The organism is Acinetobacter sp. AOR43_HL, from assembly GCF_027854635.1.
In the GTDB taxonomy this organism is placed as follows: Bacteria; Pseudomonadota; Gammaproteobacteria; order Pseudomonadales; family Moraxellaceae; genus Acinetobacter; species Acinetobacter pittii.
Map to the genome: position 1 here is coordinate 114,391 of NZ_JAKTHX010000037.1, position 57,671 is coordinate 172,061.

Consider the following 57,671-nt stretch of genomic DNA (forward strand, 5'->3'; position numbering starts at 1 on the left):
ACTTGCGTCAGCACAAGGGTATTGCTCAAAATCAAACTATTATTGTTCGTCAATTACAGCCGACCAGCCAAGGGTTGCCGCTAGAGATTTATGCATTTACCAACACGATTGCGTGGGTTTCTTATGAAGCAATTCAGTCAGATATTTTTGACCATTTAATTGCAATTCTTCCCGAGTTTGGTTTACGTGTTTACCAAGCACCTTCGGGTCATGACTTGCAAAGATTGACGGCAGAAATTCATCCAAGTTAAGTTTTAGGCTGCTAAACGAATTTTAAAAAGCTCCCAGACGGGGGCTTTTTTACTCATACTCTTCACAAAAGATTATCCGGCAAACCAAATATTCTGATGATCACACATGGGACTCAAATGCTTAATACGTAAATTGTCTTGCTCAAAATTACCAATATTTCCAGTAATATCTAATATGCCCCCTAAGCCGATCTGCTGGCCTTTATAACTTAAAGTGTTTTTTTCAGCATCCCACTGAGCGCTATGTTCTGGAAAGACAATGAGTATATCTTTCACATAAAGACATCCTTGCTTTAACTCCAAGTTTCCTTTTAAGCGTGCTGAACCAGAGAAACCATCGTACTGATAGGCTGGGAGTTTCACAGCATTTGTACTGTCGTTTGCTTCTTGCTGGTGGCATCCTGCAACAAGGGCAAATACAACCGTGTAAAGCAATTTATTATTAATACCCAATTTTGTTCCTATAGGGATTTGCATATATTTGATAGTAATTGTCTAAAGTTGCATATCAATCTTTAGATTGTTAAAGAAGATTTCATTCTATTACCGCTCGAACTTAAGATTTAAAGACTAAACTTTCTTATTCATGGGCTTATAAAACTTTGGATTATTATATTTTATTTATTTATATATTGTTATCTTTTCATGAGTGATTTGAGGCACGATATGACGTGTCATCCACCAAAATAATAGAGCCAAGAAACTTACACCTGCACCGAGTGCACACACGCCAAGCCAACCAGCATAAGCATAAGTCGCTGTTGTGCTGATTGCACCCAATCCACTACCTACTGCATAAAAGAGCATGTATAGACCAACAAGACGGCTATGCGCTTCTGGACGAGTACGAAAAATCATACTCTGGTTGGTCACATGCAGAGCTTGCCCGCCTAAGTCTAGTAATACGATGCCAATTACGAGTGCCCAGAGCGAGTGAGCCATGAGTGAAAGTGGACCCCAAGCGAGCAGTAATATTACGAGTGCCAACAAGCTTGTGCGCTGAGCATATCCACGGTCGGCCCAGTAACCCGCACGTGCAGCAGCCAAAGCACCAATCACTCCAACAAGTCCAAAAGACCCAATTACAGTATGCGAGAAGCTATAAGGCGGGGCACTTAACGGCAGTACCAATGCGCTCCAGAAAATATTAAATGCCGCGAACATGAGTAAAGCTAACACACCGCGCACTTGGAGTACTTTTTCTTGGCGAAGCAGATTTAACATCGATGCTAAAAGTTGCGAGTAACGCATGGTAGTGGGCTGAATTTCTAAATGAGGCAGACGTTTCCAAAGCGGCAATGCAATCATGAGCATGATGATGGCTGCGCAAAAGTACACGCCGCGCCAACCTGCTACATCACTAATTCCCCCTGAAAATACGCGGGCAAGCAGTAAACCAATGAACACACCACTTTGTGCAGTACCGACCACATGTCCTTGCTCATGTGGGAGAGCAGCACTCGCAGCATAGGCAATAAGCCCTTGAGTCATGGCTGTGCCGAGTAAACCTACCGCAAGCATTCCTGCCAAAAGAATAATCGTAGAATGAGCAAAGGCAACTGCTAGTAAAGCAAATATCAAGGCAAGTAACTGTAGAGCCATTAACCAACGCCGATTTACCAAATCACCTAACGGCACTAAAAAGATTAAAGCTAGGGCACAACCGATTTGAGTGGCTGTAACCACCCCACCAATGGCAGCATGACTAACATTAAAGTCTCTTGCCAATATGTCGAGCAAAGGCTGTGCGTAGTAGACATTTGCTACGCTTGCACCACTTGCAATAGCAAACAGCAAAATTACACCACGAGGCATGCTTGAAAGCGGTTTATCACTTTTGGCGTGTGAAGTTGAAGATGCAAGAGAAGCTTTCATGGGCCTAAATCCATTCAATTTAGTTTTAAAATGCAACTAGTTGAATGTTAGATCGACTAGTTTTAAAATGCAACTAGATAACTTGTTACTGATGATTAGTTAGGAAACTCAATGGCGAACTCTACATTGATAAAAGATGAACCTTGTCCTGTTGCGCGCTGTGTCAATCTCATAGGAGATCGTTGGTCATTGCTTATTGTGCGTGATGCTTTTGATGGAATGCGCCGTTTTGGAGATTTCCAGCGCAGCTTGGGAGTGGCACGAAATATTCTTTCTGACCGACTAAAAAAATTAGTCGATGCTGGTGTTCTTGAACTGCAAGACGCTTCGGATGGCACCGCTTATCAAGAATATGTATTGACCACTAAAGGGGAGAGTTTGTTTCCAGTGATTGTGGCTTTACGACAATGGGGAGAGCACAACCTATTTGAAAGTGGAGAGCGCCATTCTCTGTTAATTGATAAAACTACAGGTCAGCAAATTCCATTTATGGCACCAGTCGCGGCAGATGGAACAGTGCTGAGAGCTTCTAATACTCAAGTGCAAAAGGTGAAATAAAAGAAGAGAAAACAAAAATAACCTTTTTTAACTTAAATTTGGGCAGATTAATTGATAACCTTGCGCGTCAAATTAAGGTGAGATTATGAGATTTATATTCCTCTTTATAAGCGCAGTTTCAATTCAATGTTATGCAGCATCGGAAGCAATGGAACTTCATTACTGTGAAACTGTGAAGAAAGCAGCGAGTGGGGTGATGGATGCTAGACAACATGAAGTGCCAGCTAAAGAGTTACACGACATCGCCAATCATCTTGAAGAGCAACAAGCCAAACAACTTTATCAAGAGCTTATCAAATCTGCATATTCTTCAAAATTATTTGAAGATCCTCTCATTAAGTCAAAAGCTGTCGAAAATTTTCAAACCAATTGGCATGAACAATGTTTGGCAAAAGAATTAGCTAAAAATATGTGAGGGTGTGAGTAGGAAATGGTTAGTCGTGGGTAAAAATAGAATTTTTTTATATTTCCTAGTTTTATAAAAAACCTATGATTTCAATGGTAGGGTACTTTTATGGATTGATTGCTAATATCACCATCGTTAGGATTGCCTAATTTTATTTTGAAACTTAAAAAGTATGAGTATGAATAAAGTTTAATATAGGTAATTCTAGGGAGCCTTCAAATTTAATTACGTATTCATTCGTAATTAAAAAACGGTCTTTAGGAAATTCTGATATAAAACCATTTATTTTTGAAATCTCATAATATTTTGTCTTTATTATATCGTTTAAATTGTCTCTGATATCAAAGCTAGCCTTAATTGTTGAATTCATTGTTATATTTTTATTAAATAGTGCATTTTTGATTTCTATCTTATCAATAGTAATAGAAGATTTTACACTATTTTGAAACTCATTAACAATTTCAAGAGGATGTACTTTAATAGAATCCATATAGAATTCAAAATTAAATATTTTTGAAAAAATGTTTTTCAATGTTGAAATACTACGAGGTTCATTGAGTGTTAAAAAATTATTTTCTTTTCTATTAAGAATAGAAAAGAAAATTTCATTCCTGACTAACTTTTTAATTATTTGTGTATTATTGTCTAGATCGATAAACTCCTCTTCAATGATATTTGTTTCTATAAATACAGCATCAAAATAGTAATCTCTAGTACGTAGGATTTTAAATTTATAAAACTCAGAACCTTCCCAGTTTAAAATTTTCTCATAAATATCTAAATGTTTAACGGGGAAGCTCGCATTATATATTCTATATTTGCTCATGTCATACCACCATCTTGATTTAAAGAAGCATTATATTCTTCTGTAATTTCTTTAAAAATTTTATTGGAAGTTTTATCAAAATAAGCATTAAGCTTGGCTTTTTCTGTTGGCTTAAATTTAGTTGGATCTTTTACAAAGCCATTTGTTCTTTTACTAAATTTATAAAACCATTTTACATCATAAAAAAAACCTGTACAAAGTTTAGGATTTTCAAATCCTGCATTTATCTCAATCGCAATATTATCTTTTAAATTTTTTGTTACCCATGTTATTTCAGTAATATAATGTCCTAGTTTCTTTAGTTCTTTGTACATTCCATTTGTGTGCAAGGACTTACCTGATAATAAAGCACTTTTAATAGAGCTTTCTTCATCTTCTAGAATTATCTCTTGTGAACCATGTGTATTATGATGAACTCTTATTCTTTTTACATCATTTAAATCGTAAAGAGCAGGATCTAGTAACATAAGTTTTTGAAAAAAATTATTACGAAACTCTGGCAGGATAATCTCTTGGAGATCAATATTTTCAGGAATTATACTCTTACCGACTTTGATTGAAGTTTCTTTTATAAGTCGTTCAACAAAAGGTTTGATCGCATCATCGCTATTATGCCTAATTATTACTTTATCATCCTGTTTTTCAAGAATAATAGTTTGATCCTTTAAGGGGCGTTGAATCATACGTGTTTTATTCAATTCTACCTTTGAGGTTGTCATATTGACTTCAACTTTACTCTTCCCATCATTTTTCACAGAAATTTGGTTTCGTTCAAATTCTGGGGAGATTTCCTTTAAAACTTCTTTTATTTTAGTTAAATCATCTATATGTAATACTGATGAAGTGATTTTATTTGATTTATCATCATGATTAATTTGTTCAAGTAAATTTTTTATTGAGTTCCAATCATAATATAAATTAGCAATATAAGTTGCTAGGGTTTCTCTATCTTCATATGGTGATAATAAAATTCCTCTATTTCTACAAAGTTCATAAAGCTTTGAATTTGGAAGCTTTTGTTGTTGAGAATAAATCGTATCAAAAATTTCACGATCATTAATGAGTAAATTATCAAATCCATATTTCATTTTGTACGCTCCTTCATTCCAATTTCTACTTCACTAAAACTTGACTTAATATTGTTAATTTTCAATAAATTAATATTATTTATAATGTTAAGTAGTTTTTCATCAGTTATATCTAAGTTATTAATATAACGTATTTTAGCTTTATCAAAAACAGTGGGTGCGAATTTATCTTGATCTAGTTGATAGATAGTAATTTTATAATCTTCTTCAAGTAGTGAGTTTTGTCTTAAATAATCTAGAAGATAAATAAATTCATCTTCTTCCTCTCCTGATGGTCTATAGAATAAAGTAATTATTTTTTCACTCTTATTAGGTAGTGTATCTTCGAGTATTATCCAAGGAGATGTTAGTACTTCTAAAGTTGCATATTTAGATTTACCAATAGTTGCTTGAGATTTTCTTTGAGGGTAGAAGAAGGTATAGTTGTCAGATAATTGTTTTTTACCTTTTAGATATATTATATGATTTGCCACATTGTGTAACCAGTGAATATCTGCAGGAGTAAAAATAACAATACGGCTATGTCTAGGTATGTTAATTAAATTAGTGTCAATATTTGCAATTTTTCCACTAATAGGTTTTAAGTATTGATTGTCATGGTTATATATAAATAACATGCCATGAACAACAAAATTATCTTGTTCAGTAGAGTACAGTTTTTGCCATTCCGGACTATTTTCCGAACATTCAACTTGCATTGATAGACTTTTAATTATTTCATCTAAATCCGTATTTTCAATAGTCGATTTTGAAAAGCTTTTTAAATCAGTATGAATATAATTTTTTATATTTGTATATGGATCAAAATAATAAAAAACTACATCAGCTGGATGTTTTTCTTTTTCATGTTCAACTTCAACACATACCCAATTTTGGTCTAAAGCAGGGCATGAGACCCAATTAAAAACAGAAAAAATTTCATCTGAGATTAAATTAGCCATTAAACTAATATTGTTAGTTTCTCCCATATATTCCTCATTATTTTAAAGTATTTAATATTTGAAATCACACATATGTCTAAAATGATCTCATCATACGTAATTTATACGCTATTGATGAAAGAATTTGAAAACCTTTATTAAAGGCATTAATTTAAAACATCTCTCATATTACAAAAAAATATTTTAAAATTTGCTTCATTATAATTGTTTTTAGCAATAAAAAAACCACCTAATTCTTTAGAATTAAGTGGTTTTTAAATTTTGGAGCGGGAAACGAGACTCGAACTCGCGACCCCAACCTTGGCAAGGTTATGCTCTACCAACTGAGCTATTCCCGCAATGTGAGCACATTATAGAGTGTTTCATTAAAGTGTCAACACTCTTGTGATCTAATTGAACGTTTAATCAGCACGGCGCCAAACTGTACCTTGACGTGTATCTTCTAATACCACACCTTGGTCGAGCAAAGACTGGCGAATACCATCCGCTTTAGCAAAGTCTTTTGCTTTTTTCGCATCAACACGTTGTTGAATGAAATCTTCAATTTCAGCATCAGACAAAGCAAGCGCTTCTTGTCCAATATCAGATTTTAAGAAATCATCTACATTGTGTTGTACCAAACCTAAAATGTTGATGAGGTGACGTAAAGTTGAATAAAGCACAGTCGCTTGGTCAGCTTGCTCTTCTTTTACAGCACGGTTTAACTCTTTGTTAAGTTCAAACAACACAGCCATTGCTTCGGCAGTGTTGAAATCATCACACATTGCATTGTTAAAACGTTCAATAAAGCTTTGATCAAGCGTTTCAGTTGTCGTTTGACCATACACTTGTTGGTAAGCTTTAAATGAATGATAGAAGCGAGTTAAAGAAGTTTTTGCTTCTTTAAGTGCTACATCAGAGAAGTTCACAGGACTACGATAGTGTGAAGACACAATAAAGTAGCGGATCACTTCAGGGTGGAATTTCTCCATCACGTCACGAATCGTAAAGAAGTTGCCTAAAGACTTAGACATCTTTTCACCATCAACGTTAATAAAGCCAACATGCATCCAATAGTTTACATATTGTTCACCAGTCGAAGCTTCACTTTGCGCAATTTCATTTTCATGGTGCGGGAACATTAAATCTGAACCACCACCATGAATGTCAAAGTGATTGCCTAAGCAGCAAGTCGACATTGCAGAACATTCAATGTGCCAACCCGGACGGCCATTACCCCAAGGTGATGCCCAAGATGGTTCATTTTCTTTTGCATGTTTCCAAAGTACAAAGTCAAAAGGGTGTTTCTTTTCAACTTCTACATCAACACGCTCACTTGCACCAGCTTGCATATCATCAAGCTTACGGCCAGAGAGGCGACCATATTTTTCAAATTTGGTAACTTCAAAATAAACATCGCCGTTTGAAGCAGGGTAAGCAGCGCCTTTATTAACCAAATTGCCAATCATATTTTGCATCTGGTCGATATATTCAGTCGCTTTAGGTGCTTCATCAGGTGCTAAACAGCCTAAGTTCGCTGCATCTTCATTCATTGCATCGATGAAACGAGTGGTGAGTTGTTGGATTGTTTCACCGTTCTCATTCGCACGTTTGATGATTTTGTCGTCAATATCGGTAATGTTGCGAATGTAGCGAACATTCCAGCCTTGACTACGTAAGAAACGAATAATGTAGTCAAATGCAACCATAACTCGAGCATGCCCGATATGACAGTAGTCGTAAACGGTCATACCGCAGACGTACATATCGATGTGACCTTCTTTGCGAGGTACAAATTCAACTTTTTTTCGTTGCTCAGAGTTATATAAAACAAACGGTTGCATAAGGGTTTTCAAACACTCAACAAAAACAGTGTTACATCATAACTGATGCATCATTTTTCACAAAGGTTTATGCAAGAATTTTATAAGCTTGTGAAATCTTATACATTTAAAAACGTGTAGATGATTGAGTTATGTTAGAATGCCCCCAAATCTTTTGATTAAAATCACCGATCTTCACAAGAGATCAGATCAATTATTTTGAGTCAAACTCGTATGCCCAATCCTACAGATTTCCAAAGCAGCGCATTAGCAACATTGCGTATTGAGCAACAAGCCTTAGACGTGTTAGCAACACAAATTGGTGACAGTTTTAACCGAGCTTGTGAAATATTGTTACAGTGTAAAGGTCGTGTTGTGATCACTGGCATGGGTAAGTCAGGGCATATTGGCCGTAAAATGGCTGCAACTTTCGCCTCAACTGGTACACCATCTTTCTTTATGCATCCGGGTGAAGCTGGACATGGCGATTTGGGAATGCTGGTTCGTGGTGATGTTTTAATTGCGATTTCCAACTCTGGAAAAAGTGATGAAATCATGATGTTGATGCCTTTAATCAAACATCTTGGCGTTCCTCTTATTACCATTAGCCGTGATGATAAAGGCCCAATGCCGCAAAACGCAGACATTGCTTTAACTTTAGGCGAATCTGACGAGGCATGCCCATTAGGTTTAGCACCTACGTCGAGTACTACAGCAACTTTAGTATTGGGTGATGCACTGGCTGTCGCTTTACTTGAAGCGCGTGGTTTTACTGCAGATGATTTTGCTCGTTCGCATCCAGCAGGTGCGTTGGGTAAACGCTTACTTTTACATGTAAAACATCTGATGCATACAGGCGATGAACTGCCAAAAGTTTCACCAGATACACCAATGAATCAAGTACTTTATGAAATTTCTAATAAACGTTTAGGCTTGACGACAATTGTAGATGAACAAGAACATTTGCTTGGTATTTTCACCGATGGTGACTTGCGCCGTTTAATTGATAAACAGCAAGGTTTCGATGTGAATTTGCCTGTTTCAGAAGTGATGACAAAAAAACCATCAACGATTTCTCAAGAAGCACGTGCGGTAGAAGCTCTACAACAGCTGAACCTGAAAAAAATTAGTCAGTTTGTGGTGGTAGATGACCAAAACAAAGTGATTGGTGTAATTAGTATGCATGACCTTATTCAGGCAGGGGTAAATTAATCAATGGCATCTTATGCATTGTTAGAACAAGCACGTCATTTACAGGCATTGGTTCTGGATGTTGATGGTATTTTGAGTGATGGCTTCGTAACCTTAACCAATAGCGGCGATGAAATTAAATCATTCGATATTCGTGATGGTTTAGGAATGAAGCTTGCACAGCAAGCAGGCATGAAAGTTATCATTATTACAGGCAGAAAAAGTAATATTGTTGAAAAACGTATGTCTGATTTAGGTGTAGACCTCGTTTTTCAAGGCCGTGAAGACAAAGGCTCAGCACTTCGTGAAGCATGTGCGCAGTTTAATATTTTGCCGTCTGATTGCTTATATATGGGCGATGATTGGCCTGATTTATCTGCTTTTGCAATCGCAGGTATGAGTGTTACTGTGCCAAATGGTCACGAAGAAGTACGTCGCCGTGCGCATTTGGTTACGCAATCGATGGGTGGGCGTGGTGCTGTTCGTGAAGTCTGTGATATGTTGCTGATCGCAAAAGGCATTTACCAAGAACTTCTTGAAAAATATCTTGCAGTACCGCATTAATAATAAGATTACTTAAAAAGGTAGGCTATTCCTGCTCATGGATACCAGAGTTTTATCAATTGTTGCTGTAGTGGTTGCTGCTATAAGTGGTGGTTACTACTACTATAGTGGCAAGGCAAAAAAACTAGACATTGGTTCTGCGAAGAATATGACATATTCAGCGCAGGGCGTCCATTTGACTCAAACTGATGATCAAGGCAATTTGTATATCCGTGCTGAAGTTCGTCAGCTTGAACAGGATATGCAACAAAAAACATCAAAGTTGGATCAACTTAATGCCTCGATGTATAAAGATGGCAAAGTTGATGCAACATTCTTTGCAAAACAGGCAAATGGCTACGATGATAACCGTAAAGTTATTTTATCGGGTGATGTGGTCGCAACTAAACTGGCGCCACAAGGGAAGATTGAATTCCAAACTGATGAGTTAACTGGATATCCAAAAACCAGAGAAATTGAAACAGATCATCAAGTGGTTGTTCAATCTCCACAAGCCGAGTTTGTCAGCAAAGGGTTAAAAGCTAATTTGAATAATGGTCAGTACGAATTTTTTAATATTCGAGGAAAGTATGCACCAAAGTCTTAATTTAAAACGTTCTTCAGCTTTCCTAAAACAAGCTGCGGTAATTACATTCGTTGCTTTATCATCTGCTTCGACTTTTGCTTTACCGTCTGACCGTAATCAACAAATTTCTTTAGTGGCAGACCGTGCAACTTATAATGAGAAAACGGGTTTAACGACTTATACGGGTAATGTGGTGATTGAGCAAGGTACGATGAAGCTTCAAGCCGACTCAATTGTTGCTACGCTAAACTCTAAACGTGAAATTCAAACGATTACTGCCAAAGGTAGACCATCTAAATTCCAACAGCAAATCAGTGCTGACAAGGGCGTTGCACGAGGCGAGGGTCAAACCATTGTTTATAATGCAGATACAGGCATTATTACTTTGACTGGTGGTGCATATCTATATCAAGATGGTTCAAGCATCCGTGGTAACTCATTGAAATATAGTATGAACAAAGGCGATGTTGAAGCTCAAGGTTCATCATCAAACCGTGTTCAAATTATTATTCCGCCATCAACTTCAAAAAGTTTCCCAGGAGCGCGTGACTAATGCAACAAGCTCTTCAACCCCAAACTTTGTGTATTAAGCACTTAGCAAAAAACTATAGTAAACGTTGGGTCGTCAAAGACGTATCTTTTAGTATGCAAAGTGGACAGATTGTTGGTTTGCTTGGTCCTAACGGTGCAGGAAAAACAACAAGCTTCTATATGGTTGTTGGGCTAGTGCGTATGGACAAAGGTGAAATTCACCTTGATGATCTTGATATGTCCGATTTGGCAATGCATGAACGGGCACGTAAGGGAATCGGATATCTTCCGCAAGAAGCTTCTATCTTTAGAAAGCTGACAATTGCTGAAAATATTATGTCTATTTTAGAAACACGCAAAGATTTAAATAAACAACAGCGCCAACAACGTCTTACTGAATTATTGAATGACTTTAAAATCAGTCATATTAAAGATTCATTGGGAATGAGTGTGTCTGGTGGTGAGCGTCGCCGTGCTGAAATTGCACGTGCATTGGCTGCTGATCCTAAGTTTATGTTACTTGATGAACCGTTTGCCGGTGTCGATCCAATTTCGGTGGGTGATATTAAAGATATTATCCAGACCTTAAAAGATCGTGGTATTGGTGTGCTTATCACAGACCACAACGTACGTGAAACTTTGGCGATCTGTGAACGTGCATATATTGTGAGCGAAGGTGCGGTAATTGCAGAAGGCACTCCACAAGAAATTCTGGATAACGAACAGGTACGTAAAGTCTACTTAGGTGACGATTTTACAGTTTAAATAAAAAAGTTAATCTATTTGGCTAAAAAGAGGTCAATGCTTCTTTTTAGCTTTTTTATATTTAATTATTAAAAAACAATAAATTACACGGTTCACTTGATGAAAAAATAATGTGTGAATTATTCCTGCATTTATGCTTCTTTATGCAAAAAAATATGTAGAATGTAAAAGCTTTTAAACGATAACAAACAAGATCAACAAGACAAGCATGATTGGATATAACCAGAGAAGAGTAAAAAGGACATGTAAAAAGCCAGCTTTCCTGAAAGGGTTGATGCTTTTAACTTCACTGCATGTACCTATGGTGATATATGCCGCTAAACCAAGTGAGCAATATCACACATTAAAAGACAACTTATCACAACTTTTTGCCCCTAAAAGTAGTGATGAATTTAAAGTCGCTAAGATGCAAGAGTTGAGTAATTTTAGGCTAGATCGTTCAAGAGTGCAGGAGTTTCCGACTGTTCAACTCAATGATAGAGCAGCTTCATCTTATTCAAATTTGCCATCAAGGAAAATGACTCTGCAGGAAGCGGTGAAAATCGCCATCCAGCGTAACCCTGATATTTCCCAAGCTATTTCAACTTTAGCTGGCCAAAATGCTGGTATTGATGTTGCGAAGGCAGGTTACTATCCTCAAATTTCAGGTGGTATTACCACAGGTGACTTGAGTAGTGGCGAGCGTGGTCGGCAGTTATTGACTTTAAACGCAACTCAAATGCTTTATGATTTTGGTAAAGTCAAATCAGGTGTATCGGTTGAGAAGGCCAAACTCCAAGTCGAACAGGCGAATGTGTTGGTCAGCATTGACGATATTGCACTTGATGTGGCTCAGTCGATTATCAACATTCAGCGCTATCTCCAATTAAATAAAATTGCCGAGCAGCAAATTGCGGGTATTCAGCGAATTCAGGAAATCGCTAATTTACGTGCAAACGCTGGTATTAGCAGTCAGGCTGACCCGATCCAAGCCCAGTCTTATTTACAAGCTGCACAGTCCGGTTTGATTGCACAGCAATCTTTACTACGTCAGTACCAACAACATTTAAGAACATTGTTGGGTGGTGATGTTTCACGTACAGGTTGGATTATTTCAGATGATTTGGTGAAAGTGTCTGATTTATATGGTGAACCTGAGTTTAATACCATTCCAAAAATGATCGCTGCACAAGCGGGCATTGAAGTGGCTAAAGCCCAAAAGGAACAGACCCGTTTAACACGTTATCCAACTTTGGCAGTGAAAGGCTCGGTGAGTCAGGCCATTAATGGAAAAAACCCAAACAATGATGAAGACGACGGTTTATATAGTTCCATCATGCTTGAAGCCACCAGTCAGTTTTATCAAGGTGGGGCAGTTTCTTCCCAAGTAAAAATGGCAAGTTATGCAGAGGAAGCCGCTAAATCTAAAGTGAATTCTGTGTATCTGGATGTGCTCGATCAGATCAGAACCAGCCGTGAGCAAATTGAAAATAAACAACGTCAAATGCAGGTTTTAGCAAACCGCCAAGCGACAACAGTTCGTACACGCGAACTCTATCAAGAGCAGTACAAACTCGGTACCCGTTCATTGGTTGACTTATTAAATGCCGAACAAGCGATTCATAGTGCTAATTCAGAATTCGAAACAGCTCGTTATGATATCTATAGCAGTATTGTTCAATACATTGCAGCAACAGGACGTTCCCGCCAAGCTTATGACTTAAATAATATTTCAATTCAGGGGTTCGAAGTACAACCATGATGACAAAAATAAATTACCAGCCCTGGTTACAGGCGGTCTTAACGATTGCTAAACATTATAGAATTGAGCCTTCAGAAGAAAGAATTCGTTTACAACTTGACTGGAACCAAAATCAAAACCTTGATGATGTTTTGCAGTTAATGACACGTCAGGTTGGACTCAATTTACGTAAAGTACCTTTTTCATTAGATTTACTTAATCCGTGGCGTTTACCTGTCATGGTCGAGTTTAATGACGGACAGGTCGGTGTAATTGATAAGGCCGATACTCAAGGAAATGTCAGTATTCAGTTTAGTGGAGATCACGGCCTTTCCCAAAATTTAAGCTTAGATGTCTTAAAAACAACAATTAAGAATGTCTACATCCTACGTCCTGAAACGTCTATTCCCGATGCGCGTATTGACGAATATATCAAACCATACGAAGCAAGCTGGTTCTGGTCGATTGTTTTAAGAGACTGGAAACGCTACGTTGACATTATGTTTGCCTCACTAATTGCCAACGTATTGGCGCTGGCAACCATTATTTTCTCAATGCAAGTGTATGACCGTGTTGTTCCATCTCAGTCTATCCCAACTCTATGGGTGTTGGCAGGTGGTGTACTCATTGCAGCACTTTTTGAGTTTACCTTGCGTATATCACGGGTATATTTATCCGATATTATTGGTAAACGTGCTGACTTACGGGTGTCTGACCGTGTATTTGGTCATGCCCTACGCATCAAGAATAAAGACCGTTCAAAATCTACCGGTAGTTTTATTTCCCAGATTCGTGAACTCGAAGGTGTGCGTGAACTGGTGACTTCAACCACCATTAGTGCAATTGCCGATTTCCCATTCTTTTTCCTGTTCCTGATTATTTTTGCGATTATTGGTGGGAAACTGTTTTGGGTGATGTTGCTGGTTGTGCCACTTATGCTTTTGCCGGGTATTCTGGCACAGAAGAAGCTAGCGCAACTCGCACAAGAGGGCATGAGAGAGTCTTCAATCCGTAACGCCATTCTTGTTGAAGCGGTACAAGGTATTGAAGACATTAAGCTATTACGTGCTGAGTCTCGCTTCCAAAACCAATGGAACCACATGAACGAAGTTTCAGCCGATATCGGGATGAGACAGCGTAAAATCGTCGGTACTTTAATGGCATGGACTCAAATGCTTCAAGGTTTGACCTATGCAATTGTGGTATTGGTAGGATGTTTTGCCGTGATGGAAGGTGAAATGACTACAGGTGCGTTAGTAGCTTGTTCAATTTTATCTTCACGTATGTTGGCACCGATTGCTCAAATTACAGGTGTGTTAGGACGTTTACAGCAAGCAAAAGTCGCCAAACAAAGCCTTGATGAACTTATGCAACGTCCGATCGATCAGGCAGACCGTTCGCATCTGGTACACAAAGCAGTTTTAAATGGCGACTACGAATTAAAAAATGTCTTGTTCCAATATGGCGAAGAAGACCCAAAACCAAGTTTGGCAATCCGCCATTTAAAAATTCGTGCTGGTGAAAAAATTGCCATATTGGGGCGTAACGGTGCAGGTAAATCAACACTGCTCCAGCTTCTATCTGGTATGCAAGTTCCAACTCAAGGCGCAGTACATTTAGATGGTCTGGATCTTTCATTAATTGATCCGTCTGATGTACGTCGTGATATGGGTTTACTTAACCAGAATGCGCATCTTTTCTACGGTACGATTCGTGAAAACCTCACTTTAGGTGCGCCGCTTGCAACGGATGAAGAGATTCTTCGTGCGTTAGTAGTGACTGGAGCATTACCTTTTGTTCAAGAGAAAAAAGAAGGGCTAGATCACCTGATTTTAGAAGGTGGTGTTGGTTTCTCTGGTGGTCAGAAACAAGCATTGTTACTGGCTCGTCTATTGATTCGTCAACCTAACATTTTATTGTTAGACGAACCGACAGCAGCCATTGATGACGTGGCAGAGAAACAACTGATTGATCATTTAAAAGGTTGGCTGGCACATCGTACTTTGGTCGTTGCGACCCACCGCCGCGCTGTTTTAGAACTGGTGGACCGTATTATTGTCGTGAATGAAGGCAAAATCGTGATGGACGGTCCAAGAGATCAGGTACTCAATCAATCAACAGCCCAACAAAAACAAGTGAGCCAAGGGGGTAATTCATGAGCGAACCACAACAAGAACAACAACTCACCCGTTCAATGAATGTCTCTTATAGTGAGCCACCCTTACCACGTGCCAGTTTAGTGATCTGGATTGTGGGCATTGGCTTGGTTATTTTCTTTATCTGGGCTTGGGTATTTAAACTTGAAGAAGTTTCTACTGGTACGGGTAAAGTCATTCCATCATCTAAAGAACAGGTCATCCAGTCTTTAGAAGGCGGTATCTTAACCAAGCTGAATGTACAAGAAGGTGACATTGTTCAAAAGGGCGAAATTCTTGCGCAGCTTGATCCCACCCGTTTTGCATCAAATGTTGGTGAATCAAGATCTTTACTGATCTCTGCTCAAGCGACAGCAGCGCGTTTGCGTGCGGAAGTAAACGGTACACCTTTAGTTTTTCCTGAAATTGTGATGAAAGAACCAAAGTTAGTACAAGAAGAAACTGCATTATATCGCTCGCGTCGTGCTGATCTTGAACAAACCCTTGCAGGTTTAAGACAGGCGTTGCAACTTGTGCAACAAGAACTGGCGATGACAGAACCGCTCGTGGCTAAAGGTGCAGCAAGTGAGGTGGAGGTTTTACGTTTACGTCGTGAAGCAAATGATTTGCAAAACAAAATGAATGATGCGCAGAACCAGTACTATGTGAAAGCGCGTGAAGAGTTATCTAAAGCGAATACGGATAGTGAAACGCAACAACAAATTGTACTGGGTCGTAGTGACAGTTTAGACCGTGCAGTGTTCAGAGCACCGGTGCGTGGTGTCGTCAAAGAAATTGCAGTTACTACTCGTGGTGGTGTTGTTCCACAAAACGGTAAACTGATGACTATTGTACCGATTGATGAGCAATTGCTGATTGAAGCGCGTATTTTACCGCGTGACATTGCCTTTATTCGTCCGGGACAAGAAGCACTGGTTAAGATTACTGCCTATGACTACTCAATTTATGGTGGTTTAAAAGGTAAGGTTACGGTTATTTCACCCGACACCATTCGTGATGAAGTAAAACAGGACCAATTCTATTATCGTGTTTATATCCGCACTGATTCCGATAAGCTTTACAATAAAGAAGGTAAAGCGTTTGGTATTACACCGGGTATGGTGGCAACAGTAGATATTCGTACTGGTCAAAAAACAGTACTCGATTACTTACTTAAACCATTTAATAAAGCCAAAGAAGCGTTACGAGAAAGATAATAAAAAAAGCCCCGAGATTCGGGGCTTTTTTTATAGGTTTGATTCTATTAAATTCACGTTATAATTTGATTTTTATTATGCTTTATTTTATTTATGGCTTTTACGATTGCATCACAGATTACATTTGAAGAAGAAATTAAAAAAAGTAGATTTCAGGCGATCGCTGCGCCAGTAGAAAATGAACAGCAGGTTAAAGAATTTTTAGAATACAACAAGGATATCTCGACCACTCACCAATGTTGGGCGTGGAAAATTGGGCATAACGTACGCTTTAACGATGATGGTGAACCGTCAGGAACAGCAGGGCGTCCAATCTTGGCGACCATGGAAGGGAATGACCTGACGAATATTATTGTAATGGTTAACCGCTGGTATGGCGGTATAAAACTTGGAACGGGCGGCCTTGTTAGAGCATACGGTGGCTGTGCTGGACAATGTTTATTATTGGCTGAACGTATTGAACTGATTGCAAAGAAGACGATTCACTTTTCTTGTCATTTTAATGAGTGGGCAATATTTCAATACGAACTGACTCAACAACAGATTGAATATCAGGAAACCTACACAGCAACAGGTGTAGATATCGAAGCGAGACTACAGATACATCAAATTGAACCGCTCGCCTTAAAACTCAGAGACGTAACACGTGGTCGTGAAGAATTAAAAATTGAAGAGGAATTAACTGATGACTGATTCCTTACTGAAATATCGTGAGCAACATAAGCACCGCTTAAACTATATGCCATGGTTATATTGGACTTTAAAACCTAAAAACCGTGCTTGGGCTGAAGAGTGGCAAAAGGAATATCAAGCTTATTTAATGGATATGGAAACTGTCGAGATTGGTGAAAATTGTTTTATTTCGCCGCTAGCACATATTTTTGCTGAACCAGGCCGCAAAATTATTATTGGGGATAATAGTTTTATTGCGGCTGATTGCACATTGCATGGACCGCTGGAAATCGGCAATGAAGTCGCGATTAACCATCATTGTATTTTAGATGGTGGGCGAACGGGCATAAAGTTGCATGACCAAGTCCGTATCGCCGCGTATTGCCATTTATATGCATTTGACCATGGGATGCAACTCGACCGTCCACTTTACCAACAGCCAGTTACTTCTAAAGGAATTGAAATTGAGCAAGACGTTTGGTTGGGGGCGCATGTGGGGATTAAAGACGGTATAAAAATCGGTAAACATGCTGTGGTCGGGATGAATAGTATGGTGACTAAAGATGTTGAGCCGTACCATATTGTCGGTGGGAACCCCGCAAAATTTATTCGTTTAAGAGAATAATGCAGTCTCAAGAATGTAATAAAATGTTTGATCTTTAAACAAAAAAGTTGATTTTTATACATAAACCTTAACATACCAATTTTTATCTATGTTAAGTTAAAGCTAAGTTTTAATAATAATCTCCAAGGCAATAGACCTGAAGAAGAGAGGCTAACATGAACCGTGTTATTGCGTGTATTGACTCATCACCGTGTATTAATGCTATTGCTGATGCAGCAGCATGGGTTGCTAAAGCGACCGGACGGGAACTTGTATTATTACAAATTCTGGACTATTACCCAGCCAGTTACCATCTTGGTGAAATTAGTGGGGTAATCGGCTTTGAAAGCAATGCAATGCTGCTAAAAGAGTTAGCTGAGCTAGAGCAAAAACAAAGTGAACTCGCGTTAGATTATAGTAATAATTTACTCCGCCATATTTCTGATCTTATTCAAGAAAAACACGGAATTACCAGCTCAAAAATTCAAGAAAAAGGTGATTTTTTAGAACAAAGTTTTAATCTCTTACATGAAAATGACATCGTTATTTTAGGTCGAGTCGGGGAAAGAGCAGCCGAGAAACACAAACCAATCGGTAGCAATGTTGAAAACTTCATCCGCGGTGCGAACTGTACTGTTTTGACCATTGGTGAAAACTTTAAAGTGCCAACACGATTTATCTTTGCTTATGAATATTCGCCAACTTGTCAAAAAATGATGCGCCGTATTGCCCAAAGTGACTTATTGCGAACACTGCAATGTCATTTGGTGTATGTAGGAGATCATCCAGAAATATTAAATGAACCAGAGCATTATCTTAAACAAGCGGGTCTAGATGTAGTCACCGTTTACCGTTATGGCGATGTTGCACAAAATATTTTAGAGTACCAACAAGAACACGGTATTCAAATCATTGTGTTAGGGGCATTTAGCCATAGCAAAATTCACCAGTTCTTCTTGGGAAGTATTGCGACAACCATATTCCGAAACGCGACGGTACCATTACTCGTGGCTAAATGATGAGATTTGCATATAGTTATCCGCAAATCTTGTGGATAACTATATGGAAAAGCAACAGTAATAAAAGTAATTAATTGATTATAAATAATAAAATAAAAAAGATGATTTTTTAACCATTATTTCACAATTGCAATTGCGAAGCCATCATGACCTTTTGAGCCAACTGTTTGCAGAGCTGTACAAGACAAGATTTGCGGATGGTTTTCTAAGGCTTTAAACATTTCACGGATGCCTTCAATACTCGGTTTTTTATTGTCAGGATCTAAAATATCACCTGCGCGAATTACATTGTCGAGTACGATAATCGTACCTGATCTTGAGAATTTCAGACTCAATTCTAAATATTCAGGATAACCCTGTTTATCTGCATCAATGAAAATAAAATCAAAAGGCTCGATTGATTGAGGATCAATTGCAGAAAGGATATCTGCAGCACGGCCAGCTCGAAGATCAACTTTTACAGGAAGATTGGCATGATCGATATTTTTCTGTGCCATTTCTGCGTGAGTAGCACGGCCTTCAATTGTGAGTAAATAACCATCTTCAGGTAAGGCACGACCTAACCAGATGGTACTGTATGCAGCAAAGGTTCCGATTTCTAAAACTCGTTTGCATTTATTCATTTGAATAAGCATCTGCAAGAACATTCCTTGGTTAGGAGCCACTGCAAGATGATTTGAAAAGCCGTGTTCGTCGGTATTCTTTAATGCATATTCGAGTCGCGGGTCTTCGGGAATTAAATGTGAATCGATATATTGGTCAATGTCTGTCCACATCTGCTGCATAATCAAATTTACCTATATGTTGATCGGGCTATTTTAAACGTTTATGCATAGAGTGCAAAAATCTTCGTTTCAAGAAATTTTGGTTGATTGGGAAATGAACAATAAAAAAACTCCTTTCAGTTGAAAGGAGTTTTTTTATTAGAAATTACACATCGAACTGTTGCGGGTGAGGTCAGGTCCCCAAGTACGATAGCCTTGAGTATCAATATGAATTTGCCCGGAACTATATAGACCAATACCCATATTTAAGCTTTGACCATGCTGTGCCCAGAACTGACAGAGTTTAAACTTGGTATTTTCGATAAATGCATAATCTTGAGCTTGGGGGAACTCAGGACCAATACGGAAATCGATTGCCGAGTTAAATAAATGTTTAGATGAGCTTGCACCGCCTGCACATTCATTTAAAGGTAAATCTCGATAAACCGAGGTTACTTCAAAGTCAGTTAGAACTTTTGCTGCAACTAAATATTTAAATACGCGTAGGGTAGATAAAGAATTTCCCCATAGCTCGCGATTAGGTACAGCGTATTCTGAGCGGCCACATTTTTGCCAATCACGTGCTGAACGTAATAACTCAAAGCTTGGCACAATGCCTGCGACGTTATTTCGGGTTAAGAATTTTTCGTATTCACGAACACGTTGGTAATTTTCACCAGAACTTAACCAACTTCGATAAGATGCAGGCTCAACTTTAGGGGGAATTGGGCGCTCGATAATAACGCGCTCTTGTGGAATAAAGATTCGTTTACCACTTGGAGAGGTTTTGCCTGTTGTTGTGTGTTGGGGAGAGCTGACACAACCTACCATAACCGCTGGGATTATGCATAAGGGCACCAGACTCTGCAAAAACTTCCGCATAAGAAAAATTAAGCACTTATAAATATTGCGGGTATTTTAATGCAAAACAGTGCACAAATTACGAGGAATTTGCAATGAAATGTTTGAATAGGGTATAAAAAAGATCAGCGGTTGCTGATCTTTTTTGAAATTACTTTTCAAGATATTGTAATTTATCAGGTTTGCCGTTCCATTCTTCACGGTCAGCTGGTTGATCGCCAATTTGAGTAATGTTAGGCCATTTTTGAGAAAGTTCAGCATTTAATTCAATAAATACTTCTTGACCTTCAGGTAACTCATCTTCAGAGAAAATTGCATTTGCCGGGCACTCTGGTTCACATAATGCACAGTCAATACATTCATCCGGATTAATCACTAGGAAATTCGGACCTTCGTAAAAACAGTCTACAGGACAAACTTCTACGCAATCTTGGTATTTACATTTAATACAATTTTCAGTGACAACAAAGGTCATGGCGACAGCTACCTAAAAAATATGGTTTCATTTCGAATAGCTTATTTTAGGCAAAAAAGGGGTAAACAAACAATTGCTTTTATTGATATTCTTTATTCATGCATATGAAGATAAGTTAATACGTTGATAATCAAACATATCTTGTAAACCCAGCAGAGCGTAGTCTATAAAATTAAAATAATAATATATTTTATAAAACAATAACTTAAAAAATATTTTATTTAATTATTTAGATGTCATTTAAGTCAAGGCATCTATTTTAATAAATACCTTAACTTTTCATTTTTTGTTTTACAAATTTTGATTTACGGCTTTTTTGCTTAGAAAATCTTAAATTTTTAGAGCTAAAGCTTACATAGTAAATGAATATCTTCAGGTTCGAGCTGCCAAAGTTGTTGATCTGGAGCATTTAACGGTTGCGCGCCATGCTTCATATAGAAGTCTACAGTGCGTCGACTTGGGGTTGCTGAAATATACAGTTGGTCTGCACCGAGTTGCTTGGCTGACTCTTTTGCGGCTTGCATAAGCTTAGCACCAATGCCTTGACCTTGTTGGTCAGCATCCACATAGAAATAATGGAGTAATTTAGCGTGAGGATAGTCTGTTATCACTTGGTTTGAGACTACGCTCACGCCAACGAGCTTTTCAGAGGCGTCAAATGCACCTACAAATATTGAACCTTGTGCATAGAGTTGTTTGAGTTTAGGTGGGTCATTTTCTAGATGATATGAGTCCCAATTTTGTACATCAAAAAAACAATCAACCAATTCTAACTGTTGCTGTTTTTGTATGTAGTTTTGAGTGATTAATTCACGGCGGCTAATCTGCTGCCAAATAAGATCAATTTCTGAACTTTGCAAAGATCTTAAGATCATATAAATATTATTCTCCGATATGAATAAGCAGACCTAAGCCTGCTTATTCGGAAGTGCTTTATTAAGATTTGAGTGCAGCTTTTAACTCGTAGAGTTGTTCAAGCGCCTGACGAGGCGATAAATTATCGACTTCAATTTGCTTAAGCAAATCTAGAGCAGGGGATGAAACTTCGATCTCGACAACTTTCTCTATGATTTGTGAACCAGAGTTTGCATCTGGTGGAGCAAACAAATCATTTTGAAAACTGGTTTGTAGATGTTGTTGCTGCTGTTTTTCTAAAATGCGCAAACGTTTCTGCGCTTCTTTAATAACATTGGCAGGAATACCCGCTAATTTTGCGACCTGTAAACCATGACTTTGGCTTGCAGGGCCTTGCTGAACTTTATGTAATAAAATCAGATTGCCGTTCAGCTCTTGCGCCGTGACATGATAGTTATCAATTCCTGCTTCACTACCAAGTTCGGTCAATTCAAAATAATGAGTCGCGAATAAACATAAACATTTTACGCGCTTGGTTAAGTCGACCACACATGCCCATGCTAAAGATAAACCGTCATAAGTACTGGTTCCGCGGCCAACCTCATCCATTAATACCAACGACTGGTTGGTGGCATGGTGAAGAATTTGCGAAGTTTCTGTCATCTCGACCATAAAGGTAGATTTGCCTGTAGATAAATCATCGGCTGAGCCAATACGGGTAAAAATTCGGTCAATTGGGCCAAGTTTGACCGCTTTAGCCGGAACATAGCTACCGCAATAAGCAAGTAAACTGATTAATGCCGTTTGGCGCATGAAGGTTGATTTACCGCCCATGTTTGGACCAGTAATAATTGCCATGCGGTGCTGAGCATCAAGGAAAGTATCATTTGGGGTAAATGGTGCTTTATTTAATGCTTCAACGACAGGATGACGACCAGCCTGAATTTTAATGCCCGTTTCCGGAGTAAATTCAGGACGCGCCCAATTGTTTAAACGTGCTTGATGAGCAAAGTTTGCAATGACATCAATTTGAGCAATTGCTGAACTCATCATTTGTAGGTGAGCGATATTTTCGCGAAGGTTTTCAAGCAAAGCTTCGAATAATGCTTTTTCACGAGAGAGTGCACGTGACTCACTCGACAGGACCTTATCTTCAAAACTCTTAAGTTCAGGGGTAATGTAGCGTTCAGCATTCTTTAAAGTTTGACGACGGATATAGTCGGCTGGCGCCTGTTCTGCTTGAGCACGAGTGAGTTCGATGTAGTAACCACTTACACGGTTATAACCAATTTTAAGGGTATTAATGCCTGTACGTTCACGCTCTTTAATTTCTAGATCAATTAAGAATTGACCTGCATGATCACGAATTTGGCGTAATTCATCAAGCTCTGCATCATATCCTTCTGCAATTACATTGCCATCACGAAGTAATACTGGTGGGTTTTCAACAATAGCTGCCATCAAATGTTGATGAAGCGCTTTGAAGTCTCCAAGCTCTTCATCTAGTTGAACTAATAACTTAGATTTCTTCGCTTGAATGACTGGAGTTAACGCCGTTCTTAAAGCTGGAATTTGTGCACATGCATGACGAAGTTGCACCAAATCACGTGGTCGCGCACTGCCTAGAGCAACGCGGCTAAGCACACGTTCAATATCACCAATTTCTTTAAGCACTAAACGAACTGGGTTTTCGTGATATCCCTGAATGAGTTGCTCAATCGCATCTAAACGAGCATCAAGCAATGCAGTATCACGCATAGGTTGCATGAGTGTGCGGCTTAATAGACGGCCACCCATCGCAGTTTGGCAATCATTTACCAGTTGAAATAATGATGTTCCGTGTTCAAATAATGGCTCGATAATTTCTAAGTTGCGACGTGTAATTGGGTCGAGCGCAATAAAGTCGGTACTTTGTTCAAGTTGGATTGAACGAATATGCGGTAATGCAGTTTTTTGGGTTTCTTTTGCATAGTGAATAAGTGCAGCGGCAGCAGCTTTGGCTAAAGGTAATGGGTCTAAACCAAAACCTGAAAGTGTTGATACCGTAAACTGATCACATAAGGTTTTTTGTGCATTATTTAGGTTGAAGTCTACATTTGGACGTTTAGTAACAGGGCAATCTAAATGCTTTTTAATTTGTTCGATAATATTGGTGTCGACCAAATCTTCATCAATCAAGATCTCACTTGGCATTAAACGCGCAAGTTCAATAGGCAATTGTTCTGGCTTGTAATCTTGTTGTTGAACTTTAAAAATGCCTGCACTCAAGTCGAGTAAAGCAAAACCAATCTGGTTTTGATGAATGCACAATGAAACGAGATTAGATGATTGATAACTGCTGAGTAATGCATCATCAGTTAATGTACCCGGGGTCAGAATACGAACAACTTTACGTTCAACAGGGCCTTTACCTGTTACTTCTCCAACTTGTTCGCAAATGGCTACCGTGCGCCCAGCTTTAACAAGTCGCGCCAAATAACCTTCTGCCGAGTGATAGGGAACACCCGCCATTGGAATAGGTCGGCCACTGGCTTTGCCACGATGGGTTAATGTGATGCCTAAAAGTTTGGCTGCTAAATGAGCATCTTCAAAGAAGAGTTCATAAAAGTCACCCATACGGTAGAACAGCAACGCATGTTGATAGTCCGTTTTAACTTTGAGATATTGCTGCATCATAGGTGTGTGAGAAGATAAGTCAGCCATGATTTCAGCGCTATTCATGCGTATTAAACCCTTAAAAAATCAGTAATATTTTACGTTTGGTCATCTAACCAATTTCAAGTCTTTTAAAAATGAATGTCATTCAAGAAAAGAACACAACTGGATGAACTTTGAAAATTGGCATCCATAGTATAAAGCGAATTGGAGTCACTCCAGATGTGTAATGGTAACAAATTTGAGTTATTGAAAAAAAGAGTAGTGAAACCTTGAAATATAAGACCAATAAGTTGACTTCAAATTGTGGCTTAAGTGGTCTGAGGTCAAGTTTTTTTAAAGATACTTAAGCAATATGGTTTGCGTAACTTCAAACAAATACTGAAATATGTCGAATCAGAGTATGAATTGCCTACGTCAGTCATTGTCTTGTGCAAAAGTATGCTGAATATAAATAGAGGAGTCATTCATGGGTACGCGTTCAACCATTATGGATACCAATAGCTTTCGTCCAGAACATGCTGCTGAGCTGGATCATGCTACCCGAAAACTGACAGATAAAAGAAATAAAATTTTAGGTGAATCCTATCGCTTGTTTTATCGTAATCCCGTGCATCTGGTGAAAGGTCAGGGGCAATATTTATGGGATGCAGCAGGTCATCAATATCTGGATGTTTACAACAATGTTGCCAGCATTGGTCATTGTCATCCTGCGGTCATTGAAGCGGTAAATGAGCAAATGAAAATGCTCAATACCCATACCCGTTATTTACATGAAAATATTTTGGATTATACCGAAGAACTCTTACATACCACTCCTGATGAAATTGACCGTGCCATGTATATGTGTACAGGTTCGGAAGCGAATGATTTAGCGATTCGTATTGCCCGTGAATATAGCGGCGGTACAGGAATTATTGTGTCTCAAGAAGCCTATCATGGGACCAGTAGTTTAACCTCAGGATGCTCTCCAGCACTGGGAACTGAACAACCTTTAGATGATACAACTCGCTTAGTTCCAGCACCTGATTATTATCGGATTCAAACTGATGATTTAGGTGAATGGTTCGCACAGCAGATTCAACAGCAAATTGACGATATGAACGCAAAAGGTATTAAGTTTGCAGGTTTTTTAGCGGACTCAATATTTTCTTCTGATGGGGTCATGCCTAATCCTGTTGGGTTCTTACAAAAAGCGGTTGATGTTGTGCATGCCAATGGCGGTATCTTTATTGCCGATGAAGTACAGCCAGGTTTCGCGCGCACTGGCGATTCTTTCTGGGGCTTTGGTCGCCACAATGTTGTACCTGATGTAATTACAACAGGTAAACCAATGGGTAACGGTGTTCCTGTATCAGGGCTTTTAGCCAAGAGTGAAGTCCTTGCTGCTTTTAGCGATAAAATTCCATATTTTAATACCTTTGGTGGTAATCCTGTTTCTATGGCAGCGGCACAGGCTGTACTTAAAGTCATTCAGGAAGAAGAATTGCAAACCCATAGCAAATATGTGGGAGGGCTACTTCTAAAAGAACTCACTAAACTTATGGATAAACATGAGATGATCGGTGATGTCCGTGGCGCTGGTTTATTTATAGGATTTGAACTAGTTAAAGATAGAGCGACAAAAGAACCAAATAAAGCATTGGCTTTGAACCTTATTGAAGAACTCAGAAATACTCATCGAGTTTTAACCTCAGTTGCAGGTCCTTATGGCAATGTATTAAAACTGCGCCCACCTTTGGCTTTCCAAATAAAAGATATCGATTGGTTAGTTGGTGCTTTGGATCAAGCCTTAACAAAATTAAAGTAAGTCACTTTAAATATAAAAAATACCCTTCAAGTTGGATGTTAAATCTAATTTGAAGGGTATTTTGTTGTTCAATTATTTTGTGGCTGTAAAAGTTATTTCGAATTACTTAAATAATAAAAAGGCCTTTATTCAAGGCCTGTATTTGCAAGGTTTTAGTGTCTTAATTGACGTGGTGTAACACCAAACCAGCGCTTAAATGCACGAGATAAAGCACTTACTTCTGAGTAACCTAACAAGAATGCCATTTCTGAAATTGGAATATTTTTTTGTTTAATATAATGCTCGGCCAACTCACAACGGACCTGATCGACTAAATGGGTAAAGGTCAGGCCTTCATTTTTTAAACGGCGGGTAAGGGTGCAACTGGTTAAACCAATATCGTGAGCGATTTTTTCAAGGTTTGGTTCACCTTCACTCAGTTCAAGTTGGATGTGAGAGCGAACCTGATCTGCAAGACTTTGGCTTTGAGAAGAGCGATTGAGTAACAGCAGCGTATCTAAAATTACTGTTAATAAAATAGAATCACGCCCCGGCATAGTATGCTGGACGTCTTTTTTTGAAATGATGATGGAATTAAAAGGTTGATCAAAATAAACAGGTGCGTTAAATAATTTGCTGTGTTCTTGCCAAAATTCAGGTCGAGTATGCTCAAAGTGAATCGCGCGTGGTGAATAATGAGGGCCCATCACTTCACGGATTACATTCATAAACATGCCCATGGTCAGTTCTGCATCTTGGCGGCGAGTTAAAATCGCGCCGTGTTGAACCTGATAATCTATGCGCCAGCTATCTCCTAAATCGACCATTCGATTGAGGGTATCTTTCTGATGCAAATAAAAATTATTGGTCATGTTCATGAGTGCAGACTCTAATGTATTTGAACAAAGACCAATGTACCCAATGAGCCCTAATGATTTCGGTTGAAACTGTTGACCATAATGTAGGCCAAAATTATCACAACCAGAAACCAGTGCCGCCTGTTCTAGCACTTTGCAATAATTGGGCAGTTGTAAGCTCAACGTTGGGCTGATTAAAAGTTCAGGATTAATACCACTAATACCTAAAACGCGATCAACATCTGCACCTTTTTGACGAATAAACTCGCTTAATCCAGAGGCAGCTGCAGACAATACACCTTGATTACACATATTTGAGTCGACAAGATGAGCTGGGTTGAGATGTAACATGTCAAGTCTCATGATATTTATTCCTAACTATTCTTATATTAAGCAAAAGCCATACCAGTTTTTGCTTACGTCCATGATTTTGTGTTGTTAAAAACTTTTATAAAATAATGACTTATGTGTTGCTGTTTTAAGTTTCAGATTTGATTCTTTAAGAAGAGATCAAGAGTTGTATTTAAGGTTGGGTGGCGAACTAAAAGAAGGCAGAAAATGCATTAGAGATAGGCAAACAGGGCAGAACTAAAACAAGAAATTAATCGGTTTCTCATGCATACAACATCTATTGTAGGCATGAGAAAATAAGTGAAATATTAATTTTTTGTAGTTTTTGCCGTTTGCGCGCCATAACTTAAACTGGCCATTGAGGGTCTAAATTGACCTGTATTGGCATCGCGGCCCTGTAGTAAGAACTTAGTATTGGCTTGACCATAGCCCTGCACAGCCTGCTGAGAAAACTTTCCAATATCAGAGCTTGGGCTGCGCAATCGGTTGATAATCAGAACTTTCTGAGTCGCCGCAAAATCTTGCATCATATTTTGATCGCCTTCACTGTCACCGGCGATAAAAATTGGCCCATAACCATATTTAGAGACTAAAAAACGCTGGATGGTTGCGGTTTTGCCTTTACCTTGTGTTTGAGCATAACCATGACGAAACTCAGGTAAAACTCGATTTTGTGCATCTCGTTCTAACTCCATCGCGTAGGCATTTTTTTCATTAATGTTATAGCCGATCTCTGGATTAGAAATAATTTCCTTAATCACATCAATAAAAGATGCCGAGCAGACATAGACATCAATGCCATTGTCCTGAAAGGCTTTAAATAGATTTTGCATTTCACGGTATGGTCTTAAACCATTTTCCCAAGTGGTTTTCACGACGCCTGCTTGGCCCGAAAGTGCTGCGGGAGAGGTCCATGTCACAGGTCCAATCGGTTGCTGCATTTGCCAAGCCACCGTTGCTTTCACCAAATTACGGACTTCTTGTTCGGTAAGCCCAGTAAATAAATAAGTGACCCACGGATATGCAACTTCATGATCAAATGTGTCTCCAATCGCCGCATATAGATATCTCATTTTAGTAATGAAATCGAGATAATGAGGATCTTGTTTAATTTGATCGAGACTTTGCTTACCTTTTAGACCGCTATAGTGGTGATAAAGCCATGAGTAGCTGGCAATAATATCTGGGGCGATTTTATCAATATTGACGGCTTGGCCTTGCTGGTTATTGTAGGCCGCTTCAAAATTTTGCGAGCTAATTCCTTTACGAATAATCTGATTAAGCTGCTCTGGCGTGACATTAAACGCTAAGTGTTCAAGCTGATAAATTAAAGTTGCTTCTTCGATGTCTAAAAATACCGAGGTATTGTCAAAGTCAGTGACAATATACGGGCGTTTGTCAGGATTGTAGTTCGGGCTATCTTTTCCATAGCTAGCAATTAATTGATTAAGTTGGTCAAAGTTAAAAGTGTCCCATTGACCTTTTTGGATATATTCCTTTTTGGGAATAGCGACTGCGGGAGATGTACTTTGTAGAGGGTTATAGTTACATGCGCTTAGAGCAATCATACTTGCCAGACTACTGGTGAGTAATAGTACTTTGGCAACTTTGCTCAGTTGATGGGTAGCTTGCATAAACCCTTCCTTTAAATTCTATAAAATTTAAAAACTAAAAATTGAAAAAGAGGAAAAGCGATCTAAATCACTTTTCAAATTCCGACAGGCATTTGTCCGTTAAGATATTTTTTACAGAGACGCACAGTTTCATTGGACCATTGATCTCCAAGACTTTGAGCCATTTCTGTTTGTGCGTGAGAACCATTCCAAGCCATCATTTGAATGCGGCGTTGCATGATAAAGGTTGGGATCATTTCATATTCTTCAGACTGAATATGACCTACGCGCTCGTAGCCTTTTAACCAGTAATCAACCCAATGAGGTGCATTTGCATAATGTTCATTGAAGCTAATTGCAGCAGCGAGGTCATGCATAAACCAGCTCATGCCGCAGTCGTCAAAGTCGATCACGCCGATACGTTCTTGTTGTAGTAATAAGTTGGTTAAACGTAAGTCGGCATGAATCAGACCATAGCGTTCCTGAGTTTTGCCAAAGAAATTTAAATCTTTCGAAATCTGTGCAATCGCTTCTTCAATTACGCCGTGATCTTGTGGTCTTAAATGAGGTGCATTTTTCCAGTTTCCCCAGTGTCCATCTGCACCAACCATAGTTTCATGGTTCCACACAATACGTTGAAAGTTTTCAGGCGCTTGCCATGTCTTACTATGTACGTGCAGCTTTGCAGTAATTTGTCCTAATTGTTCAAATGCAGTGGGGTCAACTTCAACCGTCGGCATATCGCCCTCAACCCAGTTGAAAAGGACTGCATAACGATAAATATCATTCGATAGTTTTAAAGTGATGACACGCTCACCGGATTGATCTGCAATCGCAACAGGAACTTGAATACCACTCGCATTTAAGGCATCTAACCATTCAAGCTCACTTTGTATATCCAGTTTGCTGTGGTAGTTGGGGCGGTGAATTCGAAGTGCATATCGGGCAGATCCGGTCGAAATCTGAAAGGTTGCATTTTCAGACTGACACAGCAGTTTGACCTGTCCTTGATATTCCGAGGGATATTGCTTAATTGCTTGTTCTGCCAGTATTTGTAATTGAACTTGGCTTAAAAATTCATTTTGTTCTACAGACATAACCCAACTCCTCAATTTAATTTTTAAACACGTTCTGTGTTGAGATGCCGTCGATCTTATAAAAGAAAAAATGAATCAACTTGACTTCAAGTGGTCGGGGAGATGTTTTGCTGTCAAGTTTTATGAATATCTTTTGCGCAACTATTGGTGGTGTAAATTTAGTCGATAAGGCAATACGACAATGAAAGAGTCAGAATTAAGCGTAGATGTGGGTGCTCTACAACAGGACGCAGAGTATTTTGCAAAACGTCAGTTAAAAAAGGGGGCAGTAGGTTGGTTACTTTTAGTGGGGCTAGGTGTTTCTTATGTCATTTCGGGTGACTTTGCGGGTTGGAATTTTGGACTGGCACAAGGTGGCTGGGGAGGACTCTTTATTGCAACAGTCATCGTCGCGTTTATGTATCTCTGCATGAGCTTTGTAATGTCTGAGATGTCAACGATGTTGCCTACTGCTGGCGGTGGCTATAGTTTTGCCCGCGTTGCATTTGGTCCTTTTGGAGGTTACCTCACAGGGACTGCGATTTTAATTGAATATGCAATTGCACCTGCTGCGATTGCCGTATTTATCGGTTCTTATTGCGAATCACTCTTTGGAATTGGCGGCTGGGCTGTTTATCTAATTTGTTATTTAGTTTTTATGGGTATTCATCTGAAAGGTGCAGGTGAGGCACTTAAAATCATGTTTGGAATTACCGCCGTTGCTTGTATTGCACTGGTCGTATTCATTGTTGCGATGCTTCCACATTTTGACAGTGCGCGTTTATTTGATATTCCAGTCAGTTCTCATGCAGGTGCAAGTAGCTTTTTACCGTTTGGCTATATGGGAATATGGGCCGCAGTACCGTATGCCATCTGGTTTTTTCTTGCAGTTGAAGGGGTGCCACTAGCAGCCGAAGAAGCAAAAGATCCAGTACGTTCATTGCCACGAGGCTTGATTGGTTCAATGTTGATATTGGCATCGTTTGCACTTTTAATCTTATTTTTGGGAGCAGGTGCAGCGGGTTCAAATGCTTTAAAAAATTCAGGGGCACCTTTGGTTGACGCACTCATTGCGGTATATGGTCAGCGCACATGGTTGGCAAGCTTTGTTAACTTTGTAGGTCTTGCTGGACTTGTCGCAAGTTTCTTCTCAATTATTTATGCATATTCACGTCAGATTTTTGCATTGTCACGTGCGGGATATTTGCCAAAAAATTTATCGCTCACCAATGAAAATAAAGCGCCGTATTGGGCCATTATCATTCCGGGCATTATTGGGTTTTTACTTTCTTTAACAGGTGAGGGCGACTTACTCATTTTAATGGCAGTATTCGGTGCAACAATTTCTTATGTGTTGATGATGCTTTCACATATCAAGTTGCGTTTATCTCGTCCTGAATTACCACGCCCTTATAAAACGCCTGGTGGAATGTGGACGTCTTGTATTGCCTTGATTCTTGCTGCTGTTGCTGTAGTTGCAGGTTTAATGGTAAATCCAAAAGTTTGGTTATTGGCCGCGCTGATTTATGTCGGATTTATACTCTATTACTTGTTATATAGCCGTCACCATTTAGTGAAAGGCACGCCTGAGCAAGAGTTCGCCATGATTGATGACTGAGTTTGATTGCGATAAAAAAAAGAGGCTTCGGCCTCTTTTTAAAACTTTATATTTCCGTACAAAAGAATATAAAAACAGTAAGTAACACTTACTCAAGTATCATTTTAATCTGATTGATATTTATACAATATAGTTACCAGATCACAAGGATATGAACTGATGAAATTTCTAAAATTTCTAACTTTTAGCACCATTCTTACGTTGTCCGCGCATAGTTATGCGACAGTGGGTGGTGGACAAAAAATTGAAGTATTGGGTTATCAGCAAAAAGAGAAGAAACTTTATATATTAAGACACTACGAAGATGGTCGAGGACGTTTACCACAACTATATTATTATCTATTAAATAGTAAATCGCCTGACAAACTTATTGAAGTTAAATCTCTCTATATCAATCCAAAAACACATAAGATTGATTATGATCAAGATAGTACAGCGTTTGATAAGGCTCTCAATAAAATTAAAAAAAATTTAACCCCTTTGATCGTAAGTAATAGTAAAACTGTAAAAATTCAGACCTTAAAAACTCATCAGAATCAGGTATCGGCTTGGTTTGATCCTTCAGGAAAGATCACGCAATATAAAACAGAATATGTTGTAAAATCGCCGTCATTACAAAGTAAGCCCCGTGTTGCGGTTCATTACACCAAAGCAATAAAAATTTCCCAAAATTATAGCGTGCCTAAACACAATAAGAGGTTGGTTGTCGTTAAATATCTGGGGGTCCCAGAAGAAACTGGTTACGATATTGAAGACCCTGTTTTACTACTTCCTGTGAAAAAATAAGTTTAAGAGCAAATTATTTTCTTGGTTCAAAGCGGCAGCAGTAGGGTGTCATTATCTAGATGTTCACAACAATATTGCCGGCATTGGTCATTGTCATTTTTGCGGTCATTGAAGCGCTAAATAAGCACAAGGAAATATTCATTCGTTACTTAAATTAATTCATTCAAGGTCGAGTTGGTTGTCATCTTTGGTGACTTTAATTTTTAACTTCTTATATTTCCGTTTATTGGGGTCAATTGCAGAATTTATAACTTCATCTGAAAAAGCTGAACATAACATCAATTTTGCATATGCTCGGTAACCTATCAAAATTCTACGTAGTGGATAGTCTGTTCTTGTAGAGTAATAGTCGATTCTGGAGTTCAGTTCTTGTAGCAGAGTCTGCTGTGACATTGGAATAATTTCTGTAAGAGGTGTATGCAGCATATAGTGATTTATCTACTGTAAGAAGAATTATTTTGAAAATGTTATAAATTTTAGATAAATCAACATTTATATTACATATTAAAGTATTTTAGACACGTGAAATATATATTTATTCTCTTTAAATTTAAGGAGATATGCTGCAAACATAAATTTTTGATCATCCTGTAAAGATAATAGTAACAACTCTTTTTAAAGCCACAGTGCACTATGTGTTATAGTCAATTTCGATTAATTATTGGCATTAAAATGGATATCTGTATTGGCGGTATACTTGATGGGAAAAAAAGAAAAGACGATCAAAATCATTTCAGAGTAGATAGTCATTATTCTGATCATGGCTCTGAATATAATAAAGAGCATTTTCATCTACATGGGCAGCTTCATACATTTTGGATAAGTGAAGAGATTGATTTTTGTGATGCACAAAGAAGAGTTGAATTAATATTAAATAAAAGATTAGAACTTGTTTAAATTAAAAATAAATATATGTATTAGCGTTTTTTAGATTCACTGTGGGAAATGAATAAAACGTTTTAATTAATATGACGTTAAACAAAAGCTCTATTTAATATAGAGCTTTTGAGCTATCAATTATTTTATTCCTTTTTTTCTTCATTATTATTTTCTTTAGGATTATTTTCTTCTTCAGGCGATTGTACAGGTTTTTCAGTTTTATCCTCATTAGGTTGCACATTGGAATCATTTTGGTTTTGTGTGGTTTTTTTTGAAAATTCTTTGAAATCAGACATTTTAAACTTCTTAATAATAGTAAGGAAGCTTTATGGTAGGCCTTTAATTCGCTTACATTGCGGTGATTATGAGAACTCTATGTAGAGATATGTGCCTGAAAGTGCTTAATTCTCGACATAATGTTTCTTTGAATCAAATAGACTGTTGATATATAAGTGGAAGAAAATTTTAATCAAATACAAGAGTTAACATATAGCTAGAGAGCTATTGTTTTCAATGGTTTTTTGATAATTATAATTTATTTAAATATATTATTTTAATTTCTTAATTGGAGGAAATATTTTTAATTAAAGTGGGGGATTCGATCTGTAAATATATTTATACAACATAAAGATACAGTTTTACATGCATACTCAATCAAATTAATTAAAAAATGAGGGAAATATGGATGATGAAATGAAAAAATATTTTGATGTGGCTGAAAGTGTTTACAATAATATTCACTTTAAAAATCAGTCCTCTAAGGATTTAATTGACTGTCTGAATAGACTGTTAATTGAAATTAAAAAAGAAGCAGCTATAAACAATTTACAATTAAAATATCCTGTTATTGATTTTGAAAGTTGTTTAAATAGGCCAATGAAAGAGCGTATTGTTAAAATTGATTTAAGCCTTCTCCCTAATTTTGATAATGAACATGAATTTATTCTTTGGTTGGCGGGTTTTGTGAAAAGTATTTCTGTATCTAGGAGTTATTATTTTTAAATAACGGTACGAAAATAAATATTTTTTAAATGTGTTGTATAAATATTTATTTGGCGTATACTGGATTTAACTAGAAAAATAGACTTATTAGTAAATCCTCTTTTAGTATCGTAGTTTTATTCATAATCCTTCGTTTTTTAAGATCTTAAACTCAATTTGTTATTATTTTCAAAGTTCAATGAGTCATAAAATATGGCTTTATATTATTAAAAATCAAAGGATATATTATGTCTAATACAGCAATTGGTACAGTGAAATGGTTTAATGAAACTAAAGGTTTTGGTTTTATTCAACAAGATGCAGGTCCAGATGTTTTTGCACATTTTAAAGAAATTAGTAGTTCAGGTTTTAAAACCTTATATGAAGGTCAACGTGTTAGTTTTAATATAGCTCAAGGACAAAAAGGTCCTTCTGCTATTAATATTGTTGTTCAATAATATAATTAGAAAAAAAGCACCTCAGGTGCTTTTTTTTGTTTTTTAAGTATATTAATTTCTAGATAATTTATAAATTAATTAAAGTGTTAATAATTATGATGTTAAACAAGGGTATCACATTCAGATACACTTGCATTGTATCTATATAAAGGTAAAAGGACTATGTTAACTAAGTGCTAGATAATCATCTACACAACATTAAATAGGAGAGACTCTAATGTCTCAACAAAACCAAGTTAAAAACGATCAAGACAAATCAAAAGAGCAACAACAGCAACAGCAAGACGGTAAAGAGTTTGAGCCTAAAAGTCCTGATCAGAATGCTGTAGAAAAAGTTGATCAAAATGATAAAATTGAGAAAAAATAATAATATAATAAATTTGTTTTTTCTTAAATGATGGGTTGGTAGAAAGAATAATGATTCTTTTTGCCAATTTATAAAATTAAGAGGAATGTTTTTAATATGTCTTTTATTATAATAACTTTAATTTTGTTTGTTTTTGCTTATATTTTATTTAAGGTTTTTTCTACAGTTAAACTGGAGCTCCCCGAAAGTACTCTAAAAATAGCTGGAAAAATATTTACAGAGAATAAGAACTTTTTCGAACATGAAATAATTGTAACTTTATACCAAGAAGAATTGATAACTTTAGTCGGCAATCAAAATAGTGATAGAACTAATGTCTTTAAAAATGCTGTAATATGCCTTGAAAAAGAAACAAATAAAATTGCAGTGTATATAGATACTTTAAGAGTTGGATATCTTAATAAAATAAATTCTTCCAGTTTTGTTAATTTTTTAAAAACAAAAGGTTTTAGTGAGCGAGATGCTTTTGAAGTTGATGCCGTTATAATGAGTGAAAAAATAAACCAATGGAGTGTGAAATTAGACATACCATACGATATGGAAAAGTTTAGGTTTGATAAATATTAAATTTACGATAACTATTTAATTGATATTTCTATAAAGATATATTTTGGTACATTTTTTTTAGTATTGAAAATAAAAAGAGATCATAATAATTATATTGATAATAAAAAGGAGAAAAGATATGGAACTTAGAGCTGTAAAAATGCATAAAATGTTTAGAGATTTTCATGAAGAAAAGGAACTTGGCTATATAGGGGAATATGATGAAAAACATAACCTTGTAGCAATATATAATACGTTTAAAGAAAAAATGCAGAAAATAGAAGGAACTTATCAATGGGTTTTACCTTCATCGGGTGAGGTATTTTTTGTTGAGGAAGATCCGCTCTATGTTCGTTAATTAATTTTCCCGTCTAAAAAAATCGATAATTTATAAATCAAAGTCCTCTAATGAGGACTTTTTCATATTTCACTCAAGGTATCTTTAACAATTCTAAAAGCAGGTGACATCAATCTACGGCTGGTATAAAACAAATATGTTTTTAGCATTTCCTATTTTTCGACAAAACTAAATTCTGACCTCTATTGTAAAAAATTAAGGTATAGCTTTTTAGTGTTTTATTATTTTAGGTTAGAAATTTTCCTTTCTATTACTTAGCTTTAGTTTCCGACATTTCTCTAAATTTTTTTGGGCTATAACCATAAGTTTGAATAAAAGATCTGGTAAAGGCAGCTGGTGAAGAATAACCAACTAAATCAGCTATTTGTGAAATACTATTATTCGTTTCAATTAAATATTGATTCGCTAACTTCATTCGCCAATGTTTGAGATAATTAATTGGTGTAGTACCTACCAATTCTATGAAATTTTTTGAAAACTTTGATTTAGATTGATTAGTTTCTTTGGCAAGAATGTCTACGGTCCACTCTTTAGTAGGATCAGAATGCATTAAGAATAATGCCTTGCTAATAGCAGGATTCTGCAAAGCTGAAATCCAACTTTTATGGTTTAATGTTTCTTTATTTAGCCAAAATCTTATTGACCATACTAAAAGCAAATCGATAACACTTGAAAGCATAACCTGACTACCTAAAGAAGGTTGATCAAGTTCTAATTTTATTGCCGCTACTGTCATTGGTATCCATTCAGCAACTTTCCCATTTCGGTCTGAGGGAACTAATATATATTTAGGCAACCCTTCAGCGATTGTTTGTCCATATACACCGTTTAATTGAAAAACACATGTAATAACAGATGGTTCTATAGCTTTATCTTCTATAATTTCAATAGAATGCTTAAATCTCGAAGGAATAACGATAATATCCCCATCGTTTACAGTTTCATTTATTTGTTGTTCATCACTTTTAATTTTAAAACTACTTCCTTGAAATATATGGATATAAGAAAAATTATTATCCAGAAAAACAATATTTTTATTTTGATAATTTTCAACTTGATAAATTTTTCCTGATATTTTTGCTTTTTTATAAATATCAAAAAATATATCAGTTAATTTATTTAAATCTTGTTCACTATCCATCTCACTACATCTCATCAAAAAAAATGTTTCTGCAAAAAAATATGCTGTTTTGGTAATTGTGAAAAGTAGTTTTATAGCAAATAATCATTTTACGAAGATTTTATAGTTTGATATTTGATCAGGTTGTTTGAACTTCATGTGTGAATATTTCTAATTTAATTTATTGATTTCAATGTCATAGCTAAAGCTAGGAGAAAACAATGAGTAATAAACCAACAATTATATTAGTACATGGCTTTTGGGGAGGCGCTGCTCACTGGAGTAAAGTTATTATTGAACTTTCCCATAGAGGTTTTACCTCATTACAAGCAGTTGAATTGCCTTTAACTTCACTAGCTGATGATGTTGAACGTACAAAGAAAATGATAGCTCAGATTGATGGTGACGTAATTTTAGTTGGGCACTCTTATGGAGGTGCTGTTATTACTGAAGCTGGTAACCTTCCAAATGTAGTTGGTCTAGTCTATATAGCAGCGTTTGCTCCTGATACAAATGAGAGTCCAGGGGAGATTACGCAAAAGCATCTACCTGTCGCTGCTCCTAATTTATCACCAGATAGTGATGGTTACCTTTGGCTTAAAGCAGAAAAATTTCATGAAAGCTTCTGTCAAGACTTAACAGAAGATGAAGGTCTAGTGATGGGAGTAACACAAAAAGCTCCGTTAGCAAGCACCTTTGGCGACACGATTTCATCACCCGCTTGGAAAACTAAACCTTCTTGGTATCAAATTTCTACTCATGATCGAATGATTAGTCCAGAAAATCAAGAGTTTATGTCTTCTAGGTTAAATGCTAAAAAAGTTATTTCTTTAGATGCGAGCCATGCTTCATTAGCTTCCAAGCCAGTTGAAGTTGCAGATTTAATAGATGAAGCAGTTTCTTTCTTTAATTCATAAAGTTAATAAATTTAGATAGACAAACAAATTAAGAAGTTAAGAAAATAATAATTTTTTTAACTTCTATTTCATTATAAATATAAGTTCATCTCATAAGAGTCGCCGCTAGCAATGCGTATTATTGCTAATGAAAAATTAATTATAATATTTTTAATTCACCCGCTTTATAAACCACAATTTAACAATAACTTATTCATTATTTAGCCTTACTTTTTAATGATCTATTTTAAAACAAATGTCATTTTGTGTGCTTGACTGCAATAAATGTGAAGCTTATCCTTTGCCTGCTGGCCACATTGCCAGTCGGTTTTAGCAGACCGAGATGAAAGATCGCATCAGAGTTATTCCGTCTGAGGGATACTCTTATGTGTAAACTCCTCGTTCCCTCCCGTAGCGGTAGGACGGGAGAGGGACACCTTCGGGTGTGCTGGTTATATCTTTCACCAGTCTGCTAACCCTTTCTCGTTCTGCCACCATAAATTTAATGTCTGGCAGAACTCCCAATAAAAAGGAGTTGGCTTTGCACATCCATTATTTCTTGGCGGCCCTTGCCATAAGCTATCACGACACAGCTTAAACGTTTAAAGCAGTTTGATCGCCCTAAGGTTTTCAAGCTTTAAATCGTCACGACCAAAACTTACTCAACAATAAAACTTGAGATGTGCCAAGCACAGTCTTTATAGGCTTTGCTGTGCCTTTTTTTCTCCCAGAAAGGGCACAGGTTTTTTATCTCATTTATATACAACAAGAATTTTTATAACGGTAAAACTATGCCAAAGTTAGTGCTTTCCTCCCGTGCCATACAAGTTATTAATACGTCGATTGATTTATTTCAGCATCACGGCTTTCATACGGTTGGGGTCGACAGAATTGTTAAAGAGTCAAAAATTACCAAAGCGACCTTTTATAACTTTTTTCATTCAAAAGAGCGGTTTATTGAAATCTGCTTGATCGTACAAAAAGAACGTCTAAAAGAAAAAGTGGTTTCAATTGTTGAATACGACCAAGGTTCAAACGTGAAGGAAAAACTTAAGAAACTTTATCTTTTACATACCGATTTAGAGGGACTGTACTATTTTTTGTTTAAAGCCATGTTTGAAACAAAACTGACCCATCCAAAAGCCTACCAAACCGCGTTGAGATATAGAACGTGGCTCATTAATGAAATCTATAGTCAGCTTAGAGCAATCAATAAAGATGCGACTTTTCAGGACGCCAAGCTATTTCTATATATGATTGAAGGCATAATTATTCAGCTTTTAAGTTCGGGTCAGGCAGATGAGAGAGAAAGGGTGTTAGATTGTTTTCTCATCTCTATGATCAATCATCACTAGTTAACGAGCTCGCTTTTAAAAAGATCACCTCTTCGGACTCTTTCGGTCAAAGTCGGCGCTTCTAGATTCTTCGTTCTCATGCTTTATTTATCTCCATTCAAATGTTAATAAGATTAATACTAACCCCGAGGTGCGTACCTTATATGATCGGGGAATAAATATTATATTAAGGCTAATCTCTATTGGATCCAGAAATTTCGGGATTTTATTTACTCAGCTAATTTTGAACGTGGTTCCATCAATGTAAGTAATACTCTTTTTACATGATCAAACTCTTCTTTATAGATGCAGCCATACAATTTACACAGGATGAAGAATGAATAATTTGAATTTTAAAACTCTAAAGAAGTATTGGCTGCGATTCGTGGGTATTGCTGTAATCGCGGGCTCCTTAGTATTGGCATTTGCTTGGGTCGCCGGTCTATTTGGACATCGCACCACAAGCAAAACTTTTTTGGGAGACTCATTAAATAACTTTGATCCCGGATATCGACGTGCACACGGTAAGGGTATTTGTTTTGATGGCACTTACCACAGTAATGGTGCGGCAGCGGCACTCTCTAAAGCCACTGTATTTGCCAAGTCTGATATACCTGCGATTGGCCGTTTTTCTATTGGAAGTGGTAACCCGCATGCGGCAGATAATTCGACAGCAACAGTAAGTATGGCTTTATTACTTTCCGCAGCTGATCATTCACAATGGCGCATGAAATTAAATAACTTTCCCTATTTCCCTACACGAAATGCTGAAGGTTTTTTAGCGCAGCAAAAAGCATTTAAACCAGTTCCAGCTACTGGCAAACCTGATCCAGCCCTTGTTGAGGCTTTCTTAAAAGAATATCCAGAAGCGCGTAAGTCTATTGAGCAAAAGGCAAAGATGCCATTAACCGGTAGTTTCAGCGGTGCAGAATTTTATGTCGTAAATGCTTTTATATTGCGGGCTGCCAATGGACAAGAACAGCCAGTCCGTTGGTCTATGCGTCCTCATTCAAAATTTATTAGTCTGACCAAAGAACAACGTGATCAAGCTGGCCATGATTTCTTATTTAAAGACATCAAAAAACGTTTGGCTGAAGGGCCGCTATATTGGGATTTAGTTTTGCAACTTGCCGAGCCGGGCGACCCAGTGAATGACCCATCTCAACCTTGGCCAAAAGAACGCAAAGAAGTGATAGCAGGAACATTGGAAGTCAAAAATGTAACTGAACAGGTAAATGGCGTTTGCCGTGACATTAACTTTGACCCAACACTAGTTCCACCCGGAATTGAGTTATCAGATGATCCGGTACTCGCCGCACGAGCAAGCATCTATTCACAATCTTACAATGCTCGCTTACGTGAAATTGGATTTGGCAAAGCAACGGATGCCGTGGGCAAATAGGAGAGATCAGCCATGCAAAACAAATCTAACAATAATGCTCCACGTCATTTTAATTTGACTGCTCGAATACTACATTGGCTTATGGCGGTAGCGATTTTGGCCATGCTATTTATTGGTGTGGGAATGACAACCTCAATCACTTGGCGTCCGTGGTTAATCGATATCCATCGTCCTTTAGGAATCGCAATCTTATTATTGGTCATCATTAGATTAATAAATCGACTCTATTTTCCAATTCCACCTTTGCCGCCAACTGTACCGCGCTGGCAAGCATTTATGGCCCATGCATCACATTGGCTGCTCTATCTTTTGATGTTTAGTTTGCCATTGCTCGGATGGGCAACGCTATCAGCAGGTAATTGGCCTGTAACTTTATTTCCGGGTTGGGATCTTCCACCTATAGCACCCACCAACTCTACGCTTTACGCTTGGTTCCGTACTCTACACGGAATTTTGGCTTGGTTATTATTTGCTGTGGTTATTGGTCATCTGTCTGCTGCGTTATTACATGCATGGATTTATCGCGATGGCGTATTCTCAAGTATGGCTTTGGGCTCTTCTAAACCATCAAGTAATGGATCTTCTGCTGAAAAGGAGAATGTTGATTGAGGGGAGTGATTTAGTTCTTAAGCTCAGATCAGGCGGACGAGAGGGAAAAGATTTTCGATTGTTTTTTTAATCATCTGTTTGAATATAAAAATAATTTAAATAATAGAATGTATGGTTTGCTTGTTTTTTTGTTAGATGAGCAGGCCATAGATCCCGTGCAATAAGATGAGCTCATTACTCAGACAGAATCAAATCATCTGATCTAACTTTTTGTTTATATTATAAAAAAATAATATTTTGACTTTGTTGGCATATTATTGCTATTTTATTTTACGTTAATCGTAAATTGATTACGTATTGCATAATTAAAATGAATTAATTTAAAGCATGTCATGGAGAAGGGAATACCATGAAAGAAGTTGCATTAAGTGATCTGATCAATCAGCAGAAAGTTGGACGCTATCAAAAATTTATTCTGATCACCTGTTTATTACTGATGATTATGGATGGCTATGACATTCAGTCCATGGCTTACGCAGCTCCAATGATTATAGAAGAATGGGGTGTTCAAAAATCCATGCTAGGGATTGTGTTTAGCGCCAGCTTGTTTGGTTTGTTTGTCGGATCATTTTTATTAAGTTCACTCTCTGATCGTTTTGGCCGCCGTCCCATCTTACTGATCTCGACTTTTATGTTTTCGGTATTGATGCTGGTGACACCACATGTAGGCAATATTGAGCAATTGACTGCAATCCGTTTTATTACAGGAATTTTTTTAGGAGGTATCATGCCAAATGTTATGGCTTATAGCTCCGAAATTGTTCCATTCAAATCTCGTATTTTTACCATGATGGTCATTTCTTGTGGCTATACGGTAGGGGCAATGTTAGGGGGCGGTATATCCGCCTTATTAGTTCCTTGGGGAGGTTGGCAGGCGATTTTCTATTTTGGCGGTATTGTTCCTTTAATTATTTTCTTTATCACATACTTTAAGCTGCCAGAATCTTTATATTTTTTGAGTGAAGATAATAAAAATAATCCTAAGATTTTGTTTTGGTTAAAGAAGTTTTATCCCGCATTAACATTTAATTCAGAAATAAAAATCATCAATAACACTGAAGTTGAGGTTAAAAAGTCGCCGCTTGAGTTATTTAAAAATCAGCGTGCGTTTTTTACCTATTCCATCTGGATCATCAGTATTTTAAATATGATCAGTCTATATTTTCTGGCAAACTGGCTTCCGACTTTGGCCAAAGAGTCAGGACTTTCATTAAATCAAGCATTGATGATCGGTTCCACTCTACAATTAGGCGGTACGATTGGTAGTGTGGTGATGGGCCTTAAAATCGATAAGACAGGATTTTATAAAGTATTAATTCCTGTTTTTTTGGTTGCAGTGATGAGTGTTGCTTTAATTGGCTATGCGGTTAGCCATATTGTTTTATTATTTATTATCATTTTTATTGCTGGCTTTGCAATTGTTGGCGGGCAACCTGCGATTAATGCACTGTCTGCCAGTTATTACCCAGTTTCGCTTCGTACTACAGGAGTGGGCTGGAGTATCGGAATTGCCCGTTTGGGTTCGGTCATTGGGCCGCTATTTGGTGGCTACCTTTCCCAATTTCTGGTCATTACCCATTTATTCGTGATTGCTGCAATACCTTCGCTACTCGTCATTATCATGCTAATGATTCAAGCTAAGTACCGATCATAAAAACTATTATATGCATCATGCACATATTGATTGTAATTATGATCGGTAAGTAGATATAAGAAGGTGGTTACTGCTACTTCATGAGCTATTTAACTCGATACCACGTTTGATTTCGACCAATTGCAGAGATACCAATGTATCCACGAGCAGTAAGTTTTTCACCATCTGGTGATACTGTTAGGCTAAAGCGATATGTCTTATCTGACTGTGGGTCGAGGATAGAACCTTTGTCATATTTATTTTGACCCACACTTTTTAAATTTTTGACGATGGTTAAGCCAATTAAAGATTTGTTTTTGTAGGTACCTTCACACATCGTACATTTGTTAGCCTCACTTGGAACAAGTATTTTTTCGATGTTTGCAGAGAGGTTGCCATTTTTATCTTGGTTAAATCTTACCAGCGCCCTAGGCTGATTGGTTGCATCATCAATGGTTTTCCAAACACTGCCATGTAATTTGTCCGATGCAAATGAATGAACCGAATAAAAGCTAAGTAAAAGTAAGAGTAAATATTTTTTCATATCAATGTTTTCTCGAATTAAAAATAAATGGTTTTAAAGGCCAGAATTATTCATTTTAAATTTAACTTCACAATTTTCTTAGTATTGAATCTATAAGCTAAATAATATGCAAAGTTATAATCTATTTGTTTGGATATTATTTTGATCGGTTTTTTTATGCAATTGCGAGAATGGACAGAATTGTTAAACTTTTAAAAATTACTATTGAGTGGGGAGAAGAGAAGGAAAAATACTAATTAGGAAAGTTATATAGAATATAGAATTTTATGAATAATTTTTATTTCTTAAAGTATTATATTTTAAATTTATCTATATTTTTATTTAAATTATTAAATGATTCTAGTTGGCTTTGTTAAATAATTAAATATGATTCTATTTAATATTTTAATATGGCTAGGCTATTATATTTATGAGGTGAAATTAATTATAATAAAATTTTTTAAATCTAAACTATCTTTGATTATCCTACTCAAAAAATAAACTAAGTAGAGTTTTATATAGAATACAGCAAAAGTTAAGTTTCTATGCTTGAATTGAAGTGAAAATTGTACTAATTAGCGTAGAGTGGAAGAGTTGGAGGTTTTGATTATTTTATTAGCTTGTTTTATTATTTGTAGGATGATAGAAATGCATAAAATATATTGCATTAGCAAAACAATAGAGTAGAAGCAGTATAGATCCTTAAAATCGAGCAAATTTATATGAGTCATTTACAAAAGGTAGCGGCAGATAAGCAATCGCTTGGTTTTGAATTTCAGGATTTTGTTTTTATTGAAAAACTTATTGAGCTTAGACCAGAACAGTCTTTAGGATTAGAGGTCTATGATGACATCCATGTAACGACCAATGATGATAATGGAGTAGCTAAAGAGCTTCTCCTTATTCAAGTAAAGCATTCAATTGATGCTAGTAATATTAGTGACAGAGATATCGATATATGGAAGACTTTTTATAATTGGCTAAAGCTAGTTCCCGAGTTACCATCCCATTTACAACTTAAGTTTCAGTTGTACACTAATAAGAAACTAAATAATCAAGAATTTGTTAGTTTACTGAAATATCCCTCCAAGAATCTTAAAGAGATACTTAATTTTATCAATAAAACTCATCAAGATATTTCTGAAGCAGAATTAAAAAAGAAGCCTAGTAATTCAAGTAATCCAATTGCAAAATATGTAAAAGCCATCGCCGAGGCTAGTGATGAACATGTTGAATTTATCTTTACAAGATTTGAATTTCATTCAGACAATTCTGCAATAATTAATAGAATTTCTTTAGCATTAAGACAGTTAGCTATTCCAGTTTCACGTATTGATGAAACCAGAAAATATATAGTAGGTTCATTCAAAGAATCTAAATTTTCAAGAATTATAAAGGGTGAGAAGGTAGAAATTACTTTTGATATTTTTCGAAATGAGATGGGCTTTGACAGAATTATTAGATCTGCCCGTGCTTTACCTGCGGATTTTGATGAATTCCTTGATATGTATTACGACTACCAACGCCCAGATACTCTTTCATTTAGAAGTAGTAAATTTCATGACCAGCTCAAAGATATCGGTATTGATGATGAGGAAATTGTGGATAGGGGAATTGAAATGATGCTTGCCGAAGAGTTTATGAAGTCCTTGGAAGATGCAGGTTCATTTAGCGCAAGTGAAAATAAAAGATTAGAGTATAAGGCCATATCTGATTGGAAGTTAATTCATAATCAAATACATAGAACAAGTACTAGCGATAATGAAGATAAAAATTTTCAAGCGGCATTAGATTGTTACTATCAAACGATGAGAAGTTCTTTGAAAGCAGGCAATGTTGAGCTTCCCCTTAATTTGAGTTGTGGGAAATATATCAAGCTTTCCAATCTACCTCGGATTGGTTGGCGCAAGGACTGGAAAGGAAAATTCGAATAATGAATCGTTTATTTCACAATGAATTAATGGGTGTAGTTGCAATACAAAGTGCTTTAGAAAACTCAGATGAACATCGATTATCACTAGCAAAAGTGATGCTAGTTTTACCTTTACTTTTTGATAAAAATATTCGTTCAATCCTTAAAAGAAAAAATAGTGTTGTATTAAGTAGTAAAGATCTACTGCTTTCTAATCCCGAAGCTTTCATTAATGTTCGGGCAAGATATGAAGACTTAGTCATAACTTCATTAAATAGCATAATTCTTATACAGGAATTAGGTATTGCAACACTCAAGGGTGAATATTTGACGCTCAAAAAGCAAATATTTTTTCAAAATAAAAATGAGATTGGAAAAATTGCCACAGATATTTTAGCTGCAGGCCCTAAACTTGGGTTCCTTTTAAATGAAACTAATATAAATATTTATCAAACATTTAGGATCGATTTGTGAGTAATATTCAAATTTCAAATATTGTACTTTGGCAAAAGAATGGTATTAAGCGAACTCTTGATTTTCTACCTAATCGTGTGAATGTTATTACTGGAGATTCTGGTAAAGGAAAATCTTCAATTTTATTTATTATAGACTATTGTTTGCTAGCAAGTGAAACCAAAGGGATATCAAAAACAAATATTGATTCAAAAGTTGAATGGTATGGAATTAAGCTTTCTATAGATGGTAAGGAAATAGTTATAGCACGTCCTTCGGAGAGCAAAGGTGCAAATGATCAAGCGTATTTTAGTGAAAATAGTGTTATTCCACCCTTGCCATTTTTAAATATCAGAATTGATAATTTAAAAAGAGTCTTAAGTGGTGCATTTGGTATTGATACTGATTTACGAGTGCCTTATGGAGGAAAATATATTCAAGCAGGATCGAAAGTCTCTTTCCGCAACTTTCTGGCGTATAGCTATCAAGATCAAAATACTATTGTTGCACCTGATCATCTTTACATTCGTCCGACTGATGGCCGATATCAGGAAGCAATTGAACGAACATTTAGAATGGCTATTGGTGCTGAGAATGTGGATACTGCGTTATCCCGTAGTCGTCTTGCAGAGCTGGAGCGGAAAAGATCTATTCAAATAAGGAAAAATGAATCTTATGAAAGATCTGCAAAAGTATTTTCTGAAGAGGTAGGAACGTTATCTAAAGAGGCTCATTTGCTTGGAGTAATTGAAAATATTCCTGAAACTTATGACGAGAGTATTACTGCATTACAAGATTTGGTTCAGACGCCTATCATTCCCAGTAACCAAAATCATGAAATTGAGAGGATTGAGCGTGAAATATTCCGTTTAACTGCTAAAAATCGCCAATTAAAAGCATTTCTTGATAATAAATCTATTTATATTGATGAGCTTAAAGCAGTTGAGGATTCACTAAAACCAGTTAGTATTTTTAATAAACAAGCCGATAATTTATTTCCATCAGAATTTGCTAATAAAATTATTGCTCGATTAGGGCAAGAACTTTCAGATATAAAATCTTCACTGAATAACCGTAAGAGTTTTCCTTTTATGGATGAGGTAAAAAATATTATCCATCAGAATGAGGAAGAAATTCGAGCTCTTAAGAATGAATTGTATGCAATAAAGGAAAACCAAGTAATTGCATATAATCCTAGTGATTATTATAGATATTTAGGGCGTCTTGAAGCTAAACTTGAAGTGTATAGCCGTATTGAAAATTATGGATATCAGGTAGAGGACGACTTTGATAGTGCAATAGCGGCTTTAAAACGAATAGTTGATGAGAATGAAGAAAAAAGTAATTTAGCTAAACAGGAACTAAATTATTTAATTAATAAACGACTCGCTAATCTACCTTTGAAAGGTTATGAAGGTTTCTCAGCTTCATATTATGAAAAAGAAAAGTTGATCCATTTACGCTCTCCAGACTTTAATATTCTAGAGAATATGCCTGATGTAGGAAGTGCGTCAAATTATCTTTACCTTCATGTTTCATATTTTCTTGCAATACATGAAATAGCTAAAAAAATGCGAATTCCTTGGGTTCCTTCTTTCTTGGTTCTTGACCAAGTTAGTACTCCTTACTTTTCAAGTAATGGCGAGCCAAATGACGATATACGTAGCTTAGATAAAGTATTAATAGAATTGAATCAATTTGTGACCGATATGGATAAATATGATGGATTCCAAATTATTTTATTAGAACATATTGGGATGGAACATTGGACTTTACTGAATTTGGATAGATTTCATCTTGTGGATAAAGAACTCCGTGATGATTATGGGCTTATTCTTGATATTCCTGAAAATAAAGATTCAGGTGAGTAGGTTCCAACTTAAAATTATGTGCAGCTCAGAAAATTGCCGCAATAAATTTTTGTTGAGCTGCATAAATAATAAGATTTATTCCTTGGTTGATCATTGAATTGATGTATCCAATAGTTTCAATCTATCATTCGATAAATAGGTGTACACACTTAAAAGAAATAAAAAACATCCACTACTTTTTAAATTAGTTTGATTGCGTGTAATTCATCACAAATTATAAAAATAATATGCAAATCATGTGATTACTATAGATTGACACTGTGCAATATTAAGTCTTATAACTAAACAATCCTGAAAGCTGTTTCTTTAATAGGAACAGAAAAAACATAATATAAAGATGAATAGACATTAGAACAAAAAGTTAAGGAGAGAAGAAATGAAAGTCATTAGACATGCCTTATTTTCTCTTATGGGAATGCTGATAATAAATAGTGCAGATGCTGGCAATGCATCTACATCATTAAGGGTCAGTTTAACCATTCTAGAAACTTGTGAAGTTTCCACACAAGGAAACTTAGATTTTGGTTCGGTTGAACGTGCTCAGCCAGTTCCTACTGCAAGAACAGATGTAACTGTGCAATGCAGCAAAAATACACCCTATCAATTGGCAGTAACCTCAGACAATAATTTTGAACTTAAATCTGCTGATAGCCCAGCATCTGTTGCATATGTACTGTATCAAGATGCAGGCCATACTCAAATTTGGGGAGGGGCGGCGGATAACGTACGTTCACGAATTGCGACAGGAATGAAAGAAAATATTCCTATTCACGGGGCAATCACATCAAGCACCAATGTTCAGGCGACTAAGTATGAAGATTGGGTTCGTGTGAATGTTATATATTAATTGTGAAAACCAAAATAATTATAAATATCAAAAACTAATTTATAAAAAACCTCTTTTTAGGGGTGAATAAAGTATTTTAAAAAGCTACACCAAATAATGGTGTAGCCAGCTGCTTTGATAGAACTAAGCACCACGCATTAGTGCTGCTACTGCTTTTTCCAGAAATTGTAGGGTCACTGGTTTGAGCCAAGTACCGTCGGCAAGGCTTGGTTCATTTTGCATTGCTGTACGAATTTTTTCTTGAGTACTTGGTTTTTTGCCAGCATAGCCTTGTAGCATAGAGAGCCATTGTTGTGCCAAATGCTTTGCTCCATCACTATCTGGTGTGACCTCGGCATCAATCAATTTTTCAATATCGACCAATAATTGAGGCCATTTTTTCATCTCACGAATGTAATTTTCTTTTAGGAAAGTAAACTCATCGTCAGATAAATAACGGGCAAAAATACTCAGCTTACTCTCAGAAAAAGCTTTAAGTAAAAACTCAACAACTTCTGGCGTTACGCCTAATTTTTCCTGAAATTCAGGCTCAGCTGAGTTTATAGCATTTAGTTTAACTAACCATTCTGGGTTAGCTCGCGTATTGTGCTCAAGAGTTTTCATCCACTTACGAGCCAAGTCTTGAGCGGCTTCGCTATTAGATGGTTCGCCAGCATTAAATAGTGCATTTGCTGCTTGAGTTAACCCTTGCCATTCTTGGTGGCTTTTAGTGCCTGCTTGTAAGAAAGTTAGTTTTTCAAGCTCTTCTTTTGTAAAGTATTTTTCAAACATCGCTATAAGCTCCAGTGTTTTTAGCCAATCCTCCAAACCAAGCTCTTCACCACTTATGATCTGAGATTTAAGTTTGCTGAGCTGATTTCGCAATTTCTTTTGCTCTGTCAGCCGTTGATCAATGGCTTGAATCTGCTGATCAATAATCGGTAAAAGTGCAAGATTGGGGTCTTCAAGAACCGTATGGATTTCGGCTAACGACATTCCCAGTCCTCGTAATGCTTGAATCTGATGCAAACGAGTAATGTCTTTACGGGTGTATAGTCGATAACCAGCATCGGAACGGGCCGAAGGCTGAAGTAAGCCGATATCGTCATAGTGATGAAGAGCACGGACAGTAAGTCCTGTTTGCTTAGCCAATTCACCAACTTTTAACAGCATCTTTTTAGCTCCTTCTTCCTTAGGCGTGTTTTATGCTAGGGGCTTACGTTACGTGAGGGTCAACTACTTTAAATCATATTTTTTCATTATTTTTGCTTTAGTAAATATTCGAATTTATCTCTTTATTTCAATAATTACCTGAGTTTCATTGCAAGATCTTAAAAAAGGTCTTTTAAAGTGAGTTGGTTTAATAATTCCTAATGATCTCGTCTATCCAGTCAGAAAACACCCGTACTGCTGGTGAAAGAAAACGCTGATGTGGATAAAGTAAAGTCACGGCAACAGGTGGTGGACACCAGTCTTGTAATACTGCGATTAGTCGTTTTTCTTTTAAGTGATCTATCACAAGTCTTTCTGCAAGTTGAGCGAGGCCATATCCTTCAAGGCACATTTTGATATAAAGCTCAGTTTCATTAACGGCAACAGTACCATTCATTTGTACGGTTTTTTTCTCTTCATTTCGTACAAAGCGCATTTCACCAGCGTGTCTGTGGCTCCCTGAAAAATAATGAATAGCTCGGTGATGTTCCAAATCATTGGGAGTTTGTGGAAATCCATTTTCTTTTAAATATGCAGCTGAAGCGCATGTGACCCAGCGGAACTCACCAAGAGGGCGGGCTACCAGCGTGGAGTTCTCTAAATTTCCCATGCGGATTACACAGTCCACGCCTTCCTTAATCAGGTCTACTTGTCTATCGCTGACACCTATCATGAGATAAATATCAGGGTAACGCTGTTGAAACTCTTGCAGATTGGGCATGATGACCGAATGAGCAATGCCCGCAGGCATATCAACTCGTAATCGGCCCTGTGGCTGTTTGATGGCGTTAGTCAGGTTGGATTCGGTGTGTTCAATGAGGTCGATTATTTCTCGGCACTGGATGAGATATTCTGCTCCCTCTGGAGTCAGGCTAACCCGTCTCGTTGTCCTATTTAATAGGCGTACCTGTAAATACTTTTCAAGATTTTTAACTGTGCTGGTGACTGTTGAAGCGGGTAGTGAAAGTGCTTCTGCCGCGTGGATAAAGCTCCCAGCTTCTGCCACCCGAACAAAAATCTGCATTGCCTGAATACGATCCAATCTCATACCTTTGTCCCAATACTATACTCACACTCTTAGATTATTCGTTTTTACTGAATAATAAAAACAGTTTAACCAGCTTTTTCAGCATTATCACTTCAGATAGATTTTCAGCATACATTTGAGAAGTTGGAATAATGATGACTGATTACAACAGAAACATAGTGCAGCTGACTAAGTCTTCACCAAATAGAACACTGATTCGCGGGGCGACGATCCTAAGCATGGATAGCGTAATTGGGAACATGGTTCGCGGAGATATTCTTATCGAGAACGGTACGATTATCGCCGTTGGTGAAAATTTAGAAGCCGAAGGTGCAGCTATTATTGATGCATCCAATATGATCGCGATGCCGGGTATGGTTGATACCCATCGACATTCATGGGAAGGACAATTACGACGGATTAATCCGAATGCCGAAAGCTTAGAAGACTATTGCAACGCGACGCATTATTCTTTTGCCAAGTATTATCGCCCAGCAGATATGTACATCGGTAATTTGCTTACAGCTCTAGGTTGTATAGATGCGGGTATCACAACATTGATTGATAACTCACACAATAGTCGCAGTGCGGCCCACTCTGATGCGGCTGTTGAAGCTTTACTAGATGCTGGTATTCGGGCTGTACACGCTTCTGGTGCACCAGTAACAGGAGATTGGGATAGAGCGAACTGGCCTAGTAATCTCGAACGTCTTCAAGAAAAATATTTTAAAAATAGTAAAAACGGTTTGGTATCATTAGCTGCCATGGCTCAGTTAGAACCCGAATTATGGGCTGAGGCACGCAGATTAGGGCTACCAATCATTACTGAATTTTTTGGTGGGGAAATGGCTGCTGCACTAGAGGGTCTGCATCAACAAGGTCTGTTAGGGCCAGATAATATCTTTAACCACTGTACCTCGCTGCCAGATGCTGGATGGAAAATTTTGCGCGAAGCTGGAGTGCGAGTAAACGTATGCCCACGATCAGATGCTCACTATGGTATCGAAGACGGTATGTTTGCCATGCAATCGGCTCTACGTCATGGCATTAGACCTGGTTTGAGTGTAGATAATGAAACGTCTTATAGTGGCGATATGTTTATGGAAATGCGCGTAGCATTTTACTTACAGCGTGTAATGGGCATGCACCAAAACAAATGTTGTGGTTCGGCACATTCGCCAGTGACCTTTCAGGCGCAAAACCTTCTCAAAGCTGCAACGGCTGATGGTGCTACTTGTGCAGGTCTGCAAGAAAAAATCGGCAGCCTGACACCCGGTAAACAAGCTGACCTGATATTAATTCGAACGGATGACATTAACCTTTATCCGTCTGGTAATGCATTTGGCACGGTTGTTCATGCAACTGAACGCAGCAATATCGATACGGTGATGATTGGTGGAAGAATCGTTAAACGTGACGGTAAAGTGTTGGGTGTGGACAGTGAGCAACTTCGTGCAGCGATTGATGAATCTCGCCAGCATCTTTTCGTTGCGGCTGGTTATACTCCAGATATTTTTACCGAGACGTTTCTACCTCTGGAATAAGTTGTCTAAGAGGGAGCAAACAATATGTCTATAAATGTTATCTATTACCTCATGGCTTTTGGTGCGGGGCTGGGGATTACTCTACAAACCACATTGAATGGCCAACTGGCTAAAGGTATAGGCGGGAATTCTGTCGCTGCGGCATTATTTTCATTTACTGCTGGTGCGGTATGCCTTGGGATTTATTCTCTGGTTCGAGGCGGAATAGCTTCTTCACTGATCGCTATTCCTGATCAACCATGGTGGAGTCTTATGGGCGGAGTTCTAGGTTCTTGCGCATTACTGAGCTACGTCGTCCTTGCACCTAGAATCGGGTTATCGGCTTTGCTGGGGCTGGCAATTGCTGGACAAATTATCTCGTCATTGTTGATTGATCATTTTGGATTACTAGGGGCGGCCGAACGACCAGTTTCCATGTTTAAACTATGTGGAACACTGGTCATGCTGATAGGTCTAGGGATTGCTCTTTTCGGTGACAGGGGATGAGTTTTGGATTTAAAACGCCTGATATAAGTTGACCCCACGCCATTCCCGTCATGGAGTGGCAATATATTTAACAAATCAATAGCAATCGATATTCGCCATCTTTTTCAATCGGTGCTCGATGAACACAAGGCAAAACCTTTTGAGTGGGATGATCTACTGCTAAACGCCAAATATGTCCCGTGCCTAAATTTACAGGTTGGGCATTCGGTTTAGGCTGATAATGTAAATCAAAAAAATACTCTGCCAAAAAAGCTTCAAAGTCAGCATCAGAACCGTCATGTAATTCTTTGAGCTTTTCTCTAATTTCTGGAATTAAAACTTTTTGTTCAACTTGATCATTGGGCACAATATCACTGGCAGCGCCGTGATAGGTACATAAAAAGGTATCGGTTTCAATTGGAGAGCGATCAACATGAAATGAATATACATCTGTTGAAATGAAGCCTAGCTCTTCATCGCGTTCATAATGTTTAAGTAAGTTAAGTACTGGCGATGCGCCGAAATCAGTTAACTGCTCGATATCTTCTAAAATAGTTTTTCTTGCCAGATTGCCTTTTTCTGAAAGTTGTAGCGCTAAAAGGTCTTCAACAGAAACTTCTGTAATATTTTCTTTTAAATGAAGTTTACTCACAATCTCTTTAAAGTCGCCAACCAAATTTCTGTGCCAGCAAATCGCATTTGTCTCTCCTTGAAACTTTGTATTTACAAGTTCAGGGAAACTAGACACTTGTCTAATTTGTTTGCTGTCAGAAAACGCATTCTTCATATGAGAATTAAATAAAATAATAGAGCATGTCTAATATTATAGCCTGAGCTTAGCTAAAAAATATTCCCTTGCAATTTATTACGCCAGCTTAAACTTACTTCAGAAGAACATTATTTGCCTCTGAAGTAAGGTCTTTAAAGGTCGAGTAATTTATTTACCACTCATATTTAACACCCACTCGAAAATTAGTCGGAGCGCCGTAATAGCTATTTGTGGTGCCTAAATGGTATTTCTCATTAAATAAGTTATTAACATTAAAGTTGAGCATTAGATTATTGTTGACCTTATAACGTGCCATTAAGTCGACTAAAGCGTAACTTTCTTGAGTAAATCTACCTGTTGCAGAGACCGCATTTTTTTCATAGATTTCGCTTTGCCAACGAACACCGCCACCAATGGTCAGGGCTTCATCAAGATAAGGCAGGGTATAGGTGGTAAACAGTTTGACTGTGTTATTTGGCACACCGGTATTTAATCGGTTGTCTTGGCTATCTTTTGATAAGTTACGGCTAAAGCTTGTGGAAACTTGCCATAAATCAGTCAACTTACCTGTCGCTTCAATTTCAAAGCCGCGACTTTTGGTGCCAGATTCTGTTCGATAGGCTTGTGAACCATCTGGAGCAAATACATCTGCTAATGCAATCGCTGTATTGTCCTCTTTAGTTTGATAAATAGCAGCGCCAACATTTAATTGATTATCAAAAAACTCACCCTTAATACCCAGCTCGGTACTATTACCTATTAATGGGTCTATGTATTCGCCTGTAACAGCTTTCTTATCTTGTGGTGAAAAAATATTGGTGTAGCTTGCATACGCAGTCCAGTTGTCAGTGAAATCATAGGTAATGCCCACATAAGGAATCACCTTGCCACTTTCTTCTTGTGTTGTGTAGGTGGTCTTATTATCAGCATCTGAATGGTTGCCAGTTACGCGCTCCCAGTCTTCAATTCGAGTGCCTAAAATGACTGCAAGATTGTCGGTTGCTTTAAGACGAACAGCACCAAAAATAGATTGGCTACGATCATCGCCACTGTACCAACCATCTATTTTTGTTTCGGGGCGGTTAGGTGTACTGCCATCCCAAGCAAAAATATTTTTTAGAGTTCCATCCCATGTCATTCCGTTATTCCAGCCCGAATAGGTTGGACGTTTATTTTTGCTTTTTGTGTAAGTTGTGCCTAACACCACGTCATGAGTTTGATTAAACAAATCAAATGAACCGTTTAAGGTTAAATTGAATAAGTCTTGAGTAGGGCGATAATCCCAACGGGTTGCATACAACATTGCCCCGCTACCAGTAGCTTTATCAATCCCTTTACTTGAGAAGGTATAACCTACAATTTCATCCGAATCTGTAATGGTTCTAGACACCATACCTTTTAATTTCCAGCGGTCATTAAACTGGTGTTCAATATCAGCAAAGTAAGATGTCGTTGAACGGTCTGAACCCGTCCAACTCGCCGCCGCTGAATCTGAACGGGACCAGTTAATCGGTGTGCCATCTGTATAAAAGCTTGGTAAACCACCTCTAGCGACACCAGTCAAATCGAGTTGTTGGTAACTTGCACCCAAACTTGCTTTGGTTTGTTCAGTTAAATCAGCTTCTAATACGGCATAAGCCACTTTACGTTCTTCGTTGTAGCGGTCGATATAAGAGTCTGACTTTTGATAGGCAAAAAGAGTACGACCACGAATACTTCCTGATTCATTAAGAGGTGTGGAAACATCAATATCGGTACGATAAGAATCCCATGAACCAATGTCAGCACTCACCGAAGCCTTAAAGTCCTGTAATGGTTTTTTTCGGACCAGATTAATACTTGCGCTTGCACTGCCAGCACCTGTCATTAAGCCATTTGCACCTCGCACGACTTCGACACGGTCAAATAAAGCCATGTCCTGACTCTGGAAAATACTTGCATATGAACTCATGAGCTTTACGCCATCGAGTAAATAGCTATCCACTTCTTTGCCACGAGCGTAAATAGGTGAGTTATCACTGCCAATGTTGCCGCCTTGTTTAATAGAAAGACCTGCTGCCTGACTCACAACATCGGTTAATTGGGTGAGGTTCTGATCTTTCATTTGTTGATTGGTGATTACACTGACCAGTTGAGGTGTTTCTTTCAAACTTAATGCCAAGCCAGTAGAGGCAGTGGTCGCTTTCGCTGTATATAAGCCAGAACCTTCGGTTGTTAAATTTTCGCCATGATCAGCATTAACATGAATTGTTGCTAAATGAGCCGTACCTGTTTCACTGCCTGCCGTATCAAATTCATTGTTATTATTTGCTTTTGTTTTAATGGCTTCTAACTGGAAAACTTTGGGTTCAATTGGAGCGGGTGGAGCCTTCACTCGGATGCTGTAACCACCATTGTTTACTTTAACGGCTTCAAATGGGTGACTTTGTAATAACAGACTTAAAGCATCTTCAACAGCGTAATTCCCTTGAAGCGCTTTGCTTTTTGTTTTTGAAAGACTGGCATTATCGTAGCTAATGGTTGTGCCTGTTTGAATTGCCAGTTGCTTAATGGCCTGATCAAGCGTGCTCTGGCGAATTGAAATACTGTAAGTTTGTGCAGCGTAAATAGACGTTGAGGTAAGCGCCGTGACCACCCATGGCGTACTCCATAGCACTGCACGTATAGCCAAAGCCAATTTACTTTTTGCTTGATAATCCTTCATGTGGTCTTCTCGACAGGGAGTGTATTCCTCTATAAGTCGAACCAGATCAAAAAAAGGGTCACATTTTTTATCTTTTTTTAATATTTAACAAATAGGGACTGTAATAGGTCAGCTCAAGTTGATGACTATAGGCCAAAGTTTCTAAGCTTTGCTCAGGGTTCTTTAGAGAAAATACCCCAGAAATTTTTATATTTTTTAATTCGGGGGCGAGATGGTAAATTCCTTTTTTATAAAGAAATAGTTCATCCAGCACTTTTTGAAGTGGCCATTGATCTACAACCAAAAGTTGTTGGGTCCAATAGGGCTGATCGTTATCGAGAGGAAGAGCTTTTGATATATATTTTTCATCAAAAAAAGCACGTTGACCTTGTTTTAATATTTGGCGTTTAGACGAGTTCTCTGGTTCAATGGCTACTGCATGTTTATAGACTTTGACTTTGGTTTGTTCGCTATTTTCTTGATGAACCGTAAATTGAGTACCTAAGGCTTCTACTGAACCATTCTTGGTTTCGACAATAAATGGCCGATGTTGAGCATCCTTTGCCGTTTCAATATAAATTTCTCCATCAATCAGCTTTATCTGACGTTTCTCTTGCGTGAAATTTACATCGACATAGCAATCACTTGCCATAATCAGTTGAGAACCATCCTTTAACGATACTTTTTTAATTTCACCCACTTTGGTGTGATAGTCCGACTGCCATTTTTCCCAAGGTATGAAATAGGCAGACAAGCCAACGATGACTAAACCTGAAAGGCTCAACAGCATATTGCGTTTTGCAGCAAGATTAAATTTTTGATTAGACTGAACTAAAGCTTTGGAAGGGAAGTTACCTGCGAGGTTTGATAAACCGTGGCTAAATTTTTCCATTTGCTGGAGTGCTAGCTGGTGTTCTTTTTTTTCGGCTTTCCACTGCTCAAATTGTTGTTGCTGTAATGCTGTCATTTCACCCGAATGTAGAAGTACCAACCAGTCTGCGGCTGCATCTAAAACATGAGGAGGAATTTTATTAATAGCTGACATACAGTAGAAATTTGAGCGCGTTGAAAAGGGTTAATTATAGAGGTCTATACAAGCCAAAAAAGCTTGTTTCATATCTCTTTTCACAGTAGCTTCAGAAATATTCATTTTTTCACTAATTTCTCGATAAGTCATGCCGTCTAGTTGAGACATCAAAAAGACCTGAGCCGTGCGGGTGGGTAGTTTTTCTAATATTAAATGAACTTGATATAGGGTTTCTTGAATATAAACTTCATGTTCAGCAGAGGGATAATATTCTTCTGGAAGATGCTGTAGGGCGTCTAGATATAAGTTTTCAATATGCTGACGGCGCCAATGGTCAATAATGACA

58 protein-coding genes and 1 tRNA gene (2 of these 59 only partly in view) are annotated in these 57,671 nt (G+C 37.5%); 33 read left to right on the forward strand and 26 right to left on the reverse strand.

Annotated features, from left to right (window positions below; genetic code table 11):
- On the forward strand, window positions 1-251 hold the end of the coding sequence (locus MKL33_RS19185; protein WP_005070199.1) for a mechanosensitive ion channel family protein. The gene continues 997 nt to the left of window position 1, outside the view; 251 of the gene's 1,248 nt are visible here — the last part of the coding sequence; its start codon lies beyond the left edge, outside the window; its stop codon occupies window positions 249-251.
- 72 nt (window positions 252-323) lie between these two features.
- Here MKL33_RS19185 and MKL33_RS19190 read toward each other — a convergent pair whose 3' ends face one another.
- Window positions 324-728 (reverse strand): hypothetical protein, encoded by a 405-nt coding sequence (locus MKL33_RS19190; RefSeq protein WP_075382625.1) that lies wholly within the window; start codon window positions 726-728, stop codon window positions 324-326.
- A gap of 144 nt (window positions 729-872) precedes the next feature.
- Window positions 873-2,126: an MFS transporter gene (locus tag MKL33_RS19195; RefSeq protein ID WP_238517545.1), complete on the reverse strand. Its 1,254-nt coding sequence runs from the start codon at window positions 2,124-2,126 to the stop codon at window positions 873-875.
- Window positions 2,127-2,237: 111 nt separating this feature from the next.
- On the opposite strand from MKL33_RS19195, the gene MKL33_RS19200 reads away from it, so the two are divergent.
- Window positions 2,238-2,684: a winged helix-turn-helix transcriptional regulator gene (locus MKL33_RS19200; RefSeq protein ID WP_270907548.1), complete on the forward strand. Its 447-nt coding sequence runs from the start codon at window positions 2,238-2,240 to the stop codon at window positions 2,682-2,684.
- Between the two features lie 85 nt (window positions 2,685-2,769).
- The gene (locus tag MKL33_RS19205) at window positions 2,770-3,099 is read left to right on the forward strand and encodes a hypothetical protein (RefSeq protein WP_270907549.1); all 330 of its coding nucleotides are present in this window, start codon (window positions 2,770-2,772) and stop codon (window positions 3,097-3,099) included.
- 154 nt (window positions 3,100-3,253) lie between these two features.
- Here MKL33_RS19205 and MKL33_RS19210 read toward each other — a convergent pair whose 3' ends face one another.
- The 5 genes from MKL33_RS19210 to cysS all read right to left on the reverse strand — a co-directional run bounded on the left by MKL33_RS19210 (window position 3,254) and on the right by cysS (window position 7,768).
- A complete protein-coding gene (locus MKL33_RS19210) occupies window positions 3,254-3,916 on the reverse strand; it encodes a hypothetical protein (protein ID WP_270907550.1) in 663 nt (220 codons plus the stop codon).
- Complete coding sequence (locus tag MKL33_RS19215; protein ID WP_270907551.1) at window positions 3,913-5,004, reverse strand: hypothetical protein; 1,092 nt, start codon at window positions 5,002-5,004, stop codon at window positions 3,913-3,915. The genes MKL33_RS19210 and MKL33_RS19215 overlap by 4 nt, the downstream gene beginning before the upstream one ends.
- A complete protein-coding gene (locus MKL33_RS19220) occupies window positions 5,001-5,972 on the reverse strand; it encodes a hypothetical protein (RefSeq protein WP_270907552.1) in 972 nt (323 codons plus the stop codon). Before MKL33_RS19220 ends, MKL33_RS19215 begins: the two co-directional genes overlap by 4 nt.
- 235 nt (window positions 5,973-6,207) lie before the next feature.
- Window positions 6,208-6,283 (reverse strand) — tRNA-Gly (locus tag MKL33_RS19225).
- A gap of 63 nt (window positions 6,284-6,346) precedes the next feature.
- On the reverse strand, window positions 6,347-7,768 hold the full coding sequence (cysS, locus tag MKL33_RS19230) for a cysteine--tRNA ligase (RefSeq protein ID WP_270907553.1): 1,422 nt from the start codon (window positions 7,766-7,768) through the stop codon (window positions 6,347-6,349).
- Window positions 7,769-7,981: 213 nt separating this feature from the next.
- Here cysS and MKL33_RS19235 point away from each other — a divergent pair, with 213 nt between their 5' ends.
- The 11 genes from MKL33_RS19235 to MKL33_RS19290 all read left to right on the forward strand — a co-directional run bounded on the left by MKL33_RS19235 (window position 7,982) and on the right by MKL33_RS19290 (window position 18,730).
- Complete coding sequence (locus MKL33_RS19235; RefSeq protein ID WP_002122342.1) at window positions 7,982-8,959, forward strand: KpsF/GutQ family sugar-phosphate isomerase; 978 nt, start codon at window positions 7,982-7,984, stop codon at window positions 8,957-8,959.
- A gap of 3 nt (window positions 8,960-8,962) precedes the next feature.
- Window positions 8,963-9,502 carry a KdsC family phosphatase gene (locus MKL33_RS19240; protein ID WP_002122322.1) on the forward strand — a complete coding sequence of 180 codons (540 nt, stop codon included), beginning with the start codon at window positions 8,963-8,965 and terminating at the stop codon, window positions 9,500-9,502.
- Window positions 9,503-9,539: 37 nt separating this feature from the next.
- Window positions 9,540-10,088: an LPS export ABC transporter periplasmic protein LptC gene (lptC, locus tag MKL33_RS19245; protein ID WP_005070181.1), complete on the forward strand. Its 549-nt coding sequence runs from the start codon at window positions 9,540-9,542 to the stop codon at window positions 10,086-10,088.
- Window positions 10,072-10,620, forward strand: a complete 549-nt coding sequence (gene lptA, locus MKL33_RS19250; protein ID WP_002122334.1) for a lipopolysaccharide transport periplasmic protein LptA — start codon at window positions 10,072-10,074, stop codon at window positions 10,618-10,620. Before lptC ends, lptA begins: the two co-directional genes overlap by 17 nt.
- Entirely contained in the window at window positions 10,620-11,363 is a 744-nt protein-coding gene (gene lptB, locus MKL33_RS19255) for an LPS export ABC transporter ATP-binding protein (RefSeq protein WP_002122331.1), read from the forward strand. The genes lptA and lptB overlap by 1 nt, the downstream gene beginning before the upstream one ends.
- Window positions 11,364-11,637: 274 nt before the next feature.
- Complete coding sequence (locus tag MKL33_RS20645; RefSeq protein WP_333725067.1) at window positions 11,638-13,104, forward strand: TolC family protein; 1,467 nt, start codon at window positions 11,638-11,640, stop codon at window positions 13,102-13,104.
- A complete protein-coding gene (locus tag MKL33_RS19270) occupies window positions 13,101-15,242 on the forward strand; it encodes a type I secretion system permease/ATPase (RefSeq protein ID WP_005802602.1) in 2,142 nt (713 codons plus the stop codon). Before MKL33_RS20645 ends, MKL33_RS19270 begins: the two co-directional genes overlap by 4 nt.
- Window positions 15,239-16,435 (forward strand): HlyD family efflux transporter periplasmic adaptor subunit, encoded by a 1,197-nt coding sequence (locus tag MKL33_RS19275; protein ID WP_005076849.1) that lies wholly within the window; start codon window positions 15,239-15,241, stop codon window positions 16,433-16,435. Before MKL33_RS19270 ends, MKL33_RS19275 begins: the two co-directional genes overlap by 4 nt.
- Before the next feature lie 93 nt (window positions 16,436-16,528).
- Window positions 16,529-17,128 (forward strand): IMPACT family protein, encoded by a 600-nt coding sequence (locus MKL33_RS19280; protein WP_270907554.1) that lies wholly within the window; start codon window positions 16,529-16,531, stop codon window positions 17,126-17,128.
- The gene (locus MKL33_RS19285) at window positions 17,121-17,732 is read left to right on the forward strand and encodes a chloramphenicol acetyltransferase CAT (RefSeq protein ID WP_002115833.1); all 612 of its coding nucleotides are present in this window, start codon (window positions 17,121-17,123) and stop codon (window positions 17,730-17,732) included. Before MKL33_RS19280 ends, MKL33_RS19285 begins: the two co-directional genes overlap by 8 nt.
- Before the next feature lie 155 nt (window positions 17,733-17,887).
- The gene (locus MKL33_RS19290) at window positions 17,888-18,730 is read left to right on the forward strand and encodes a universal stress protein (RefSeq protein ID WP_002115820.1); all 843 of its coding nucleotides are present in this window, start codon (window positions 17,888-17,890) and stop codon (window positions 18,728-18,730) included.
- Between the two features lie 116 nt (window positions 18,731-18,846).
- Here MKL33_RS19290 and MKL33_RS19295 read toward each other — a convergent pair whose 3' ends face one another.
- The 5 genes from MKL33_RS19295 to mutS all read right to left on the reverse strand — a co-directional run bounded on the left by MKL33_RS19295 (window position 18,847) and on the right by mutS (window position 24,406).
- Window positions 18,847-19,515, reverse strand: a complete 669-nt coding sequence (locus tag MKL33_RS19295; RefSeq protein WP_032063992.1) for an O-methyltransferase — start codon at window positions 19,513-19,515, stop codon at window positions 18,847-18,849.
- Between the two features lie 138 nt (window positions 19,516-19,653).
- The gene (locus tag MKL33_RS19300) at window positions 19,654-20,376 is read right to left on the reverse strand and encodes a D-Ala-D-Ala carboxypeptidase family metallohydrolase (RefSeq protein WP_005802595.1); all 723 of its coding nucleotides are present in this window, start codon (window positions 20,374-20,376) and stop codon (window positions 19,654-19,656) included.
- Between the two features lie 130 nt (window positions 20,377-20,506).
- A complete protein-coding gene (gene fdxA, locus MKL33_RS19305; protein ID WP_002051033.1) occupies window positions 20,507-20,830 on the reverse strand; it encodes a ferredoxin FdxA in 324 nt (107 codons plus the stop codon).
- A 344-nt stretch (window positions 20,831-21,174) separates the two neighbouring features.
- Window positions 21,175-21,705, reverse strand: a complete 531-nt coding sequence (locus tag MKL33_RS19310; RefSeq protein WP_060465935.1) for a GNAT family N-acetyltransferase — start codon at window positions 21,703-21,705, stop codon at window positions 21,175-21,177.
- Window positions 21,706-21,766: 61 nt separating this feature from the next.
- Window positions 21,767-24,406, reverse strand: coding sequence for a DNA mismatch repair protein MutS (gene mutS, locus MKL33_RS19315; RefSeq protein WP_153567549.1), 2,640 nt, complete (start codon window positions 24,404-24,406; stop codon window positions 21,767-21,769).
- Window positions 24,407-24,809: 403 nt separating this feature from the next.
- Between mutS and MKL33_RS19320 the strand changes: the two genes are divergently transcribed.
- A complete protein-coding gene (locus tag MKL33_RS19320) occupies window positions 24,810-26,150 on the forward strand; it encodes an aspartate aminotransferase family protein (RefSeq protein ID WP_270907555.1) in 1,341 nt (446 codons plus the stop codon).
- A 152-nt stretch (window positions 26,151-26,302) separates the two neighbouring features.
- Here the strand turns inward: MKL33_RS19320 and qhpR are convergent, their stop codons facing one another.
- The 3 genes from qhpR to MKL33_RS19335 all read right to left on the reverse strand — a co-directional run bounded on the left by qhpR (window position 26,303) and on the right by MKL33_RS19335 (window position 30,047).
- Window positions 26,303-27,337 (reverse strand): AraC-like transcriptional regulator QhpR, encoded by a 1,035-nt coding sequence (qhpR, locus tag MKL33_RS19325; protein ID WP_002157169.1) that lies wholly within the window; start codon window positions 27,335-27,337, stop codon window positions 26,303-26,305.
- Between the two features lie 308 nt (window positions 27,338-27,645).
- Window positions 27,646-28,971 (reverse strand): haloacid dehalogenase-like hydrolase, encoded by a 1,326-nt coding sequence (locus MKL33_RS19330; protein WP_270907556.1) that lies wholly within the window; start codon window positions 28,969-28,971, stop codon window positions 27,646-27,648.
- Window positions 28,972-29,045: 74 nt separating this feature from the next.
- Complete coding sequence (locus MKL33_RS19335; RefSeq protein ID WP_270907557.1) at window positions 29,046-30,047, reverse strand: phosphotransferase enzyme family protein; 1,002 nt, start codon at window positions 30,045-30,047, stop codon at window positions 29,046-29,048.
- Window positions 30,048-30,228: 181 nt separating this feature from the next.
- Here MKL33_RS19335 and eat point away from each other — a divergent pair, with 181 nt between their 5' ends.
- Complete coding sequence (eat, locus tag MKL33_RS19340) at window positions 30,229-31,644, forward strand: ethanolamine permease (protein ID WP_270907558.1); 1,416 nt, start codon at window positions 30,229-30,231, stop codon at window positions 31,642-31,644.
- Between the two features lie 159 nt (window positions 31,645-31,803).
- The gene (locus tag MKL33_RS19345; RefSeq protein ID WP_270907559.1) at window positions 31,804-32,430 is read left to right on the forward strand and encodes a hypothetical protein; all 627 of its coding nucleotides are present in this window, start codon (window positions 31,804-31,806) and stop codon (window positions 32,428-32,430) included.
- 159 nt (window positions 32,431-32,589) lie between these two features.
- On the opposite strand, the gene MKL33_RS19350 is transcribed toward MKL33_RS19345, so the two are convergent.
- From MKL33_RS19350 to MKL33_RS19360, 3 genes are all read right to left on the reverse strand, one after another.
- Window positions 32,590-32,823 (reverse strand): hypothetical protein, encoded by a 234-nt coding sequence (locus MKL33_RS19350; protein ID WP_057077489.1) that lies wholly within the window; start codon window positions 32,821-32,823, stop codon window positions 32,590-32,592.
- Between the two features lie 340 nt (window positions 32,824-33,163).
- Complete coding sequence (locus tag MKL33_RS19355; protein WP_014206272.1) at window positions 33,164-33,280, reverse strand: hypothetical protein; 117 nt, start codon at window positions 33,278-33,280, stop codon at window positions 33,164-33,166.
- 172 nt (window positions 33,281-33,452) lie between these two features.
- Entirely contained in the window at window positions 33,453-33,605 is a 153-nt protein-coding gene (locus MKL33_RS19360) for a hypothetical protein (RefSeq protein ID WP_081404189.1), read from the reverse strand.
- Between the two features lie 385 nt (window positions 33,606-33,990).
- On the opposite strand from MKL33_RS19360, the gene MKL33_RS19365 reads away from it, so the two are divergent.
- The 5 genes from MKL33_RS19365 (at window position 33,991) to MKL33_RS19385 (ending at window position 36,019) form a co-directional block, all read left to right on the forward strand.
- Window positions 33,991-34,311, forward strand: a complete 321-nt coding sequence (locus MKL33_RS19365) for a hypothetical protein (RefSeq protein ID WP_032038393.1) — start codon at window positions 33,991-33,993, stop codon at window positions 34,309-34,311.
- A 227-nt stretch (window positions 34,312-34,538) separates the two neighbouring features.
- Window positions 34,539-34,748 carry a cold-shock protein gene (locus MKL33_RS19370; protein WP_013198382.1) on the forward strand — a complete coding sequence of 70 codons (210 nt, stop codon included), beginning with the start codon at window positions 34,539-34,541 and terminating at the stop codon, window positions 34,746-34,748.
- Between the two features lie 217 nt (window positions 34,749-34,965).
- Window positions 34,966-35,115, forward strand: coding sequence for a hypothetical protein (locus MKL33_RS19375; RefSeq protein WP_013198381.1), 150 nt, complete (start codon window positions 34,966-34,968; stop codon window positions 35,113-35,115).
- Between the two features lie 96 nt (window positions 35,116-35,211).
- On the forward strand, window positions 35,212-35,682 hold the full coding sequence (locus MKL33_RS19380; RefSeq protein ID WP_192836662.1) for a hypothetical protein: 471 nt from the start codon (window positions 35,212-35,214) through the stop codon (window positions 35,680-35,682).
- Between the two features lie 148 nt (window positions 35,683-35,830).
- Window positions 35,831-36,019, forward strand: coding sequence for a hypothetical protein (locus MKL33_RS19385; protein WP_270907595.1), 189 nt, complete (start codon window positions 35,831-35,833; stop codon window positions 36,017-36,019).
- 250 nt (window positions 36,020-36,269) lie between these two features.
- Here the strand turns inward: MKL33_RS19385 and MKL33_RS19390 are convergent, their stop codons facing one another.
- On the reverse strand, window positions 36,270-37,160 hold the full coding sequence (locus MKL33_RS19390; protein WP_039757742.1) for an AraC family transcriptional regulator: 891 nt from the start codon (window positions 37,158-37,160) through the stop codon (window positions 36,270-36,272).
- Window positions 37,161-37,360: 200 nt separating this feature from the next.
- Here MKL33_RS19390 and MKL33_RS19395 point away from each other — a divergent pair, with 200 nt between their 5' ends.
- The 5 genes from MKL33_RS19395 (at window position 37,361) to MKL33_RS19425 (ending at window position 43,034) form a co-directional block, all read left to right on the forward strand.
- Window positions 37,361-38,056 (forward strand): alpha/beta hydrolase, encoded by a 696-nt coding sequence (locus MKL33_RS19395; protein WP_270907560.1) that lies wholly within the window; start codon window positions 37,361-37,363, stop codon window positions 38,054-38,056.
- A 770-nt stretch (window positions 38,057-38,826) separates the two neighbouring features.
- Window positions 38,827-39,390, forward strand: a complete 564-nt coding sequence (locus MKL33_RS19405) for a TetR/AcrR family transcriptional regulator (RefSeq protein WP_270907561.1) — start codon at window positions 38,827-38,829, stop codon at window positions 39,388-39,390.
- A 316-nt stretch (window positions 39,391-39,706) separates the two neighbouring features.
- Window positions 39,707-40,771 carry a catalase family peroxidase gene (locus MKL33_RS19410; RefSeq protein ID WP_017386646.1) on the forward strand — a complete coding sequence of 355 codons (1,065 nt, stop codon included), beginning with the start codon at window positions 39,707-39,709 and terminating at the stop codon, window positions 40,769-40,771.
- Window positions 40,772-40,783: 12 nt separating this feature from the next.
- Window positions 40,784-41,380: a cytochrome b gene (locus MKL33_RS19415; RefSeq protein WP_270907562.1), complete on the forward strand. Its 597-nt coding sequence runs from the start codon at window positions 40,784-40,786 to the stop codon at window positions 41,378-41,380.
- Between the two features lie 349 nt (window positions 41,381-41,729).
- Window positions 41,730-43,034: an MFS transporter gene (locus MKL33_RS19425; RefSeq protein ID WP_270907563.1), complete on the forward strand. Its 1,305-nt coding sequence runs from the start codon at window positions 41,730-41,732 to the stop codon at window positions 43,032-43,034.
- An 85-nt stretch (window positions 43,035-43,119) separates the two neighbouring features.
- Here the strand turns inward: MKL33_RS19425 and MKL33_RS19430 are convergent, their stop codons facing one another.
- On the reverse strand, window positions 43,120-43,557 hold the full coding sequence (locus MKL33_RS19430) for a DUF2147 domain-containing protein (protein WP_005076813.1): 438 nt from the start codon (window positions 43,555-43,557) through the stop codon (window positions 43,120-43,122).
- 701 nt (window positions 43,558-44,258) lie between these two features.
- On the opposite strand from MKL33_RS19430, the gene MKL33_RS19435 reads away from it, so the two are divergent.
- The 4 genes from MKL33_RS19435 to MKL33_RS19450 all read left to right on the forward strand — a co-directional run bounded on the left by MKL33_RS19435 (window position 44,259) and on the right by MKL33_RS19450 (window position 48,619).
- Entirely contained in the window at window positions 44,259-45,470 is a 1,212-nt protein-coding gene (locus MKL33_RS19435) for a hypothetical protein (RefSeq protein WP_270907564.1), read from the forward strand.
- Complete coding sequence (locus MKL33_RS19440; protein ID WP_270907565.1) at window positions 45,470-45,922, forward strand: three component ABC system middle component; 453 nt, start codon at window positions 45,470-45,472, stop codon at window positions 45,920-45,922. Before MKL33_RS19435 ends, MKL33_RS19440 begins: the two co-directional genes overlap by 1 nt.
- On the forward strand, window positions 45,919-47,772 hold the full coding sequence (locus tag MKL33_RS19445) for a DUF3732 domain-containing protein (protein WP_270907566.1): 1,854 nt from the start codon (window positions 45,919-45,921) through the stop codon (window positions 47,770-47,772). The genes MKL33_RS19440 and MKL33_RS19445 overlap by 4 nt, the downstream gene beginning before the upstream one ends.
- Window positions 47,773-48,148: 376 nt before the next feature.
- Complete coding sequence (locus MKL33_RS19450; RefSeq protein WP_270907567.1) at window positions 48,149-48,619, forward strand: Csu type fimbrial protein; 471 nt, start codon at window positions 48,149-48,151, stop codon at window positions 48,617-48,619.
- A gap of 123 nt (window positions 48,620-48,742) precedes the next feature.
- On the opposite strand, the gene MKL33_RS19455 is transcribed toward MKL33_RS19450, so the two are convergent.
- Both MKL33_RS19455 and MKL33_RS19460 read right to left on the reverse strand, forming a co-directional pair.
- Window positions 48,743-49,771 carry a MerR family transcriptional regulator gene (locus tag MKL33_RS19455; RefSeq protein WP_270907568.1) on the reverse strand — a complete coding sequence of 343 codons (1,029 nt, stop codon included), beginning with the start codon at window positions 49,769-49,771 and terminating at the stop codon, window positions 48,743-48,745.
- Window positions 49,772-49,958: 187 nt separating this feature from the next.
- On the reverse strand, window positions 49,959-50,858 hold the full coding sequence (locus tag MKL33_RS19460; RefSeq protein WP_213688524.1) for a LysR family transcriptional regulator: 900 nt from the start codon (window positions 50,856-50,858) through the stop codon (window positions 49,959-49,961).
- A gap of 134 nt (window positions 50,859-50,992) precedes the next feature.
- Here MKL33_RS19460 and MKL33_RS19465 point away from each other — a divergent pair, with 134 nt between their 5' ends.
- Together MKL33_RS19465 and MKL33_RS19470 are read left to right on the forward strand one after the other, a co-directional pair.
- On the forward strand, window positions 50,993-52,381 hold the full coding sequence (locus MKL33_RS19465) for an amidohydrolase family protein (RefSeq protein WP_005132456.1): 1,389 nt from the start codon (window positions 50,993-50,995) through the stop codon (window positions 52,379-52,381).
- A gap of 24 nt (window positions 52,382-52,405) precedes the next feature.
- On the forward strand, window positions 52,406-52,867 hold the full coding sequence (locus MKL33_RS19470) for a DMT family transporter (RefSeq protein ID WP_270907569.1): 462 nt from the start codon (window positions 52,406-52,408) through the stop codon (window positions 52,865-52,867).
- A gap of 67 nt (window positions 52,868-52,934) precedes the next feature.
- On the opposite strand, the gene MKL33_RS19475 is transcribed toward MKL33_RS19470, so the two are convergent.
- From MKL33_RS19475 to MKL33_RS19490, 4 genes are all read right to left on the reverse strand, one after another.
- A complete protein-coding gene (locus tag MKL33_RS19475) occupies window positions 52,935-53,633 on the reverse strand; it encodes a DUF1826 domain-containing protein (protein ID WP_270907570.1) in 699 nt (232 codons plus the stop codon).
- Between the two features lie 154 nt (window positions 53,634-53,787).
- Window positions 53,788-56,319 (reverse strand): TonB-dependent siderophore receptor, encoded by a 2,532-nt coding sequence (locus MKL33_RS19480; protein WP_130121160.1) that lies wholly within the window; start codon window positions 56,317-56,319, stop codon window positions 53,788-53,790.
- Window positions 56,320-56,386: 67 nt separating this feature from the next.
- The gene (locus tag MKL33_RS19485; protein WP_270907571.1) at window positions 56,387-57,343 is read right to left on the reverse strand and encodes a FecR domain-containing protein; all 957 of its coding nucleotides are present in this window, start codon (window positions 57,341-57,343) and stop codon (window positions 56,387-56,389) included.
- A 30-nt stretch (window positions 57,344-57,373) separates the two neighbouring features.
- A protein-coding gene (locus MKL33_RS19490) for a sigma-70 family RNA polymerase sigma factor (RefSeq protein ID WP_005076797.1) crosses the window boundary here: on the reverse strand, window positions 57,374-57,671 show its 3' portion. Its footprint extends 209 nt past the window's final position; the window shows 298 of its 507 coding nt (coding positions 210-507); its start codon lies off the right edge, out of view; it ends in the stop codon at window positions 57,374-57,376.

Bases quoted from the DNA above. Each gene is read 5' to 3' on its own strand.
- MKL33_RS19435 (WP_270907564.1), top strand. From the start codon at position 44,259: ATGAGTCATTTACAAAAGGTAGCGGCAGATAAGCAATCGCTTGGTTTT.
- MKL33_RS19210 (WP_270907550.1), bottom strand. From the start codon at position 3,916: ATGAGCAAATATAGAATATATAATGCGAGCTTCCCCGTTAAACATTTA.
- MKL33_RS19220 (WP_270907552.1), bottom strand. From the start codon at position 5,972: ATGGGAGAAACTAACAATATTAGTTTAATGGCTAATTTAATCTCAGAT.
- MKL33_RS19415 (WP_270907562.1), top strand. From the start codon at position 40,784: ATGCAAAACAAATCTAACAATAATGCTCCACGTCATTTTAATTTGACT.
- MKL33_RS19450 (WP_270907567.1), top strand. From the start codon at position 48,149: ATGAAAGTCATTAGACATGCCTTATTTTCTCTTATGGGAATGCTGATA.
- MKL33_RS19330 (WP_270907556.1), bottom strand. From the start codon at position 28,971: ATGCAAGCTACCCATCAACTGAGCAAAGTTGCCAAAGTACTATTACTC.
- MKL33_RS19455 (WP_270907568.1), bottom strand. From the start codon at position 49,771: ATGCTGTTAAAAGTTGGTGAATTGGCTAAGCAAACAGGACTTACTGTC.
- MKL33_RS19320 (WP_270907555.1), top strand. From the start codon at position 24,810: ATGGGTACGCGTTCAACCATTATGGATACCAATAGCTTTCGTCCAGAA.
- cysS (WP_270907553.1), bottom strand. From the start codon at position 7,768: ATGCAACCGTTTGTTTTATATAACTCTGAGCAACGAAAAAAAGTTGAA.
- fdxA (WP_002051033.1), bottom strand. From the start codon at position 20,830: ATGACCTTTGTTGTCACTGAAAATTGTATTAAATGTAAATACCAAGAT.
- MKL33_RS19310 (WP_060465935.1), bottom strand. From the start codon at position 21,705: ATGATCTTAAGATCTTTGCAAAGTTCAGAAATTGATCTTATTTGGCAG.
- lptA (WP_002122334.1), top strand. From the start codon at position 10,072: ATGCACCAAAGTCTTAATTTAAAACGTTCTTCAGCTTTCCTAAAACAA.
- MKL33_RS19280 (WP_270907554.1), top strand. From the start codon at position 16,529: ATGGCTTTTACGATTGCATCACAGATTACATTTGAAGAAGAAATTAAA.
- MKL33_RS19430 (WP_005076813.1), bottom strand. From the start codon at position 43,557: ATGAAAAAATATTTACTCTTACTTTTACTTAGCTTTTATTCGGTTCAT.
- eat (WP_270907558.1), top strand. From the start codon at position 30,229: ATGAAAGAGTCAGAATTAAGCGTAGATGTGGGTGCTCTACAACAGGAC.
- MKL33_RS19370 (WP_013198382.1), top strand. From the start codon at position 34,539: ATGTCTAATACAGCAATTGGTACAGTGAAATGGTTTAATGAAACTAAA.
- MKL33_RS19465 (WP_005132456.1), top strand. From the start codon at position 50,993: ATGACTGATTACAACAGAAACATAGTGCAGCTGACTAAGTCTTCACCA.
- MKL33_RS19470 (WP_270907569.1), top strand. From the start codon at position 52,406: ATGTCTATAAATGTTATCTATTACCTCATGGCTTTTGGTGCGGGGCTG.
- MKL33_RS19480 (WP_130121160.1), bottom strand. From the start codon at position 56,319: ATGAAGGATTATCAAGCAAAAAGTAAATTGGCTTTGGCTATACGTGCA.
- MKL33_RS19380 (WP_192836662.1), top strand. From the start codon at position 35,212: ATGTCTTTTATTATAATAACTTTAATTTTGTTTGTTTTTGCTTATATT.
- qhpR (WP_002157169.1), bottom strand. From the start codon at position 27,337: ATGTTACATCTCAACCCAGCTCATCTTGTCGACTCAAATATGTGTAAT.
- MKL33_RS19270 (WP_005802602.1), top strand. From the start codon at position 13,101: ATGATGACAAAAATAAATTACCAGCCCTGGTTACAGGCGGTCTTAACG.
- MKL33_RS19360 (WP_081404189.1), bottom strand. From the start codon at position 33,605: ATGTCTGATTTCAAAGAATTTTCAAAAAAAACCACACAAAACCAAAAT.
- MKL33_RS19190 (WP_075382625.1), bottom strand. From the start codon at position 728: ATGCAAATCCCTATAGGAACAAAATTGGGTATTAATAATAAATTGCTT.
- MKL33_RS19200 (WP_270907548.1), top strand. From the start codon at position 2,238: ATGGCGAACTCTACATTGATAAAAGATGAACCTTGTCCTGTTGCGCGC.
- MKL33_RS19235 (WP_002122342.1), top strand. From the start codon at position 7,982: ATGCCCAATCCTACAGATTTCCAAAGCAGCGCATTAGCAACATTGCGT.
- MKL33_RS19410 (WP_017386646.1), top strand. From the start codon at position 39,707: ATGAATAATTTGAATTTTAAAACTCTAAAGAAGTATTGGCTGCGATTC.
- MKL33_RS19335 (WP_270907557.1), bottom strand. From the start codon at position 30,047: ATGTCTGTAGAACAAAATGAATTTTTAAGCCAAGTTCAATTACAAATA.
- MKL33_RS19440 (WP_270907565.1), top strand. From the start codon at position 45,470: ATGAATCGTTTATTTCACAATGAATTAATGGGTGTAGTTGCAATACAA.
- MKL33_RS19285 (WP_002115833.1), top strand. From the start codon at position 17,121: ATGACTGATTCCTTACTGAAATATCGTGAGCAACATAAGCACCGCTTA.
- MKL33_RS19385 (WP_270907595.1), top strand. From the start codon at position 35,831: ATGTTTAGAGATTTTCATGAAGAAAAGGAACTTGGCTATATAGGGGAA.
- MKL33_RS19405 (WP_270907561.1), top strand. From the start codon at position 38,827: ATGCCAAAGTTAGTGCTTTCCTCCCGTGCCATACAAGTTATTAATACG.
- MKL33_RS19475 (WP_270907570.1), bottom strand. From the start codon at position 53,633: ATGAAGAATGCGTTTTCTGACAGCAAACAAATTAGACAAGTGTCTAGT.
- MKL33_RS19460 (WP_213688524.1), bottom strand. From the start codon at position 50,858: ATGAGATTGGATCGTATTCAGGCAATGCAGATTTTTGTTCGGGTGGCA.
- MKL33_RS19215 (WP_270907551.1), bottom strand. From the start codon at position 5,004: ATGAAATATGGATTTGATAATTTACTCATTAATGATCGTGAAATTTTT.
- MKL33_RS19300 (WP_005802595.1), bottom strand. From the start codon at position 20,376: ATGCGGAAGTTTTTGCAGAGTCTGGTGCCCTTATGCATAATCCCAGCG.
- MKL33_RS19365 (WP_032038393.1), top strand. From the start codon at position 33,991: ATGGATGATGAAATGAAAAAATATTTTGATGTGGCTGAAAGTGTTTAC.
- lptC (WP_005070181.1), top strand. From the start codon at position 9,540: ATGGATACCAGAGTTTTATCAATTGTTGCTGTAGTGGTTGCTGCTATA.
- lptB (WP_002122331.1), top strand. From the start codon at position 10,620: ATGCAACAAGCTCTTCAACCCCAAACTTTGTGTATTAAGCACTTAGCA.
- MKL33_RS19375 (WP_013198381.1), top strand. From the start codon at position 34,966: ATGTCTCAACAAAACCAAGTTAAAAACGATCAAGACAAATCAAAAGAG.
- MKL33_RS19345 (WP_270907559.1), top strand. From the start codon at position 31,804: ATGAAATTTCTAAAATTTCTAACTTTTAGCACCATTCTTACGTTGTCC.
- MKL33_RS19290 (WP_002115820.1), top strand. From the start codon at position 17,888: ATGAACCGTGTTATTGCGTGTATTGACTCATCACCGTGTATTAATGCT.
- MKL33_RS20645 (WP_333725067.1), top strand. From the start codon at position 11,638: ATGCTTTTAACTTCACTGCATGTACCTATGGTGATATATGCCGCTAAA.
- MKL33_RS19395 (WP_270907560.1), top strand. From the start codon at position 37,361: ATGAGTAATAAACCAACAATTATATTAGTACATGGCTTTTGGGGAGGC.
- mutS (WP_153567549.1), bottom strand. From the start codon at position 24,406: ATGAATAGCGCTGAAATCATGGCTGACTTATCTTCTCACACACCTATG.
- MKL33_RS19485 (WP_270907571.1), bottom strand. From the start codon at position 57,343: ATGTCAGCTATTAATAAAATTCCTCCTCATGTTTTAGATGCAGCCGCA.
- MKL33_RS19390 (WP_039757742.1), bottom strand. From the start codon at position 37,160: ATGGATAGTGAACAAGATTTAAATAAATTAACTGATATATTTTTTGAT.
- MKL33_RS19425 (WP_270907563.1), top strand. From the start codon at position 41,730: ATGAAAGAAGTTGCATTAAGTGATCTGATCAATCAGCAGAAAGTTGGA.
- MKL33_RS19205 (WP_270907549.1), top strand. From the start codon at position 2,770: ATGAGATTTATATTCCTCTTTATAAGCGCAGTTTCAATTCAATGTTAT.
- MKL33_RS19350 (WP_057077489.1), bottom strand. From the start codon at position 32,823: ATGTCACAGCAGACTCTGCTACAAGAACTGAACTCCAGAATCGACTAT.
- MKL33_RS19295 (WP_032063992.1), bottom strand. From the start codon at position 19,515: ATGCAGCAGATGTGGACAGACATTGACCAATATATCGATTCACATTTA.
- MKL33_RS19240 (WP_002122322.1), top strand. From the start codon at position 8,963: ATGGCATCTTATGCATTGTTAGAACAAGCACGTCATTTACAGGCATTG.
- MKL33_RS19275 (WP_005076849.1), top strand. From the start codon at position 15,239: ATGAGCGAACCACAACAAGAACAACAACTCACCCGTTCAATGAATGTC.
- MKL33_RS19195 (WP_238517545.1), bottom strand. From the start codon at position 2,126: ATGAAAGCTTCTCTTGCATCTTCAACTTCACACGCCAAAAGTGATAAA.